This is a genomic window from Veillonella sp. oral taxon 158, from assembly GCF_018376515.1.
GTDB lineage: Bacteria > Bacillota > Negativicutes > Veillonellales > Veillonellaceae > Veillonella > Veillonella rogosae.
In genome coordinates this window covers 57,672-109,603 of the sequence record NZ_JAHABE010000008.1, presented here as the reverse complement: position 1 = coordinate 109,603, position 51,932 = coordinate 57,672, and the positions used below count along the sequence as shown (strand labels likewise).

Here is a 51,932-nt window from a genome sequence, read left to right as displayed (position 1 = left end):
TATTAGTACCTCGTGATTGATTGCGAATTTGATACTCTAATCTTATCACTTGTACTAATATGGATTTTTTATGTGTTCAATTTCAATTTACAACTAAGCTAAATATAAATTTATTAATAATAGGCACAGTCTTATTTGCATAGTATACTTATGCTTATAAGGTTGTGTTTATTTATTTTGTAAAAGTTTAGAAAGATGAGAGGATATATGTTACATCGATTTTTAATAACGCTAGGGCTTATGCTAGCTTTCACCATCCCAGCTCAAGCAATTACGATTGAGGAGCTCACGTCTCAGCCACAATTTAAACAGGTATCTCAGTTTGTGTCGGATATTCCTAATGTAGACGAGCGTGGCGCGACCTATATTGACGTGAATACGGTGAAAGTAATTGGGTTTGAGCCGCCTATTTATACGATTAAGGCGACGGTATATAAAGCGTATCAATGGAATGATGAGAAAGTGATTACCGTTAAGGACATGACTTTCACCTATGATAGTAGTAATTCCGCAGCTAGTAAGGTTTATGGGGCGCAACAGCAAGGGACAACGGCGATTACTACTGATGCGGATGCAAATATGAATGAAGATATGTGGTCTAATCCAGGTATTATGCGCGATGAAGAGGAAATCAGTCGCTTTGATTTTGACGGAACGCCTCGGCCTATCGATCGAGGTGCCTTTTTGCGCAGACCTGTTGTGAAAGATTCTCTAAATAAAGAGTTTTACGATATCGCTGATGCGGTGTATTATGAAGTGTATAAAGAACATTTTGATGAGGTTGTTGTTAAGTAAATTCTATGTGCGGAGGTTATTATGAAACCATTTGAAACGAAGGATTATAAGGCTTTTACTATGTTCGAGGAACGTTGGGCTCTTGTTACGGCTGGTACGCTTGATGATTTTAATACGTGTACAGTTAGCTGGGGCAGTATGGGTAACGTATGGGGCCCTAATGGCGGCGATATTTCCACGGTGACCGTGTACATCCATCCAGCTCGTTATACACAAGAATTTATGGAGAAATACGATACCTTTACAGTTAGTTTCTTCTCTGAAAGCCATCGTAAGGCGCTTGGTTATTTAGGTTCTCATTCTGGTCGCAACGAAGATAAGGTAGCTAACTCTGGGCTAACACCAGTAGTGGCAGGGAACGGTGTGACCTTCAAAGAAGCAGATTTAACATTTGTATGTAAAAAATTATATGAACACCAATTTGATGAAGCTCATTTGGCGGATAGCGTAAAGGAATATTATGCAGCCAATCCATCCGTGTACACCCAAGCTGGTAAGGATCGTTGGGAACCGCACTATATGTACATCGGCGAAGTACTTGAGGCTATAGAGAAATAAGTTATAGATTAACAAAATATAGCTCAACAGATAAAAACAAAATATAACTAAAACAATTTTGGCATACAAAAAAGGCAGCCCCTAGTGGCTGCCTTTTTTGCCGTTGTTTAACGTAGAAAGTGAGACGGTATTTATCAAAATAAGTCATAAATTTGATGAAAAATAAGCATATATGAATCATTAGTACAAAATGGCTTATATAGTGGGTTCTTTGATTGATAACTACTATAAATTGTATATTTTAGCAAAATTTTGTGAATTTTAGCCCCACAAAAAGGCCAAAATCTGATATAATAATAGTATAGAAACCGATGTATAAAAGGACTAAAAATCGTGTGTGTGAATTGATGTTTTTAGACTCACTTTTGGGCCTAAAAATATCTGTAGTTCTTATAGTTAAATCGATGCGATTGGAACATTGTATATCTGAAACGACTACGCAGATGCGTAGTTTTTATTATTTTGTGTTTGGCGTAGGTAGTCCCATGAGTGTAGTGAAGCCCTTATTATGGCTGTTAGAACCGTATATCGTATACAAAGCCTATTTGTGGGGCACTCGTTTTGCGGCACATCCTCTCACGTGGGAAGGAGAAGTTGACTGGTTTGCTTTGATGTTAACCGTCTTGCTCATCCTTGATGCAGTGGCTTTGCCGCTAGTGATTTTCTATTGCCCTGGCTTAAATCCTAGAGTGCGCGTGCCAGATTGGATTCATCGTTTGGGTACGCCGATTTACATCGTCCATAACTGGCTCGACGGCAAGGTGGGTGGCGGTACGTCTACACCGATTGTATGGCTCCGCAAAACCTTGCATTCTCTATTGTTATTCATCTATTATCTCGTGCCATTTTACGTAGGCGGACATCTTGTGATGGGCCTCGTGGTGGCGCTCATGTATGACGTCCTCGTATGGGCACATGGGGGTGTATAATGAAAAAGATTACTTGTGAATGGCCGACGACACCTTTATATCAGGCGTATCACGATCATGAGTGGGGCCGACCAATTCATGATGATAGGCTTCAATTTGAACATCTTTGTCTTGAAAGCCTCCAATGTGGCCTTAGCTGGCTTACGATTTTAAATAAACGCGACATCATTCGAGGCTGCTTTGATAACTTTGATATTGAGGCAGTCTCTTCTTATGGTGAAAGCGACATCGACAGGATTATGCAAACCGAGGGGATGCTCAAATCTCGTCCTAAAATCGCAGCAATTATAAGTAATGCTTCCGCTTTTAAACGTATTCAATCTGAATTTGGTTCGTTCTGCAATTATATTTGGGCTTTCACAGATAACAAGACAATTATCTATGAAAATCATCCTGAAGGGCAGGTACCCGCTAAGAACGGCCTATCTACGCGCATTAGCAAAGACCTAAAGAAGAGGGGCTTCAAGTTTGTGGGACCTGTTACCATCTATTCGCATCTCCAAGCTAGCGGCCTTATCAACGATCACGGTAAAGACTGTCCTTGTTTTGATGAGATCAATCAAAGTGCAGATATAGTGCGACTACCTGCCGACGAAGAAGGGTGATAGCACATTAATCGCTGTATTATAAGTTAACAATAATTTTCGTGCATAGTAGATGTTACAAAGGTGAACTTGTTATTCTATAGAGTCGGGTGTACACTAAAGTCGATGAGGTGATAGCGACTCATCATATGTTAGTCCGCTTTATATACAAACACATTCTCTCTCCAAAGCGGAACTCTCATAATCTTCTCTCTCAAACGCTATAAATCTGCATAAAGCCTCTGTCCTTAAGTGGATAGAGGCTTTTTGTGTTCATTCAGTTGCATACCATATAAATTGATTTATTTCGATGTAGTTGCTATACTAAACATGATTTAACACAGTTACTTTCACAATTAAAGAAGGGAAATATATGATTGGTTTGGGAACGGCCATTAACATTGGCCTTATTATAGCCGGCGGCCTTTGCGGCCTCGCATTTGGTCGGTTTATGAAAGAAAATTTAAAACAGACGCTCATGGTGGTGAGCGGCATCATCGTGCTACTCCTTGGGATGAGTGGCGCCATGCAGTATATGCTCGTTATCGTGAACGGTACGCTGCAAACGACGGGACCTATGCTGATGATTATTAGCATGGTGGTTGGGGCCATTATTGGTGAGGTCATCGACCTTAATCGTTGGATTACTGTATTTGGTGACTGGGTGAAAGCTCGCACAGGTAACGCTGGTGATCCAAAGTTTACCCATGCTTTCATTACAGCATCTCTTACCTTTACCGTAGGTGCTATGGGCGTACTCGGTTCCATTCAAGATGGTCTTACTGGTAATTACCAGACGCTATTACTAAAAGGCATCCTCGACGGTATCATCGTTATGGTTATGGTATCCTCCATGGGCAAAGGGGCGCTGTTCTCCTTTATTCCTGTAGGGATCACCCAATGGATTATCACTGCTATGGCACACATTGCAGCACCGTTGATGACACCAAGTGCTATCGATAACCTGTCCTACGTGGGATCCATCCTAATTTTCTGCGTTGGTATCGACCTCATCTGGCCTGGTAAAGTGCGTATCGCTAACCTCTTGCCAGCTATCTTCGTAGCTATGGGCTTAACATTCTTGCTGTAAATAGGAGACCTATATTCTCTAAACCTTTGATATGTACCTTGTACATGAGATGGTGGAGGATATAGGTCTATTTATTTTCTGAAATACTTTTGTAATAAAATAACTGATGATATTTATTAACTCAATCAAGTTGATGATATTCCTCAACTTAATTAAGTTAATAAATATAGATCTTTACGTTCCGAAATAGGTGACCAATAGAGTCACTATCACAGTAGGAGTTGACTGGTATTATCTAGAAATCTTTTACCGAAATGGCATGCAGAATCATTTTAATGTTCAATATGCCTGTTATTCAGGTATATATTGTTGAATTATACCTGTTTAACAGGTATAATCAAAGGAGAGATTTTTATCATTAAGGAGATAAAAGTATGAAGGAATTAATTCCTGTACCTAAAATGAGTGAGGTTCTACGTGAAGAATTTATGCAACCATTGGGGCTAAGTGCGTACCGTGTTGCGAAGGATATTATGGTTCCTGTATCACGAATACAAGAAATTCTTCAAGATAAACGAAAAATTACGGCAGATACAGATTTACGATTGTGTAAATATTTTGGCATGTCTAAAGGTTTTTTCTTAAGATTACAGATGGATTTAGATTTGCTTGAAGCAGAGGATACCGAGGCATTGCAAGCTGATTTAAAAAATATTATATGTATTACAACTCAATCTACTGCTGATTGATAATTTTCGATATATTTGGTACACTTAATATATAAGTTAGTTGTTATAATATTGAATATTAATATAAGGAGAACCTATGTTATTCGTTGAATACCCTAAATGCACAACATGCAAAAAAGCAAAGAAATTCTTAGATGATCATAAAGTTAAGTACACTGCTCGTGATATTAAAGCTGAAAATCCTACTGCAGAGGAAATCGCTGCTTGGTATCCACAATCTGGCAAGGATTTGAAAGCATTCTTTAATACATCTGGTATGATCTACCGGGAACAACAATTAAAGGATAAATTGCCAAACCTTAGCGAAGAAGAAAAAGTAGCTTTATTAGCATCTAATGGCATGTTAGTAAAACGTCCTATCTTGGTTCTAAAAGACAAAGTTCTAGTTGGCTTTAAAGAAGCAGAATGGATTGAGGCGTTGAAGCTCTAATTTCATATCAGTAACCGAAAGAACAGGTCCCTAAAAGCCTCCAAAGCGAGCTAAGTCGTTTTTAGGGACCTGTTCTTTCTACATCTAATAAAGAAATTAGAGCTATCAACTAATACCTCTTAGTGATAAGTCATTTTTAGAGATGGGGGCTTTTCTTTTTATATGAAATTAGTATCTTCAACTAAGACCTATTAAAAGGTCTCCAAAGCGAGCTAAGTCGTTTTTAGGGAGCTGTTCTTTCTACGTCTAATAAAGAAATTTAAATCTTCAATAAAGCGCTCTTACTTATCAATAATTTTAATTTGTATTTATTACGTATTTTATGTATAATATTTGTACTGTAGATATACCCCTATGGGTATTGTTTTGTTTTTGTATTTCTTTCCGGACCGAGTTTGGCCGGTTCTAGTACCTAGAGAGGTATTTATGAAGCTTTTACAATCATTAGTAGCGCAGGTGTCGTTGCGTACGCAAGGTGGCATTTTGGCGCTAGGTATTTTGTTTATACTATTAGATTTAATCACAGAGCCTTTGTATCCAGTCATTGATTTAGCTTGGGTCACTGTTGTCGTTTGCGGGTTGCCATTGCTGATTAATAGTGTGCAGAGCATTTGGGATAATTTAGAGATTCACGCTAATTTTCTCATTGTTGTAGCTATGGTAGCGCTCATCGCTGTTGGTGATTATCATACAGCGGCTTATGTGGGTATCATGGTGCACGCTGGCTTCTTCTTGGAGCAGCTCATTACAGGTGAGACGCATTACACCTTGGATAATGATATGTTACCGACTATGCCAACACAGCTTGTAGCATTGCGTCAAGGTATAAACAACTATTCATCGGTTATCGTCGTGGTCGTTATGTTGCTGTCCATGGGATCTTTTGCACTAACTGGTGATTTCATGCATACGGCGACCTTGTTATTAGTGCTTTGCCCGTGTTCTTTGGAGCTCATTCTCGTGGCGCTCATGATGGGATCCCTTGTGGATGATAATTCTCCGACGGCAGAGCTTTCAAAAGAGGCAAAACAGTGTCATTTGGGCCTGCTCATCGTGTCCGTTCTATTCCACATAGGCATCATCGGTGCTGGTGTGTTCGGCTCCCTTAATCCTGTAACGGCGGTTGCCTTACATGGTTTGGTGCGACTTGGTCTCGTGTATAATTTGAAAGTATTAGACGGCTCTTTGTGCGTTGCATAACTTATAATGAGTCATATATATTAACATGAGTTGCATAAATTACAGTAAGTCACATAAATTGAAGTATATTACATAAATTAAAATCCCCTAGTAATTAGTTTACTAGGGGATTTTTGTATTCATTAATTATCTTATAGGCATAGTTGTAGGTAAACAATATCGTTAATCTACATATGTCACTTTGTAGCCTTTTGGCTCAATTTCGCGGCGGTTCAGGCCGTTTGGCAAATTTGGATAGCCGATTGCTAGGCTAGCGTAGACTTTTTCGTCTTCTCCAAGGCCTAGTTCACGCATTTTAGCTTGAATGCGTTCGTTATCTTGAAGATGGCGGATTTGGTTAACCCAGCAGCTGCCAAGTTCTAGTTCGTTGCAAGCGAGCATCATGTTTTGCATTGCACATGACACGTCAGCAAAGTTGTTGGCATAACTTGGTTTGCTAGCCAATACGATGAGTACAGGCGCTCCATAGTTAAATACAAACTTGCCTTCAGCGGACATTTTAATGATATTCACCATATATGGCAATGTGTTTTCTGTAATCGGCATTTTGCCGTATTCTTCCTGAACGAGTGTTACTAGTTCGCTTAGCACATCTTGGTTCGTGATAACCATGAAATGTGTTAATTGTGTATTGCCACCAGACGGAGCACGGCGACCAGCGTCGAGCACTTGATCAATGAGCTCTCGAGATAATTGATCAGCTTTAAACTTACGCGTACTATGACGAGTTTTGATACATTCTAAGGTATTCATGAGGGCCTCCTATGACAAATGAGATTTGATATAGAGTTTCTTTTATTATACTACAAGGACGAACCTAGAAGGGAACGGAGGGCGTATTTTTAGTAAACATCTAATTATGCGAGTATATTATACTACAAGGAAAAAACTAGAAGAGGCCATATTTTACTAACTATCTAATTGAATCAAGTATATTGACAAAAATAGATATAGAGTTTACAATATTAATTGTATAAAATTATATTTGTAACTTTTGGTTTTGTGTAGTACTCATATGTGAGTAGCTACTTAAAGTTTTAAATCTATATAGCTTATTATAGAATTAGACCATGCAAAGCGACTTGAAGAAGCGACGAAAGCGTGCAGCATAGAAGTCTAATATCAAAAAAATTTATAACTAGGTTCACAGTTTTATGGTAAGATTTTTGAGCATAAATTCTATAGAAATTGGCAATTATTAACGAATAAGAAAAAAAATATTAATTAATTGACAAATTTAAAAATATCTATACAAAGTAGGGGTTTATCGTTGACTGCTTACTGTAAAATTGTGTACAATTAATTAGTAGATAATTGTGTGCATATGGAGGTAGAATATGGCAGAGATCGGCGTACTCGAAGGATATAAACATAAAGAAGATGTTCCAGATTCTGAATATTTAAGATTAGAAAACCAATTGAGCTTCCCACTTTATGTAGTGGCGAAGGAAATTGTTAATGCATATCGCAGTCACTTAGATCCGTTGAATTTGACATATACTCAATACATCGTAATGATGGCATTGTGGCAATATGGTGATTTGTCCGTTAAAGAACTAGGCCAAGTATTGCGCCTTGATTCTGGTACATTAACACCACTTTTAAAGAAATTAGAAGCAAAAGCATTCTTAAAGCGTAAACGCAGCCGCCAAGATGAACGCGTAGTAATGGTAACCCTTACTGATACAGGTAAAGCATTACGTGATGAAGCAGTTCATATACCACGTCGCTTGTCTGAAGCTGCAGGCCCGATTTTTGACGTTGAAGAAACACGTCAAATGCGTATGTTGCTTAACAAATTGTTAGAAGCAATCGATAACGCTAATAATAAAACAGCACAGACTTTTAAAGGCTAATTTTTAGAACCTCATATGCATTCATTCTGTAACCGAAGATATCCTATATTTTATTAAAAATGTGATATACTATACATATAGCGTATTGTACAGAGGTCATGTGAGAGATGACCTAATTGTGAGTGGCCTTCGTGGCATAAAGGAGCGCATTATGAATAAAAATTTATTAGGTGCATTTGTATTAGCAGGTACATTATTAGTGGGTGGCGTTGCAAACGCAGCAAACTGGAATGGTTTAGCTAACTACCCAGAGGTTCCAAACAGTGCAAATGGTACAGAAACGTATTTCTTCGATAAAGCATCTGAGTTCAAAGGTATCGACAGCAGCCGCAACTATGTATTTGGTATTAATGTAATTAACATGCATAATAACCAATACGGTGAAGCTACATTGTTCAAATATCTTGTACACCCAAGCTTGCATACTGTATATCGTTTCTCCCCAGATGGTCAAGTATATCAACTCCAACCTGGTAGCAACGAATTCAATATGTTCATGGCTGCTTGGAAAGAAGTATACGGCACTGACTTCTCTTTCCCAGCATTATAATTTAGTGGTACTTGCCGTAATAATTACATAACTATTGCTGGTGAAAGCTCCTTTTGGGCTTTCACCAGTGTTGTTTATGGAGGTTTTTCTATGTCTAAATCTGAATTTGCTCAAGCCTATACGGAGCGTATGTTCCCTGATATTGCAGCCCCAGCAGGTTATATTGATCCTGAGTTTGAAGTTTTGTTTGATAATTTTGCATTCGATGAAGTCATCACTGAAGAAGGCCGCAATGTGCCTGCAAAGGATCGCTTCTTGGCTATTCTTGCTACCTTAGTTGGTGCCTCTGCTGTTGATGAATACGCATTGATGCTACCAGCAGCGCTCAACTTTGGGTTGATTCCTGACGAAGTGGTGGAGCTCATTTATCAGGCGGTACCATATCTTGGTATTGGTCGTGTGCGCCCATTCTTTAAGGTGACGAACAAGATTTTTGACTATCGTGGAGAAACCATTACTGATCCATCTCGAAGCACGATCACTGGTGAGTCTCGTCTTGAAAAAGGCGTGGAAAAACAAGTGGAAATCTTTGGTGAAGCTGTGCGTAATTCCTATCAAGAAGGTCCTGAGGATACACGTCACATCAAGAAGTGGCTGGCCAATATGTTTGGTGATTACTATACTCGCAAAGGCCTTAGCGTAGCTCATCGCGAAATGATTACCTTCTGCTTCTTGGCCGCTCAAGGTGGCTGTGAACCTCAGCTGAAGGCTCACGTAGAAGGCAACTTGAACGTAGGGAACAGCAAACAATATTTGATTAATATCGCATCCCAATGCGTACCGTACATCGGATATCCGCGTACCTTGAATGCCCTTCGTTGCATTCAAGACGGCTACACCGCATGGGAAGCTAAACAATAAAGGAGTTTTATGTTATTTTCTGGTATTAGTTTAACAATGATTTTAGCGTCTATTCCGGCGCTTATCCTTGCAACTGCAGGGCATGAATTTGCTCATGCCAAGGTTGCAGATATGCTCGGCGACCCTACGCCACGCTCCATGGGCCGCTTGACATTGAATCCAGTGGCACACCTTGATTTAGTCGGATCTATAGCCTTCCTTATCGGTGGGTTTGGATGGGCTAAGCCTGTAATGGTTGATACATCTAACTTCCGTGATCCTCGTACAGACTATACCTTAGTATCTATTGCGGGGCCGGCGTCTAATGTGTTGATGGCCTTTTTAGGCTACTTAGCACTTCGTTTACTTGAAAGCAACGGCTTGTTGACAAATGACTCATTAGAGTTAGTACTGACACTGATTGTTGTATATAATATTAACTTTGCCATTCTCAACATGATGCCCATACCACCACTTGATGGTAGTCGCATTATTACAAGCTTGTTGCCTAGGGACTTGCAATTTACATTGGAACGGTTAAGCTTTGTCAGCTTGATTGTACTTATCTTAGTGCTTAATACACCAATTGCAAGTAAGATCTTCATTCCATTACAACAAACTATTTTGCAATTCTTTGAACGCATTGTGAGCATTATTTTATAGGGATTTAGCGTAAGGCTAATATGGTAAAAGCTACATGGTAACACTATGTAGCTTTTACCATATAATAAACGTTTTATGGCAAGTGCTATCTTTTAAATTTTATGTTAGATTCTTCACTATATTAAAAAGTATCGATATAATTCGTAAAATATGATATACTAAGTACAGAAATCGTAAATTTTCGATATATTAAATCGATATAGTATATAGATATTCAAGTGAATAGATGAGGAATTACATATGAATTTTGAAGATAATCAAGTGCCAGAGGCAATTCTGGACAAGCTTACAAAGGTGTGTACATGCCGTAGCATTACGCGCAAAACGATTAAAGAAGCCATTTTAGATGGGGCTCATACATTTCCAGAGGTAAAAGAAGCAACTCGTGCTGGCACGGGCGCTTGCGGTGGTAAAGGCTGTGGCCCTCGCATCGTAAAGCTCTTAGCTGAAATGAAAGAGCAAGGTAAAATTTAAGTTAACTATTTAACTGAAACATTTAACCTAAACAGTTAATTCAAACATTAACTTAAACATTAACTTAAACATTAACTTATATAAAGACTATTACTTCGAACCAATACGGTATATATTCGTAGGTTTTGGGTAATAGTCTTTTTTCGTTATAACCTATTATTTTGCAGTATTAACTAGATTTTGTGCTGATGGATGTGATAGCATATCGTACTATTCATAGTATTTAGTATTATGGGGATACTAAATATCTTGGTTTGTTGGGGCTGTTTTTTTGATATACTATACATAATACTTTTTAGAGATTTTGGAGGTATATATGTTTCGACGTTTTGTAGCAGCTACGATGATTGGCGCCTTAGCGCTCACTACGGGTTGCGGTTTACATAATCCCTTTACTTCAAAGGCTGAGCCTGTGACCTATGAATCCGTAGTACAGAGCGAGCTTTCACCAGAGCAAAAGGTAGATAAATTAGTGGCTAATATGTCCGATGCGGACAAGGTTGGTCAATTGATGATGATTGGTATTCACGGCAAGTCCTTGAACGATGATGCTAAATTCATGCTCAACGAGTACCGTGTGGGCGGCATTATCTTGTTCGACCGTAACATGGAATCCAAGGATCAAGTTAAGACGCTCATTACAGATATTAACAAGGCCGGTAAAAGCGCGGGCTTAACGCCATTGTTCCTCGGCATCGACCAAGAGGGTGGTGCCGTAGCGCGCATGGACGATAAGCTCATCAAGGTTCCCCCTGCGGAAGAGGTAGGTAAGGAGCCTGTAGAGCAAGCCGCAGCCTTGGCGAAAGAGGTAGGCACTGAGTTAAAAGACTTAGGCTTTAACATTAACTTTGCTCCTGTAGCGGACTTAGGATTAACCTATGGCCGCTCCTATAGTACGAACCCTGATGAAGTGGTTCGTTATGCCGGTGCTGTTGGTAAATCTTACGACGAAGCGGGCCTGTGGTATTCCTATAAACACTTCCCAGGCATCGGTAAGACTGACGTAGACTTGCACGCAGACACAAGTATCGTTCCTGTATCTAAAGAAACGCTGCTTTCAGAGGACACAAAGGTGTTCGTAGACCTCATTAAACAGTCCAAACCGAATACATATACAATTATGGTGTCTCACGCGATGTACCCACAAATCGATCCAGACCATCCATCTAGCTTGTCTAAGACCATCATTACGGACTGGTTGCGCAAGGATATGGGCTATAATGGCGTGGTCGTAACGGACGATATGGATATGGGTGCCCTCGCGAAGCATTACACCTTCGGCGATATGGCGGTGCAATCCATCCTCGCCGGCAGCGATATCTTGCTCGTATGCCACGAATACGAACACATGCAAGAGGCTTACAATGGCCTGATGAAAGCCGTGAAAGACGGTCGTATCTCTAAAGAACGACTCGATGAATCTGTGAAACGAATCTTGCTTATGAAAATGAGCAGAGGTATGTAAGTCAGAGATATATTTATACTCTACATTCTGTATAAAAATATATAGTGTATACATAACGAGCTATCAAGGATTTTAATAAACCGATAGAGAATTAATAAGTAAAGTGATTCTCTATCGGTTTATTTTTGTATAGTTTGTTTTGTTAGGAGTGAATTATATGGCTCGCAGAATTATGTTGAACGGTACGTCTTATTTTGGACAAGGGGCGATTCAGGAGATTGTGAACGAAATTAAGAATCGCCATTTCAAAAAAGCTCTCGTTACATCTACGCCAGATTTATTTGAATTTAAAGTGGCTACTAAGGTAACGGATTTACTTGATGCGGCAGGCATCGATTATGAAATCTATGACGGCATTAAACCAAATCCTACTATCGAAAACGTAACAGGTGGTGTTGAAGCTTGTAAAGCAGCTGGTGCCGATGTTATCGTTGCTATTGGTGGCGGTAGCCCAATCGATACAAGTAAGGCGATTGCTACGATTATTACGAACCCTGAGTTCGCCGATGTGCGCAGCCTTGAAGGTTTAGCGCCTACTAAGAACCCTTGCTTGCCAATCATCGCTGTTACTACTACTTCTGGTACGGCTGCAGAGGTTACTATCAACTACGTTATTACAGACGTTGAAAAGAACCGTAAATTTGTTTGTGTTGACCCGCATGATATCCCAATCGTAGCCATCGTAGATCCTGATATGTCTGCATCGATGCCAACAGGCCTTTGTGCATCCACAGGTATGGATGCCCTCGTTCATGCCGTAGAGGGGTACATTACTAAAGGTGCGTGGGAACTGACTGATATGCTTCATTTGAAAGCTATTGAAATCATCGGTCGCTCCTTGCGCAGTGCCGTGGCTGGCGATTACGCTGGTCGCGAAGCTATGTCCTTAGGTCAATACATTGCAGGTATGGGCTTCTCTAACGTTGGCCTCGGCATCGTTCACTCCATGGCGCATCCATTGAGTGCTGTGTACGATATCCCTCATGGCAAGGCTTGTGCAATGCTTTTAACAGCAGTATTGAAATTTAATGCTCCTGCAACAGGCGAAAAATATCGTGAAATCGCTCGCGTTATGGGCGTTCCTAATGTAGACACTATGGATGAAGCAACCTATCGTCAAGCGGCTATCGATGTAATTCAAAAATTAGCTGATGACGTAGGCATTCCTAAATCACTTAGCGAAGCAGGCGTAAAACGAGAAGACATTCCATTCCTCGCTGAATCTGCTTTCAATGATGCATGTACACCTGGCAACCCACGTGATGCATCCTTAGAAGAAATCATTGGCATCTATGAATCTATATACTAACAACCAATAAGCTTCATATTCCTCAGTAGTCTAAATGATGTTAATCTCAACATGTTTGTAAAAGCGCAGGGAGAGTAGCATCTTTAGAGTCTTTACACAGCTCGCATGCCTCCGCTTATGTAAAGACAACATCTATAAACATTTACTAAACAAGACTAGACATCTCTTTTGCTGTAGAGATGTCTAGTTTTGTTTTGTGGTGTATATAGTTTTCAGTTGAATCATTTCTTGAAAATCATAATTTACATAAGTATACTAAAGATATGAATGTATAATTGTTAGACGATGGTCAAATAGTGGTTAGGCTAGCTAATCCGTTGATGTATTACTACTAACATTACAATGAATAGCCATGATAGTAATCCGAATAGGTACATGGTCGTTATATATGCTGAGGAGGGAATCTTATGAAATTATGGAAATTTAATAAGCGCAGTTCTACCTTAGCAGATATGTCCATGAATCGTGTGCTCTTAACGGAGCTCATTGCAAAGGGCGCTCTTGTGGGGATCATTGCAGGTTTTTGCGGAGCTACGTATCGTTATTTAATCCTTGAATCTGAACATATTCGTTGGCATTTGATGGACGGTATTACCTTGGAATGGGCCATAGGATGGCTTGTAGCAATGGTTGTTTTTGCCTTTATCATAGATCGATTACTGGCTTGGGCACCCTTGTCCGGCGGTTCTGGTATTCCTCAAATCGAAGGGGAAATGCTAGGCCTCTTTGATATGAAGCCTTATCGAACGCTTGTATCTAAGATGATCGGTGGTGTACTGACTGGATTTGCTGGCTTTTCTGTAGGTCGCGAAGGACCAGCCGTACAGATCGGTGGTTCTGCAGGGAAAATCGTATCGTACTGGATGAATTCTGGTCTACGGGAGCAGCGTATTTTGACCTCTGCCGGTGCTGCAGCAGGCTTGACGGCTGCCTTTAGCGCGCCCGTATCGGGGGCGATGTTCGTTTTTGAAGAGGTTCATAAAAGCTTTTATCCATACCTCGTTGTGCCTACCTTTGTGGCCACATTAATTTCTAACTATATTACAGTAAGTATATTTGGCCTTGAGCCAGCTTTGGGCTTCTCGGTGACCTCAGGCGTACCTCTTGAGTACTTTCCAGTACTTCTCATGGTTGGTGTTATCATGGGCCTATGCGGAGTACTCTTCTGTCGCATGATTTTTGCATTCAAGAGGTTCTTTGATTGGCTCAAATGCTCTCGATTCTTGAAACTAGCTCTTACCTTTGTAACTGTTGCTGTTATCGGCTATGACTCGCAACTTCTTTTGGGTGGGGGCAATGATCTCGTAGGTCAGCTCGCCTTTCAGCCTCATGGTGTGTTGCTCTTAGCAGGCATCGTACTAGGCAAGATTTTGCTCACTACCTTCTGTTATGGCAGTGGTGCTCAAGGAGGCATCTTTTTGCCCATGCTTGTTATTGGTGCATCAGCAGGTGCCTTTTGTGAAAGCGTACTTTCAACGTTAGGTCTCATTTCTCCTGATTTTGTACCGCAATTCGTCATCTGTGCCATGGGTGGTATGCTAGCAGCGGCTATGCGGACGCCAATTTTGGCGATTTTACTGGTGCTTGAAATGACGAATAGTTTTTCTAATATTTACGCTATCGGTATCGTTACATTAGTGGCCTATCTTGTGGCAGAGCTTTTAAAAGAGCCACCAATTTACGATTCCTTATTACAAGCCATGAGCGGTCAAAGCAATTTAGAATCGGTGCAAACCTTCTTCCAAACGAAGGTGCCTGTAGTGGCGGACTATACAGAGGTGCAGTTACAAGACTTAGCATTGCCAGATGGCACGTTAATCGTAAGTATTCGCCGAAATGGCACCTACATTGTACCTCTTGGTGATGTGAAACTTGAACCAGGCGATGAGTTACAAGTTTCCTGTGAACGAGGACGATTGAAGGCAGCTAAGGAATTTTTCCAATCTAAGTAAAGGGAGGCCTTATTATGTTGGATAATATTATCATATTCTATATATTTTTTACTATAGTTGGCTTTTTAGCAGCTATGCTTGGCACCATTATCGGTGCAGGTGGTGGACTTGTCTTTGTACCTCTCTTTATGTACTGGTTCCCTGAATGGTCTCCGTCTATGATTGTAGGGACATCGCTCTTTACTGTTATGTGTAATGCTATCTCCGGATCTATAGCGTATCTTAAACAGAAAAAGGTATATATCAGTGCGGCGCTCGTCTTTAGTGTTGCTACCTTCCCAGGGGCTATCTTAGGGGCTCAAATGTCGGGTTGGTTCTCTGGCAAAGGTTTTATGTTTGCCTTTGGGTGCTTTATGCTCTGTGCATCCTTCTTGATTGGGTTCAAGAATTTCCGTAAAGGGGAACGCAAGGAAGAAAGCCTTACCCTTGATCAGCTAACGTATAGTAAGCCTATTGGTATTAGCATTAGCTTTTTTGTAGGTTTTATCTCTAGTATCTTTGGTATTGGCGGCGGGCTGATCCACGTACCGGCCTTGATTTATTTAATGGGCTTCCCTACGCATATGGCGACGGCCACTAGTCAATCCATCCTCGCCGTATCTACTACGGTTGGTGTTATTACACATTTAATAGAAAATCATATTGTATTTAGTATTGCTATTCCTACGAGTATTGGAGCCATATTTGGAGCTCAAGCGGGTGCGCGCATTGCAAAACGTCTCAAGGCAAAAGCAATCCTTGCCCTCATGAGCGTAGCCGTCTTTGCGTTGGCCGTACGACTCATCCTTAAATCGGGGATCTTGGGATAAGGTTTATGTATTGATTTATTAAGACAAACTTTAATAAGCATAGTTTAATGAAAGCCCTCTAGCGATAGCTCATAGGAGTTCTATCGCTAGAGGGCTTTTTAGATTTCTAGAGTTTTATGAAAGGGTATAACCAAAAGTCATAGAACTTTGTAAATGAGAACGAAAAAATTAAAATTAGTAAATCATAGTAGTTTTATGCATGGGTTTTGCAATCTATTTCCTATAGAATTATATGTACTACAAATCATAGTTTATCGAGGTTTTCGTATATATCTATAAAATATATCGATTAATCCTTAATAAATAAAGGTTCTTAATTGGATATATGAAGAAATGAGTACATGATAATGCCATTGAGATGTACTTTCAACTAAAGAAATAAAAGGGCGAGGCATATCGATTTTTATTAGAAGACATATAATTTATGCATAATTATAGTAGTGAGAATGAGAACGGCGTATACTAAAAGTAACACATGTTCCTTATGAGAGGATAGGAGGAAATACAAGTGAGTACGCTTATTAGAGATTATGAACGTTTTGCCAAGGAGGCAAAAGAGATTTGTAAAGGTCGCGTGTATACCGATCATTTACGTCGTTATGCGTATGGCGTTGATGCGTCCTGCTATAGCTATTTACCAAAGGTTGTTGTAAAAGCTGAGGACGAACGCGAAGTAAGACGCCTTATTCGTTTGTGCCAACAATGCGGCACGCCATTTACATTCCGTGCAGCTGGTTCTTCGTTGTCTGGTCAGTGCTCCAGTGAAGACGTGCTCATCGTATGTAATGATGGCTTCAAAAAAATGGAAGTTATCGACGATGGTAAAGCCTTAAAATGTGAGTGTGGTGTTATCGGTTCCGACGCGAACGATTTATTGAAACCGTACAATCGTAAAATTGGTCCAGATCCTGCAACGCTTGCTACGGCATTAGTGGGCGGTATTTTGAATAATAACTCCTCTGGCATGTGCTGTGGTACAGCGCAGAACTCGTATAAAACAATTCGCTCTATCCGCGTTGTTTTATTAGACGGCTCTATTCTTGATACGTCTGATCAAAAGAGTATCGATCAATTCCTCAAAGAAAAACCTCAAATGGTAGAAGATCTCTTACAATTGCGCAAGGAAATCTTGGCTGACGAAGAATTAACTCATTTGATTCATCATAAATACAAAATTAAAAATACTACAGGCTACGGCTTGAATTCCCTCGTTGATTTTGAAGATATCATCGACATCATCAACCACTTGTTCATCGGTTCTGAAGGTACATTGGGCTTCGTATCTGAAGTAGTGTACAACACTGTTGAAGACGTGCCTCATAAAGGCTGTGGCCTCATGTTCTTCAAAACATTGAACGATGCATCCCTTGCAGTTGTAGCGCTCGCTAATATGGGCCGCGAAAAGGTTATCGCCGCAGAAATGATGGACTATCAGTCCTTGCGCGCCGTTCAAAGCCTTGAAAACGTACCTGAATTCGTTCGTGAGGTGCCTGAAGGTACAAGTGCCATCTTGTTCCAAACTGAAAGCTACACGAAAGAAACAGTAGATCAAAACTTGGCTTTCATTAAAGACCAATTGAAAGATATTCCTACAGCTATCCCTAGTCTTTATTCTCAAGACCCTAAAGAATACGATTCTTGGTGGGCTATCCGTAAGGGTATCTTGCCAATCGTTGGCGGTCAACGTAGAAAAGGCACCACTGTTATTACTGAAGACGTATGCTTCCAAATCGAAGACTTCACTAAGGGCATCGAAATGATTACGGAATTGTTCCATAAATATGATTTCGTAGACGGTGGTGTAATCTTCGGTCATGCTCTGTCTGGTAATGTTCACTTTAATATTACACCCGATTTCAGCGATCCTAAAGATACTAAGAACTTTGGCGATTTAGTAAAAGAAATGTCCGAGCGCGTATCTGGTTTCGGTGGTTCTTTGAAAGCTGAACATGGTACAGGCCGTATGGTAGCGCCATTCGTTGAAATGGAATGGGGCAAAAAAGCGTACGAAATCAATCGTCGCATCAAAGCCATCTTTGACCCTACTCATATCTTGAACCCTGATGTAATCATCACAGATGATCCAGATGTGTACAAGAAAAACCTTAAGGCACAATGTGCTATCGATGATGCTTTCACAATCTGTATGGAATGCGGTTTCTGTGAAAAACATTGTCCAAGCCGTAATTTAACATTGACGCCACGTCAACGTATTGCGTTGTTGCGCGAAACGAAACGCCTTGAAAACGAAGGTAACTTCACATTGGCATCTGAGCTTAGAAAGGGCTACGAATACTACGGTGTGGAAACTTGTGCAGCCTGCTCTATGTGTAAAGGGCTTTGCCCACTCAGCATCGACACTGCTCAAATCGCATTGTCCATGCGCCGCATCGATCCACCTGCACCAGAATTGGCTAAGAAGATTTACGACAACTTCTCCACAACACTTCAAATGGCTCGTGCCGGCGTAAGCCTCGAAGGCATTGCTGGTTCTATCATTACGCAAAAGGCAATTTCTAAGATTACCGACGGTTTACATGGCGTCACAGGTATTACACCGTACTTACCTAAGACAACGCCTAAGGCTAACCATTATAGATTGAGAAATCGCATTAAACCAACTAACTTTGAAAAGGTTGTATACTTCAGTACTTGTGCGAACCGTGCCTTCAAACCAAACCAAGGTTATGACGATGATCGCAGCTTACAACAAGTCGTGGAAAGCCTCTGCAACAAGGCTCATATCGATATTATTTACCCACAACATATCGAAAATCTCTGCTGTGGCTTGAGCTTTGAAAACTACGACGACGTTCATGAACGGGCTGTAAAAGACTTGCACGATGCATTGATGAAAGCATCTCAAAATGGTAAATACCCAATCGTAATCGACCATAGTGCATGCTTCAACCATGCTTTCAAACATATGCCAGACTTAGAAATTAACGATATTTCTGAATTCTTGTGCAAATATGTTGTGCCGCATCTCGATATTGAAAAATGCGATGAACGAGTTATCGTACACAAACAATGTAAGATTAAATCTTTGAACAAATCTCAATACATTGAAGACTTGGCGCGCCTCTGCACCGATCATGTATTCAACATTAAATCCTTTGCGTGCGACGGCTTTGCTGGTCAAAAAGGTTTCTTCACACCAGAACTTAACAAATCTGCTACAAAAGACTTGGCTGGCGAAATCGCTGAATACGGCGCTACACTAGGCGTAAGCTCCAGCTCCACATGTGAAATTGGTCTTGGTGAAAGCGGTGGCATCCCATTCGTAGGCGTTGCATTCCTACTAGACCGTTGTTCTACAGCTAAAAAATAATATTACTTGAATAAGATTCTAGTATTATCTATTAGGGGTTTATTTTTCTATTAAGTATGATATACTATACGTAGGTAGTAGAGTGTATGAAATTACCTACAATATAACAAAAAAGGACGAGTGGCAGCTCGTCCTTTTTCTTGCTTATTTTTTGTTCTTATTGTTGAGCCAATAGCTGTAGGTAGTTACTGCTAGGGCGACAATAAGAGGGGCAAGCAAGGTACCCCAGAGTGTATGAAACAACTCCTCCAATATAACACCTCCTTTCTGGAGGTATTTTTATTATATCATTATGATATGTATCTTGGAGATTATTTAAGAATGGAATATATGATATGAGAAGAATTTTGCCTATACTTGCATTACTTATATTTATTAGTGGTTGTGGAGTAAATCAGAATACAAATAATAGTAATACAGAAAGCAATACTACGAGTTCTAGTACACCCTCTCAAGACAGTAGTAAAATGACTTATCAAGATAATCATTTAGTTGCCGCTAAGCAAGCTCTATCCTCTGGTGATTATGCTAAAGCCATCGAGGAGGCCACAGCCTCTATTAAAGATAACCCTAATAGTTCTGAAGCCTATTCTGTGCGAGGCTTTGCAATGGCTTTACATGGCGATACAGCTAAAGGATTAGCAGACACTAAAAAGGCATATGACTTAGATCCAAATAATGTAGCTAATTACTATAATATGGCCATGGTGTACAAGTTACAAGGTCAGTTAAACGATTCTAAACAATGGTTTGAAAAGGTATTAGAAAAGGACCCTAGTAATACTTGGTCCGTCTATGGTATTGCTACCATTTATGCAGACCAAGGGGATGATACTAAGGCCCTTGATTGGCTTGAAAAGGCGATTAACATTAATCCATCTGTAAAAGCTGTGGCCGCAGAACAAGACCATTTCGAGCGCTTTCACAATAATGCGCGATTTAAAACATTAGTTGGATTATAGATATGGATGTAAAACAGATGATTCGCCTTGTTATAAAGGTGACAGGATTTATATATTGGTTTGTTTTTCTATACCTTGGTGGTCTAATGGTCGTAGACTGGTCAGGGTTTATGTCCCAACATAATATAGAAACACCTCTATTCCTTACATATTTAGTATTTGTAGGTTGTTTTGTAACTCCGTATATTATGCTGTACTGGAAGAAGCTGAATCCTAATGCGAAAGCCCCATTTGGGGTGCGCCATCTTTCCGAATATATGGCGCGATTAGAAGATCGTCATAGTATATGGTTTGATGTATTATATGTACTAAAATTATTGCTCTATTTCGTAATAATTCTGTGGATGCTTTGTATCATATTACTCACCTTAGCAGTTATTGCATGGACCGTAGTTCTAATTTTACTAAGTAATTGATGGTGTAAATTTACATTGTTTTCTCTACTAATGCTTCTTGTAGAATTTGGGAGAAATTGATACCTTTCGCTAGTGCTCTATCGTTAAGCCATGCAGGAATTGTTAAGGTTTTCTTTACGGACTTACTATTTTTAGCTAAATCAATATCTGTTTGTACTAGCGTAGGATAGGTTGTATCCGTACAAGGTAAGTTTCGAATAGATGTAGGTGTAGGTAAGCTTTCTCCATCTTCTAAAGCTCCTAAAATATATAGCTCCATTGCTTCTTGAGCATTAGTTACGAGCTCTGTTAGTGTTGCGCCCGTACTACTTGTATATGCTAAGTCTGGAAACTCAGCCCAGAAACCATCGGCGTCATCATGGATTATGGCAGGGTATATAAATTTCATAGTTCCTCCTTATTTTAGTTGATATAGGATATATCTTACTTTTTTAGGCTAATGCGTGTTGTAATTTGGCTTGATAACGAGAATAATACTAATGCTATCCATATACAACCGAAGGCGATCATTTGTGGTGTGCCAAAGCTTTCACCAAAGTAGAAGATAGCCAAGAAAAAGCCCATAGTTGGAGATAGGTATTGTAAGAATCCTAACACGTTAAGTGGCAATAAACGAGCCCCATATGAAAAAAGGATTAGGGGTACGGATGTAGTAAGGCCTGAACAAACGAGTAGTAGACCGGTGGGGGTCATATTTTCAATAAAAGACCATGATGTAGTATCTACTGTAAGTACATACCATAGAGCTATAGGTGTAATAAGCCACGCCTCTATCGCAATACTCGAAAATGGATGGATGGTGAGGCGTTTTTTGATAGCCCCATAGAGACTAAACGTTACGGCTAGTACAATAGAAACAATCGGTAGCGAGCCTAGCTCATAGGTCATGATAGATACGCCTAGCACGGCGATGGCGATGCTTAATTTTTGTGACCATAGCAAGGTTTCTTTATAGATGACGATACCTAGCAATACATTGAGCAGTGGATTAATATAGTATCCGAGGCTAGTATCGAGAACGTGTTGGTTGGTAACAGCCCAAATATAGGTGAACCAATTGATACTAATCAGCATAGCAGCCAGTAATAATAGTCCTAATTGAGTAAGGTTGGTGCGTAAATAGTGGATATCGATGCGTAGTTGTTGGCGACCGGTGATGATAACAAGGAAAAACATCCAAATGCCGGACCAGATGATGCGGTGCGATAGCACTGAAAAGGAAGAGACTTGATTAAGTAGTGCCCAATATAGGGGGAGTAATCCCCAGATTAAGCAACAGAGTAAAGTCGTACTGAGCCCTTTTTTGCTTATTTCATTCATGATGTAACCTCCTCGTATTGATAAAATCATTATATCATGCTGATAGCATGTATAGTGTTGATAATAGTAAGTATACTTTTAACCATTTCATGAATACTTAAAATAGCATTATGCGTTTTGATTATCGTATATGAATTTTAGTTATAACCTAAAATTTGTTACTTATGATTAACTGTTATGTTCATTGACTTTGTGCATAATCTTACACTATATTGGACTTAGAACAACGAATATAGAGAATAGGTGTCACAAGACTTAATAGAGAAATCGGTACAAGCCGATGCGGTCCCGCCACTGTAAGGACGAGCCTGCTTTCATTCATGTCACTGGAGAAATCTGGGAAGGCGAAAGCGAGGCGATGAGCCCGAGCCAGGAGAACTGCCTATTTGATAATCACCGTTATGTACCTACGAGCGATAGGAAGGGGATTGGGGTATGCTGGCTTCAGTGTTTTTTTGCGTACCTTTCAATAAGAAACCTTACGTGTCACTTTTGGGTGGCACGTTTTTTGTTACCCTTGAAAGTGGCTGTTTAGCGTATGAATCAGGCTTTATAATTATTGAATTAATGGATACAGATTTGAGCTTGATGTGATCCAAGTATAGGAAAGCTCGTGTGATTCATAGATATAACATTTCGCAGGTACGGTGCGCTGTTTCTCGGTATGGTTTCGAGTTGAAAAGGAGGCACATATATGTCTGACAAAAAGACTTCGAAGGACGCAGAACGCGATCTATTAGCACCTGTATCCTTTGATGAATTTGAGAAACCTACGTATGAACAATGGCAGGCTGAAGTTGAAAAGGCGTTAAAAGGTGGCGACTTCCACAAGAAGATGTTCACTAAAACCTATGAAGGTATTACGTTGCAACCAATTTACACACCTGCACTGCATGGAGAAAAAATTCCAAAAGGTGTATACCCTGGGGCAGGCGAGTTCCTACGTGGCACTAAGGCAAGTGGTTATATTAAAGAGTCTTGGGGCGTATCCCAGTACGTAGACGATTCCTTGCCTAAAGATGCTAACCATGCAAGTTTATACGAAATTGTAAAAGGCGGCACTATCCACAACATCCGCCTTGATGAAGCGACGCGCCATGATCAAGATGTGCAAGTAGGCGCATCCGTTGGCGTTGGCGGTACATCCTTGTCCACCATGGATGACTGCAAACAATTAATCGAACGTTTCAATCTTAAAGAAAATCCTTTATACATTGAAACCGGTGCTTCTGCGGCTATCTTGCTCGGTATGTTGGCAGCCACTGTGAAAGGCTCTAAAAAACAAACAGCTGATTTGAAAGGTCTCGTTGGTGCAGATCCTGTTGGCGTTTGGGCTAAAGACGGTGCATTGCATATTTCCTTAGATACAGCCTTTGATGAAATGGCACATACTGTTGTGTGGGCTAAAGAACAAGCTCCAGAGCTTAAAACAGTACTTGTATCTGGCGATGTGTACGCTAATGGCGGCGCTAACGATGTACAGGAAGTGGCTTACGCATTGGCAACAGCCGTTTGCTACGTGCGTCAATTGGCACAACGGAACATCGATATACACACCATCGCTAAGAGCATGATGTTCACCTTCTCCATGGGTGCTAACTTCTTCATGGAAATCGCTAAATTGCGTGCATTGCGTGTACTTTGGGCGCGCATCATGGAAGCTTTTGGTGCTGAAGAAGAGGACCGTGCTGTTCATGTACACGGCAGAACATCGGCTTTCACAAAAACTGTATACGACCCATATGTAAACTTGTTGCGCAATACAACACAAGCGTTCTCTGGCGTTGTAGGCGGTTTGAACAGCCTTGAAGTATCCCCATTCGACCAACCAATTCGCAAAGCGGACGACTTCTCTCGCCGTATTGCTCGTAACATCCAAGTTATGTTGCAAACTGAATTCGAGTTGCGTCAACCTGTGGACCCTGTAGGCGGTTCTTGGTACGTGGAAACATTGGCTGCTGAATTATGCGAAAAAATCTGGACTGAGTTCCAAACGATCGAATCTAAAGGTGGCATCGTGGCGGCTTTGAAAGAAGGCTATCCACAAGCTCAAGTTAAAGCTGTTCTTGAAGAGCGCTTCAAAAACCTTGCATACCGCAGAGATGTGGCTGTAGGTAACAACATGTATGCGAACATGACAGAAGAGCTATTAGATCCTAAACCAGAAAATCAAGAAACATTGCGTCAAAAACGTGTTGCTCACATTGAAGAATACTTGGCAAGTGCGGAGCCAGATGCTATTTCTAAAGCACAGGCTACCCTAGAAGCAGGTACGACAGAGCCTGGCGCTTTGATTGGTCTCATCGAGCTTGGGGCGTTGCAAAAATTGACGATCCGTCAAATCCGTAAGTCTTTAGACGCTGGCGATATTTCTTCTGAAACGATCGAACCAATTACGGCTCATCGCTGGACTGAACAATTTGAAGCACTTCGCATGCGCACTGAAAACTATAAACAACGTACGAAAGATAATGTGAAGGTATTCTTGGCTAATATGGGCCCAATTCCTCAACACAAACCTCGTGCGGACTTCTCCACAGGCTTCTTCGAAGTAGGTGCTTTTGAAGTGATTAAAAATGACGGCCATGAAACTACGGCTGATGCTGCGAAGGCTGCTCGTGAAAGTGGTGCTGATGTTGTGGTTATCTGTTCCACAGATGACACATATCCAGAATTAGTACCGCCACTAGCGAAAGAATTGAAAGAAACTATGCCTAATGTAACGGTTATCTTGGCCGGGGCGCCGCCTAAGGACCTCGAGCCTGTATACCGTGAAGCTGGCGTAGACGACTTCATTTCCGTTCGTGCAAATTGTTACGAAATCTTGAATACATTACAAGATAAGAAAGGGATGTGAGCTCATGTTTAAAAATCCAGACTTCTCCTCTCTTGGCTTGGGAACGCAGTCACCGACATCTCGCGATGCATGGCTTGCTGAACTTCAAAAAGAAACAGGAAAAAGCTTTGAAGATTTATATAATACAACAATGGAGCAAATCCAAGTAAAACCTCTCTACACAGAGATGGATTATGAAGGGATGACACACCTTGACTATATGGCTGGTGTACCTCCATTCTTGCGTGGACCTTATTCCACAATGTACGTAACTCGTCCTTGGACAGTACGTCAGTACGCTGGTTTCTCCACTGCGGAAGAATCCAATGCGTTCTATCGTCGTAACTTGGCAGCGGGCCAAAAAGGTTTGTCTATCGCCTTTGACCTTGCCACACACCGTGGTTATGACTCCGACCATGCTCGCGTAGTGGGCGACGTTGGTAAAGCGGGCGTTGCGGTAGACTCCATCCTCGACATGGAAATTCTATTCTCCGGTATTCCTCTTGACCAAATGTCCGTATCCATGACAATGAACGGCGCCGTATTGCCTGTTATGGCGTTCTACATCCTAGCAGGTGAAGAACAAGGCGTTGATAAAAAGGTTATGGCTGGTACGATCCAAAATGATATCTTGAAAGAGTTCATGGTACGTAATACCTATATTTATCCTCCAGCTACGTCCATGCGTATCATCGGCGATATCTTTGCGTATACATCCCAGTACATGCCTAAGTTCAACAGTATCTCCATTTCTGGCTACCATATGCAAGAAGCGGGCGCTACTGCGGACATCGAGTTAGGTTATACATTGGCCGATGGCCTTGAATACATCCGCACAGGTGTAAATGCAGGCCTTCACGTAGATAAATTCGCACCACGCTTGTCCTTCTTCTGGGCAATCGGTAAAAACTACTTCATGGAAATTGCGAAAATGCGTGCAGCACGTATGTTGTGGGCTAAGATTATCAACAGCTTCGGCTCTGAAAATCCTAAATCCATGGCACTTCGTACACATAGCCAAACCTCTGGTTGGTCTTTAACAGAACAAGATCCGTTCAACAACGTAGCTCGTACATGTATGGAAGCGATGGGTGCCGCTTTGGGCCATACGCAATCTCTACATACAAATGCGCTTGACGAAGCCATTGCATTGCCTACGGACTTCTCTGCTCGTATTGCTCGTAATACTCAGCTTTACATCCAAGACGAAACTAAGGTATGTAAAGTTATCGATCCATGGGGCGGCTCCTACTATGTAGAAGCATTGACTGATGAATTGATTCGTCGCGCTTGGGGTCATATCCAAGAAATCGAATCCCTTGGTGGTATGGCGAAAGCGATCGACACAGGTCTTCCTAAGATGCGTATCGAAGAAGCTGCGGCTCGTCGCCAAGCTCGTATCGACTCTGGTCGTGAAGCGATCATCGGTATCAACAAATATCGTCTAGATAAAGAAGATCCGTTGGATATCCTCGACGTAGATAACACAGCTGTACGGGAAGCGCAAATTCGTCGTCTCGAACAATTGCGTGCTAACCGTGACGAAGATAAGGTTCAATCCTGTCTCGAAGCTATTACACATGCTACAGAATCTGGGGAAGGCAACTTACTTGCCCTTGCACTTGAAGCCGCTCGTGCTCGTGCATCCTTAGGTGAAATTTCCTTTGCTGTTGAAAAAGTATGTGGCCGTCATAAAGCGGTTATCCGCTCTATTTCTGGCGTATACTCCAGCGAATATGAAGATGATGATGTGATCAAGGAAGTTCGCCAAATGGCGGATGATTTCGAAGATCTCGAAGGTCGTCGTCCTCGTATCATGATTGCTAAGATGGGTCAAGACGGTCATGACCGCGGCGCCAAAGTTATCGCTACATCCTTCGCGGATATGGGCTTTGACGTGGATATCGGACCTTTGTTCCAAACTCCAGAAGAAACAGCACAAGATGCGGTGGATAATGACGTTCACATCGTCGGCTTCAGTTCTCTTGCGGCAGGTCACAAAACATTGTTACCTCAACTTGTAGAAGAACTCAACAAGCGAGGTCGTGGAGATATTTTAGTTGCCATCGGCGGCGTAATCCCTGCTCAGGACTATGAGTTCCTACGCGAACATGGCGCAGTGGCTATCTTTGGCCCTGGTACAGTTTTGCCAGTAGCGGCGAAAAAATTACTAGAAACATTGACTAGCCACGTTCAAGACGAAGGCAATGACTGATAATAAACGGCCTACTCCGGATGAATTGCGCAAGGCACAGGACGCTACTTTTACCACTGGTGAAGGTAAGGCGCCAGAATTAGGTGTAAAAAACGCAAGCGCCGAGGGTAGTACCTACCGTCCCGACTGGGTGCCAGAAGATGCGAAAAAAGATGATACCTTTGCGTGTCATGTGATGAAAGGCGTCAAGGAAATGCACGATGGCCTCTTGTCTAGCTCCGCTCATCTGGCTCCGTCGGTACGTCCCGTACAGCGGCGAAAGAAGTTAACTGTCGCTGATTATGTACGCGGTATCGAGCAGGGGGACCGCGTTATACTTTCACGGGCTATCACATTAGTAGAAAGTAATAATAAGGACCATTTCAAACTAGCTCAACAAGTATTGCAAGCCGTATTGCCTCGTACGGGCAAGGCGTTGCGCATCGGTATTACTGGTGTGCCTGGGGCCGGTAAAAGTACATTTATTGAAGCCTTTGGTAACATGCTCATTGACGCTGGTTACAAGGTGGCCGTACTCGCTGTAGACCCTACAAGCCAAGTCACAAAAGGCAGTATTTTAGGCGATAAAACGCGGATGGAAACGTTGACGAAACATCCTGAAGCCTATATCCGTCCATCGCCGGCTGGTGGTACACTAGGCGGTGTGGCGCGTAAAAGTAGAGAAACGATGCTACTTTGCGAGGCTGCTGGGTACGATATCATTCTCGTCGAAACCGTTGGTGTTGGGCAAAGTGAAGTTACTGTGCGCTCCATGGTAGACTTCTTTATGCTCATCGTCTTAACTGGTGCAGGGGATGAATTGCAAGGCATCAAAAAAGGCGTTATGGAACTTGCTGATGCTATTGTGGTCAATAAGGCTGATGGGGACAACCTCAAGCGTGCTCTCATCGCTCGTAGCGATTACGATCGGATGTTACATTACATTCGTCCAGCTACGGAAAAATGGAAGACCCAAGCTTACACATGTTCAGCCGTTACGAAGGATGGTCTCGACGAATTGTGGGATGTGATCCAAGAATTTGCTGAACAAGGTAAAGAAAATGGGGTATTCTTAAAACGACGTCAAGAACAATCCCTCCGTTGGGTACGTGATATGATTGACGAACATTTGCACAACCTATTCTTTAACAATGTAGTCATTCAAGGTCGTATGGGCGAAGTTGAAAATGCTGTTTTAGACGGTGAAATGAGTGAATCACAAGCCGTAGAAGAATTAATTACCGTTTTTGATAAGTCCTTACGATAAGTAGTTCCATACACATACAAGATAAGCAGGCATAACGTATCTTACTTACACACTCCTCTTTATGGACCTACTTTATGGGCTACTTTATGGGCCTACTAATTTAGATATAACTTAAGATGTATCCATAAAAGGCATAGTACCAATGTTCTTATTGAGTTCAGCTCAATAGGCATTGTATACTATGCCTTTTTCTGTATTTTAATACTTAATTTATTAGTTTATCCATACATTTATTTTAATGAATAATTGCTATTGGTTAGCTAATGAAAGTTAGATAATCTATAAGTTTATCTTTTTAAAATACTAAAGTCGGTGTATAATTAAAGTATACTCACCGTTTAATGTTAAGAGGGGGGACATTCAAATGAACAAAAAACTGTTATTACCAATTGGTGTAGTCATTCTGATTATTGGTATTGCCATTTTATTGTTAAATCCAGATCCAGCGGCGGCTAATTTGGAAATTGCAAGAAATGCGACTAATGCGCAAGCAGCGGCTAAGGCTATTTCTGCGAATAACCAATCTTACACCTTGTGGTATTCTATCGGTATGTTCTGTAGCGGTTTAGGATTGGCTTTAGGTGTAGGTGGCTTCATCGTAAACATCATTAAAAAAGACTAATCACGTTCAGAGGCTAATCAAGTTCAGAGGCTAACGATTTAAAAAATTAACGATGTAAAAGGCTGTACTAGAATGGTAATCATTTTAGTACAGCCTTTTTATATACTTTTAATCCTTAATTTATGTGGCTTTTACGTCGCATATCTTATTTTTTGATAGGGGAAATCGTGGTATAATTAACCCTAATAGAGCCTAAAGGGTAGAAGGCTTTTGGAGGTTAGTATGAGTAGTATAGCGCATTTATTTGTAGCTGGTGGGTTTGTTATGTATCCACTAGTGATTTTTTTGCTTTTCGCTTTGATGATCGGTATTGAGCGTATCGTGTTATATCGCAAGTTTACTAAGGACTTGCGTCGTTTTAATAAGGTGTTAGAGAAGAACCAATCTTGGGTTATGTTACCAAGTGTTCTAGAACGCGACACAGAAGAGCTTGGCTCTTTATTTGCTCGCGCTATGCGCAGTGCAAAGAACTATAATGGTTTAGAAAACCGTTTACAAGACGTAGTATCTTACGCCGATGAGCGTTTAAAACGCGGCCTTAGCTGGCTCAGCATGATTGTAACGATGGCACCGTTGTTAGGGCTGTTGGGGACAGTGCTAGGTATGATTCGCGCCTTCGCAGTAGTAGGCGGTGATATTGGAGCGCCTACCATCATTACAGGCGGTGTATCTGAAGCCTTAGTGGCAACGGCTACAGGCTTGACTGTAGCGATTATCGCGCTTGGCTTTCACAGTTACTGTGCAGCAAAGGTAAACGATTCTATTACTACATTAGAGCATGAGTGCGGCAACATCCTCGATGCGTACAACGAGGAACATGATATATGAGACGGCGCACATTAGGGGTTAAAAAAGAACCGACCATCATGATTATCCCCATGATTGATATCGTATTTTTCTTATTGGTATTCTTCATGGTGGGCACGCTGTACATGAATACAGAGCAACAAATTCCGCTCAATTTGCCATCTGCATCGACATCTACAGCAAAATCTATTGAGCCTATTACGATTACGCTCACCACAACGCACACGCTATATATCGATAATCAGGAAATCTCTTCCGACCGCTTGGCCGAAGAGGTACAATCTATCGTGAAACAAGCACCTCGACAAGCTTTTGTCATTCGCGCATCTAAGGATGTTTACTACAGCGAGGTTATCGCCCTATTGGACATGCTCAAGGTAAATGGCGCTAAGTATATTAGCGTCGCTACGGAACGGAAGTGATTCTATGTTTGAATCGCATTATTTGAAACCGTTTATGGTGTCCTTGGGAATTACAATTATCCTCATCTCTGGTATGGGCCTTTCTTTGCGTGGGATGGCTGGTACTGGGCCTACCCATGATGCGGCGGAAATTAGTTTTAATTTGCCTGATGATGGTGAAAGCGATACAGGGGTTGAGACTGTTGATACTGCACCGAAACCAGTGGAAGATCCTATGGAAAAACCACAGAATGTAACTCCAGAAGGCGCGGCACCTAAGGCGAATTCTTTGGTGGATGAGCGCAAGCCAGAGGAGGAACGTACTAAAGCGTTAAGTGAAAGTACAGCAGCATCTAGTGTACGCCGAGAATGGGCCGTTCCAAAGGCTATTGAATCGGAAACGAGTAGCAGTGAACAAGCTGTAGTTACGCACGGGGCAGATTCTAAAGATGGAAAATCTTCTAAGAATAGTAAAGCGCCTATTGGAAAAGAGCTGACATCGGATCCGAATGCAACTGGAAATGGATTGCTTGAATCTAGTGACTTATCCTTCTTATCTGATTTGGCATTGAGTCTATTGACGCCAGGACAACAAGCGCTTTTACAAAAACCAGATATTAATCCTCATGACTATTTACGGACTGTGCAAGAACAGGGGCGAGCATCTGTCGTAACAGGCAAGGTGGTAGTACGAGTTAACTTTGATGTTAACGGCAATGTCATTGTTGGCGAACATACGCCACTGATCGTGGACGATGTACCACCAGCTGTACGAGACGAAGCACTGCGCATTATTAAAAGCAGTGGATCCATCGTTAACCGACGGGGTGAACCTGTTTACTTAGCAGTTCCCGTTATTCTAGGACAATAAAGAGGCATATCTCATACAAATGTATGTAAGATATGCCTCTTTTTATGTTTGTATTAGTCTTGATTAGTAAGCATTGTCTTAGTGGAGTTGAACACCGCAAGGTATACGATGGCCCCACCGATGAATAAGGTGGCCTGCATTGGTGTACTAAATTGATCGACACGCCATAAAGCGAAAGCGTAGAAGAACATAGTCACTAGCATGATGAGGAATGCAATGATAACGCGTACATTGGTGTTAACAGCTAAGGATGTAGTGATGCGAGATTTATTGAGTATCACGTAAATTAAGGACACGATAATATCTGCTGTAAAGATGGAGAATACATAGTTGAGATCAAGTTCTCCAAATAGAACTACAGCTAGGCCGATAAAGCTGAGCCCAAAGAATAAGCGTAATAGTATACCTATAGTATTTGATTCGTTGCGCTGTGCACGACGCTCTTTTCGATTTAAATTTGCCATGAAAGCCTCCCCATAACGGACATAGTTAGTCTTACTATTATCATAAAGCTCAGTTATAAATAAGCTATTCTTCATAATAGGTTTAGTCTGTATGTTTATTATATATCACAATGTACAGCTATGATACACTTTAATTAATTTATTACTATATTAGTATATAGCTATATAAGCCTATAAGAACGTAAAGAGAGCGCCTATGATTCAAGTTATTCTTACCTATATCGTTAATGTCATTATTGTATTTGTCTTTTTCCCAATTTTAGAGTCTGCCGTGCAATTGGTGTACCCCTTTTCTTGGGATTGGTTTATAAAACCGTTACATTTAGCGGATAAGTTAGATGTGTATATCGTTTTGTCTATTGCGTTACCTATTATCGTGGCGATCGGATTATTTTTGCCACCTTTTAGTTGGCTAGCCCATTGGTTACAAGGTGAAAGAAAACCAAATGTTGGAGAAGCTGAATATATTGAACCACTCTTAGAAGAATTATGTACACGTAGTGGCGTATCAAGAAATACTTTGACATTGCGTATGCGCACTGATGAGGATATCAATGCTTTTGCTTCAGGAATCAATCATATTACCATTTATACAGGCGCTTTGAGTGGATTAGATGAACGACATCTGCTGGGCGTTTTGGCGCATGAATTGGGGCATTTAAGAAACCGAGACACGATTTACTTGACCATAACCTACGCTATGGATCGATTAGGGCAATTAATCTTAAACCTCGTTATACTTTTAAATGGAGCCTTAAATATATTGGCACTGATTCCTATTGTTAATATCGTCATTCGCATAATCCAAATAGTTCTTCTTGTTATGATTGCGGTGGTGGAGTATGTACTGCGTTTGCCGAAGTGGATTACCTACTATTTTGATAGCCGCCGTCGTGAGTATGCTGCAGATGCCTACGCCGTATCTATCGGTTTAGGGCGAGAGTTGCGAGAGGGCCTTGTTGCATTAGGCCTTGCCACTGAACAAATTGGTATGCTTGAAACTGGTGAGTTATATGATCGTGAAAGTACGGGCTTCTTCAGTCGTCTCTTTATTACTCACCCGAAAATGATTAAACGCATTCAACGCATAGATGAAGGTATAGAAGTATACGAACTGAAACAAAGTCTCTTGTGGGACCGAATGATAAGAAAAGCTAAATGTATCCAATAGAGCCGAATAGAGGTCTTAATCTATATAAAACTAAAATAGAAGTTTGGATATAGTGAATGCTGCATAAATACGAACGATTAGCAAATTTAATATAATTATCATTCGGAAATGTGTTGGTCTTTCGTTGAATGGAGCTTTCACATATGGTACAATAATCCTATAAATCTAGCTTTTATCATGCAAAGGAGACATCATGATACCACGTTATACACGAGAAGAAATGGGCCATATTTGGAGCGAGCGCAACGAGTTCGACACAATGTTATTAGTAGAAACATTGGCATCCGAGGCGCAAGCTGAGTTGGGAGTTATCCCTAAAGAAGCGGCTAAAGCCATTCGTGAAAAGGGCAATTTCGACGTTGAACGCATTCATGAAATCGAAAAGGAAACAAACCACGATATTATTTCCTTCGTAACAGCAGTAGGCGAATACGTAGGTCCTGAAGCGGCTAAATACATCCATCTTGGCCTTACATCTACTGACGTTAAAGATACAGCGCTTGGTTACATGATGAAACAAGCATGCGATATCTTGATTGAAGATTTGAAACGTTTGCACGAAGTATTGCGTCGTCGCGCAGCTGAGTTCAAATATACACCTATGATCGGCCGTACACATGGTATTCATGGTGAACCTACTACATTTGGTTTGAAATTAGCATTGTGGATGGCTGAAGTAGAACGCGACATCGAACGCATGGAGCATGCTCGTAAAAGCGTAGCTGTTGGTAAATTGTCCGGTGCTGTTGGTACGTACTCCAACATCGATCCATTCGTAGAGCAATACGTATGTGAAAAATTAGGCCTTGAACCTGTTAAAATCGCTACGCAAGTCGTACAACGTGACCGTCACGCTGAATTATTGTCCACAATCGCTGTTGTAGGCGGCACATTAGATAAAATCGGCAAAGAAATTCGTCACCTACAACGTACAGAAGTGCGCGAAGCGGAAGAATATTTCAGCCCTAAACAAAAGGGTTCCTCTGCGATGCCACATAAACGCAATCCTATCACTTGTGAAAGAATCTGCGGTATGGCGCGCTTACTTCGCGGCTATGCTCAATCCGCTTTCGAAGACCAAGCTTTGTGGCATGAACGCGATATTTCCCATAGCTCTGTAGAACGGGTAATCTTGCCAGATGCAACAATCGCATTGAACTACATGCTTCATTTAACAATCCGCACCATCGACAAATTGTTGGTATATCCTGAAACAATGCTTAAAAACCTTAACCTTACAGGTGGCCTTGTATTCAGCCAAACAATTTTGACTCACCTTGTAGACAAAGGTGCAGTGCGCGACGAAGCGTACCGTTGGGTTCAAAAATACGCTATGGAACGCTGGCTTGAAGGCAAAGATTTCGCTACAGGTCTTAAATCTGATGAAAATATCAAGAAATACATGACTGCTGAAGAAATCGATGCATGCTTCGATCCGCATAAATTATTGAAACATGTTGATACAATCATGGCTCGCTTTGGCCTATAATTGTAGGGTACTTCCCATATAACATATGAAAGACTAGGGTAGGTATAGACCAACAAGCCTATGGCACATGCATTAGGTGTTGGCTATATCTACTCTTTTTATTTTGAAAGTACCCTGTTATTTACATTGTTTTTCTAGTGAGTATCTCTGTATCTTAGGGTAATTAGCTATTTTATTAGGAGGTTATATGAAACGTATTATACGAAAGTACGGACCGCCTATTTTTCATTGTATTAATGATTTCGGTCAAGGTTCGTTGGCCGCATTGATTCCGTTCTTTATTGCTAACTTTGGCCTTAATTACTATCAATCGGCTACCATTATTTTCTGTAACACCGTGGTGGCCTCAATTGCGCAGCCTGCATTGGGCTACGTGGCCGACCGGTGGCGCGTACCTTGGTTCATTCCAGCAGGCTTTACGGTGACTCTCGTGTCCATTAGTGCTATGGCGCTAGCTACGAGTTATGAAATGATTCTAGCCTTGTCACTCTTGGCCGGCGTAGGGGCTGCACTATTCCATCCTGAGGCGGCCCTCCTTGTTAATCGTACACAATCTCATGAAATCGGCAACGCTATGGGCCGCTTTGCAGTGGGCGGCAGTGCGGGCTTTGCATTGGGACCTCTCATCGCGGGTGGTGTGTACGTCTTTGGCGCACATTTCCTTTGGGTGTTCACCGCTATTGCTTTGCTCGGTGTATTGCTATATTTCTATGCCTTTACGGGCGAGGCTGACACGACTAATGCTGGTGAAAGTAAAAGCTCTACTACACCTACTCATACGGGTACGAATGATTGGGCGAGCTTTGGTAAGCTATTCTTTGTGATCGCTTCACGATCCATATTGTTCTCCGTACTATCTATCTTTATTCCTATCCTGTACATTACCGTTATTAACGGCGAAGCCAGCGCCTCTAGCTTGGCTCTAACCATGTACTTTGCAATGGGCGCAGTACTTACCTATATGGGCGGGGCTTTATCCGATAAATTAGGCTTCCTTAAAACCGTGCGCTTAGGTAATCTTATCTTCTTGCCATCTGTTTTAGTATTTATCTTTGTCCCAAATATATGGGGCTTCTTCGGTGCTATGATACCGATGGCCTTTGGCGTATTCTCACAATATGGACCGATTACCGTACTCGGTCAAAAATACCTTGCTAAAAATGCAGGCTTTGCGTCGGGAATTACACTAGGCCTTGGCATTACACTAGGAGGACTTGTAGCACCTTATATCGGACACTTGGCAGATATCTATGATGTGCAAACTGCTTTGATGACCTTGATACCTGTAGGACTTATGGGGCTCCTAATGAGCCTATGGCTTAAAGAACCGAAGTAATACTAGTATAATAAAAAGAATAAAAACATAGAGATTTCGACTAACTAAAATAGAATATTTTGATTAGATAAAATGTCAATACATGGGAGGTGACTAATGGTCACCTCCCATTTCTTTACTTTAAGAGACTAGATACTTATATTGGATGTAGTAAGACTTTAAATTTCTATATCTCATATCTTTACTGAATATATGTTTTAACATATAATTTAAGTAAAGATTTCTTCTAGTACTAGGAGGAATATGATGGATACGTTTTCTGTTGTTTTCAAATTGTTTTAACAAATGGTTTTGTAAAAAAATCTATGAAAACACCGAAGAATGCTATTGAATTAGCTGTTAGATATAAGAATGATTATATTGAGAGGTATACATAATATGGAAACGTTAGATCAATATTTAGAGAAACAATTAAAAAATCCGAAGTTTAAAAAAGAGTGGGATGAGTTAGAGGATGAATATCAAATCATTCAGAATATTGTCGAGGCTCGTCTCGCAGCTCATATGACGCAGATGCAGTTGTCTGAATTAACAGGCATTACTCAGTCTGATATTAGTAAGATTGAAAATGGTAATGGAAATCCTTCATTGAAAACCTTGCAGAAAATAGCGCGTGCTTTTGGGAAGAAACTCAAGATTGAATTTGTATAAATACTTTCACAGAGTCCGAACATTGTTGTATAATGATAATGAATTATTTCGACTTTCACATGGAGGATATAGATATGGCAACAAGTATGGTTATCGGCACTCAATGGGGTGACGAGGGTAAAGGTAAGATCGTTGACTGGATCGCGGAACGTGCAGACGTTGTAGTGCGCAGTCAAGGTGGTAATAACGCAGGTCATACTGTTGTAGTAGATGACAAAGCATTTGCGCTTCGCCTCTTGCCAAGCGGCATCTTGTACGATAACAAACAAAATATTGTTGGTACTGGTGTTGTTATCGACCCTAAAGTTTTGTTACAAGAAATTGAAGGTCTCGAAAAACAAGGCAAATCTGCTAAAACCCTTCAAATTTCTGACCGTGCGCATGTTATCATGCCATATCATATCGCTTTAGATAATGCAGAGGAAGCATCTAAAGGTGATGCTAAAATCGGTACTACTAAAAATGGTATCGGTCCTTGCTATGCGGATAAAATCAATCGTGTTGGTATTCGTATGTGCGATTTGTACGATCTTGAAACATTTAAAGAAAAATTGGCGTATAACGTAGAATTCAAAAATAAAATTCTTACTAAAGTATACGAAGCAGAAGGCGTTAACTACGATGAAATCTTAGCGGACTACATCAAATACGCTGAAGCTTTGAAACCATATGTAACAGACACTAACATTGCTGTTCTTAAAGCAGTTCAGGAGGATAAAAAAGTATTGTTTGAAGGCGCGCAAGCAACTATGCTTGACCTTGATCATGGTACATATCCATTCGTAACATCTTCTCATCCAATTGCAGGTGGTGCTTCCACAGGTGCTGGTGTAGGTCCTAACTACTTGAAAAATATCTTCGGCGTAGTAAAAGCTTATGCAACACGTGTTGGTGCAGGGCCATTCCCTACGGAGCTTCTTGACGAAACTGGCGAAAACCTTCGTAAACTTGGTCATGAGTTCGGTACTGTAACTGGTCGTCCTCGTCGTTGCGGTTGGTTAGACCTTATGGTTGTAAAATACGCTGCAGGCCTTAACAGCTTAGATTACCTTGCGATCACTCGTTTAGATATTCTTGATACGTTTAAAGAATTAAAAATCTGCGTAGGTTACAAATTGAATGGTAAAGATGTAGAAGGCTTCCCAGCTAACTTAAAAGATCTTGAAGCATGCGAAGCAGTGTACGAAACATTGCCAGGTTGGGAAACTGATATCTCTGGTATCCGTAAATACGAAGAACTTCCAGAAAATGCTCGCAAATATGTAGAACGCATTGCAGAAGTAACAGGCGTACCTTTGGGTATCGTATCTGTTGGCCCTAACCGTAGCCAAACTATCGACTTAGTAAACGTATTTTAAGCTATACTAATTTGATATAATATAAATGATTACATTCGATAGCGTCGATGTAGCAGTATAATTGCTAAAATTTTACTGCTATGCAATCGATTTATAGAATTATACAGATAAGGCTCCTCTAAGAGGAGCCTTTTGTAATGAAATGATTTAGACTACAAAAAAAGTATAATACATCTAATTCTTTCGGTCGTTAATGTGGTGCGGTATATCGAAGTATGCTATAAGGTTATCGAAAAATGTGTATATCGAAAATTCTATAGAAGATAATTGCACAAAACCTTTATATATACAATTTAATGTATATCTGAATAAATCTATGAGATGAAAATTTATTTAAAATATTCACGATATACAACCTGTGGCGTGCTTAAATGAGTTTATAATGTGATAAAAATTACTCATTTATTTAAAAATGATATTCATAATAAATTATTAAGATACAAATATAAAGAAAAAAATAGATTTACATTAAGAAATAGTATATAATAGATTCAAGAAAGTAGATTGACATTTTTTGATACGGATTTGAGGAGTTAAAGATATGGTTGAAGTTTCTTATGAACGTTTAGCTACGATTTTCAAGGCATTAAGCGATGAAACAAGATTACACATCATCGATATGTTGTCTTGCAATGAATTATGTGCAGCTGATATTTTAGCTAGCTTCAATTTGTCTCAATCTACGTTGAGCTACCACATGAAAATCTTAATTGATGCAGGTGTAGTTAACTCTCAACGTAATGGCTTATGGACTCGTTATTCCATTAATGAAGCTACATTTGGCGATATTTTAGAGATCATCCCTCAATTATATAAATCTAAGGATGAGTGTATTTGCGCACAAATTAAATACTGCCGTATTTCTGAGCACGAAAAAGAAGCGTAACAATGAGACGATGGATTATGCATGTTGATATGGATGCATTCTTCGCGTCCATCGAACAACTGGATCATCCAGAATATAAAGGCCACCCCGTTATCGTGGGTGGTCTTTCTTCACGTGGCGTCGTTGCTACATGTTCCTATGAGGCGCGCAAATTCGGTGTTCATTCGGCCATGCCTATTTCACGAGCTAAGAAACTCTGTCCCGATGGTATCTACGTATATCCTCGCATGGACCGCTATAAAGAGGTATCGGAACAGATTTTTTCCATTATGAAAGAATTCACTCCTTACATTGAGCCCCTATCTGTAGATGAGGCCTTCCTCGAGGTTAGCGGTATGTCTACTATGTACAGTGGACCTAAAGCACTGGGCAGAGCCATTAAAGACCGTGTATTTGAAGAAACTGGACTCATCATCTCTGCAGGTTTAGCACCGAACAAATTCCTTGCCAAATTGGCATCCGATTTAGATAAGCCCGATGGCCTTGTAGTCATACCTTATGGCCGTGAAAAAGAGATCTTAGCTCCCTTGCCGATTAAACGTATTTGGGGCGTAGGTCCTCGTACAGAAAAAATCTTGAAAACAGGGGGCTTTCACTTGATGCGTCATATTCAAGCATTGCCTGATGAAAGCAGTTTAATTCCCCTCGTGGGTAACCAGGCGCGCCGCATATGGGAGCTAGCGAACGGGATTGACGATAGACCGGTGGAAACCGATCGCAAAATACAGTCTATTGGAGCTGAGGAAACCTACGAAGAAGATTTAACGGATGGTAGTGCCATTGAACTAGAGTTTAGATACTTTGCGAACCGCTTATCAAAGCGATTGAGAAAACGTAATCTGTTAGGTCATACCGTGTCTATTAAGGTTCGCTATGATGACTTCACCACCGTATCTCGCCAAAAGCGGTTAGATACGCCATCAGACCATGAGCATGTGTTCTTCGAAACTGCGCTACTCCTGTGGAACAAGCTCATGCAAGATAAGACAAGTAAGCAGCCTAAAGGCACAAAGAAAGATGTGGAAATATTAGGGGCAACTACAAAGGTAAAGTCTAGGAATTCTAAATATAGTAGTTCTAAAGGGATTACCTTTATGGAGCCGCCTGGTCCTATACGTTTGTTAGGCCTTACTGTGAGTGGTCTCGACGAAGAGGTACCTATGCAAGATAGCCTCTTTGAGTCACCACAGGATGAAACAGAAGATAAGCTAGCTAGCGTGTTAGATTCGTTAGAGTCTAAATTTGGGGAGACTGTCATCATGAGCGGGGCGCTGTGGCAACGCTTTCACGGAGACAATGGAACGCGTCGAAAACGATCAGAACTGAAATCTGCAGTAGATGCTCGTGGAGATGCACCATCTAATACGGTAGATGATATACCGTCTAATACGGCTGATGATACATCCGCCAATGTGGACGCAGAAACTACTGAGAAGAAGGAACCAAAAAAATTCTGATGAACTCATATTGAATACTTTCACTAATATAATTGTTCATGTTACAATATGGATATAGTGTTTAAAAATTACCGCAAGAGAGGTATAGATATGAGTTTATTTCGTGTAGCCATCCATTATGGCATCAACAGCAATGGCTTCTTGTCCTATGACACAGAAGCAAAAACAGTGTCCGTAGATTTACCTGAACAAGAGTGGGTTGATAAGGTTATCGCTTACTTGAACGACGAACATGCCATCGAGCATGCTACAGGTCTTGATACATATGAACGCTTGACTGTAAAACCATTAGAATCTTTAGATAACTTAAAATTAGCTTTAACACGCATGTGGGAAGCTATCGACGTACAAGTCGACTGGAGCCGTCCAGCGTAAACAAAAGGACATAAACAAAATGCACCTTGTATCCTATTATCGTAGGAACAAGGTGTTTTTTATTTGGCTTATTCTGGGTAGATTCTTATGCAATAAATTAACCTAGTTAATGATAAGAACTATTGATCCACTAGTTAGATATGATAGGTAGGTTCTCAATTTTTAGTTGTAGATGATAACATGTATACAAGACTTTGTGTTGTGTAATCTCTATTTATATGTTATGATTCATTTGAAAGTAATAAATAATGATTATTGATTGATGATGTTTATCAAGTTTTATACAATAATATACTTCATTACATTTTTAAGGAAATATATTATTACATATTTTATTATTCTAAGTAGGAGTCTGTAATATGAGTGATGAAAAAAAACTAACAACAGCTTTTGGTGCTCCTGTACCAGATAATCGCAATTCTGCAACAGCAGGTAAACGCGGTCCTGTATTGATGCAAGATGTTTGGTTTATGGAAAAACTAGGTCATTTTGCGCGTGAAGTAATTCCTGAACGCCGTATGCATGCAAAAGGGTCCGGCGCATTTGGTACTTTCACAGTAACGAACGATATTACTAAATATACAAAAGCAAAACTTTTCTCTGAAGTAGGCAAGCAAACGCCATTGTTTGTACGTTTCTCCACAGTTGCTGGCGAACGTGGTGCCGCTGATGCAGAGCGCGATATTCGTGGGTTTGCTGTAAAATTCTATACAGAAGAAGGTAACTGGGACCTTGTAGGTAACAACACACCGGTATTCTTTATCCGCGATCCATTGCAATTCCCTGATTTGAATCGCGCTGTTAAACGCAATCCACAAACAAACCTTCGCGATGCGACAGCAAACTGGGACTTCTGGACTAGCTTGCCAGAAGCTATTCACCAAGTAACAATCGTTATGAGTGACCGTGGTATTCCTAAATCCTACCGCACAATGCATGGTTTCGGTAGCCATACATATAGTCTAATTAATGAAAACGATGAACGCGTATGGGTTAAATTCCACTGGGTTTGCCAACAACCAATTGAAAACCTCTCCAATGCTGAGGCTGCTGAAATTGTGGCTAATGATCGTGAAAGCCATCAACGTGATCTCTTCGATGCCATTGAACGCGGTGATTTTCCTAAATGGAAATTATGCATCCAAGTGATGACAGAAGAACAAGCTAACAACATGCCATACAACCCATTTGACTTAACAAAAGTATGGTACCACGATGAATTCCCATTGATTGAAGTAGGTGTAATGGAACTTAATCGTAATCCTGAAAACTACTTCCAAGATGTAGAACAAGCTGCATTCGCACCTTCTACAATCATTCCGGGTGTATCTTTCTCCCCTGACAGAATGTTGCAAGGTCGTTTGTTCTCCTATGCCGATGCACAGCGCTATCGTCTAGGTGCAAACTACCATCAAATTCCTGTTAATGCACCTCAATGCCCTGTTAACAGCTACCATCGTGATGGCCAAGGCCGTGTGGATGGTAACCATGGCTCCACTATTGGCTATGCACCTAATAGCTTTGGTGAATGGGCTGAACAACCTCAATTCAAAAATCCTGGCTTAGACGTATCTGGTGCAGCATACCAATACGACTTCTACGAAGATGACTCTGACTTCTACACACAACCAGGTAAGTTGTTCCGCCTCATGAGCCCTGAAAAACAACAAATCTTGTTCGAAAACACAGCAGCAGCTATGGATGGCGTACCTGATTTCATTAAAGAACGCCATGCAAAACATTGCTATCAATGTGATCCAGCTTATGGTGAAGGCGTTGCTAAAGCATTGGGTATGAACATCGACTTTAGCGATGTGAAATAGTATTATAAATACTTTTTACATAACAGAGATACTCTCTCTGAATAACACTGACGATTAAAAGACCTTCCTTAAATTAAAACGAAGCCCCTCCTTGCTATGTAGCTCATAGTAAGGAGGGGCTTTTGTCATGTGTGTGTATTTAAATATTGCTAATCAAATTTCTTATTTGTTAAGTCTTGGTACATAAGCTTAGCAATTTCATACTGCGGATCGCCGACTTGTAGTTGGTGTGAAGGTAGTTTAAATACAGCCTCAGCCCTTTCGTTCTTCTTGATATCGATACCCTTTGCATCTTCAGAACGACTTATGGAAATTGTATGCGTTGATGGATTTATGAAGTACGCATTTACATCGATGCTGAAAGCTTTGTTTTCATCTTTTCTCATGATTGTACGTAAAATCATAGCTGAAATAGCAGTAGTGCCATCCTTTTCGCCTAATAACTGTTTAGATGTGTAGTCTACATAATCAGCATAGACATAAATATCGCCTGGTTTTGCTTTATCATAATCTTGTATATAGGCCTCGACTAAACGCAAATCGAGTTGTCTACCAAATGGTCTAGAGAATATTTCACTTTGTAAGTCCCGTGTTTCACTAACAGGCGGATAGAACGGTATTGGCGTCAAACTTTTTAGCATATCTGTGCGTGTTTCATTTTTTCTTTTAGCACGACGTTCTGCAGTGACTTTGTCTAAGCGTTCGCGCTCTTTTAACATCGCCGTTTCTTGTTCCTCTTTTGTTTTGTATGTTTTTACGGATACAACACGGTTACCAGACATAGTGACTGTCGAATAGATGGGTTTGCCGTTAGTAGCTTTTCCCTCAGAAGCATCAAGTGTAGATTGTACTATAGCTGGTGTTGCGCTTTCGATAGATTTTTTTAACTCTGGAATGCTAGAATAATCCATATCAACCACTGCAGTGTCTGTGCTTTCACTTGGCTGTACAGGTGTAGCCCCGTACGCAGATGATATAGCCAATACAGCTAATAGTGAACTGGTAATAATTGATCGTTTACATAGTTTCATTACATATACCTCTTTTGAATAAGAACTCTCTAATACTATCAACAGCTGTATTATAGCATAGTTCTTGTGTAAATCGATTTAAAATATACAGATAGTATATAAAACTATAGAGGACTTTCGTATACCTATGTAGAATTACATTGTGTATTGTATTTATACAAAGAGCCAATGTGGTTAGGAGGCAATTATGAAACGTAGTAGTTTGGCATGGTATGTAGCGGTGGCTTGCCTTGGTGGTAGCCTTTGCGTAGGGCCTGTAGTACAGGCGGACTCTCCGACGACAGTGAAGGCAAATCCTGTAGTTCCTACAGCGATGGTAGTGCAGGTTCAATCAACTCAACCGACTAATAGTATAGCGGCTACGAATACGGTAGCTAATACTGTAGCTGCTAATAGTGAGCCGGCAAAAGCTGCAGTAGTACTAGATGAGCAAGCAGCACTGAAGCAAAAGCAGCAGTATCAAGCTGATACTGAGACGATGGGGCTGTTATGGATGCGCACTTCTGCGGAGTATAGAGCACTGGCATATCAGGGGTATAATGTTGCGATGAATCTTGTTAAAATGGCTGTTGCAGATCCATCTCATCAGAGAAAGCCTTTAGCTATCGTTCTTGATGCGGATGAAACAGTAGTAGACAATACAAAACTGATGGGTGAAAGCATCGCTAATGGCAATGGTCGCTTCGATGCTCCTTGGTGGCGCGCGGCGGTCCATAAAGGCGAATCTCGTGCTATGCCAGGTGCCGTTGAGTTTTTAAACGAAGTACATAAACAAGGTGTAGAAATTTTCTACGTATCAAATCGTTACGCCCCAGTAAACCTTGATGTAACGATACAGAACTTTAAAGAATTAGGCTTCCCATCTGTTGATAAAGACCATGTACTACTATTCGAAAAAGACTCTGACAAACAACCTCGCTTTGATGCGATTGCTAAAAAATATTATGTCGTTCTATACATGGGCGATAACGCTGGTGATTTCCCAATCGGCACAAAAGGCAAGACACTAGCTGAAAGAAATGGCATTATCGATGCTCATAAAGAAGACTTTGGTACTACCTTTGTAGTATTCCCAAACCCTGCTTACGGATCTTGGGTAAGTGCATTAGCTAAAGGCTATCAAAATCTCAGCCCAGAAGAACAAAAACAAGTAAATAACCAATACCTACAACAATAAGGACGCCTTGCGTATACTTTATTAAAAACGATATAATAAAGTATACATGCGTCTATAGCTCAGTAGGATAGAGCAGCAGTTTCCTAAACTGCGTGTCACTGGTTCGATTCCGGTTAGGCGCACCAGTATAGAAAAGAAGGTATACAGCTTTTATAAGCCTTATGCCTTCTTTTTGTATTATCTTGCAATTCTTATGAGCTAGAATTATAATATTAGAGTAATATTCATATTTTATTCATATTTTAACAATGAATAGTGTATAGAGGGGTACAATAAGATTCAAGTTCCATTAGATAGCTTTGAATCTTTTTTTAGGTTTATTGTTTGTGTTGTCTTAAAAGGGGGAAACCAAATGAAAAAAGAATTACTGTTAACGGCTATGATTACCGCAAGTATTACTACAACAGCACTTGCAGCATCTAATTTAGATATTAGTGCTACCACTGCTGCGCCATTAAGTATGCAGAATTCCATTGCTTATGGTGGAAATAACAAAGTTGAGAATGATATGTTCTCCCCTGTAAATAATATATTGCTCGGTGGTGACAAGAATACAGTTCGATCTTCTGCTTCTGATAGTATCACTTCTGGTCGCAATAATACTGTATCTGGTCCAGGTAGCATCGTAGCAGGTTGGTATAATACAAACTCTGCTACTCACAGCTTGGTAGTAGGTACTAGCAATACTGTTGGTGGTACTAATAATATTGCAGGCGGCTTTAACCATGCTAATAATGACAATGCGATTAACTCTTTATTAGTTGGTGCACATAATAGCATCGATGGTAAGAACTCCGTGGCTTTGGGCATGAATAACACCATTAAAGGTAATAATGCCTTGGTAGGTGGTACTGGTGCCAAGGTGCAAGGTAATAATGCTATCGCCTTTGGTGATACTGCGAAAGCAACGTACGATGATGCATACGCCATTGGTCGTAAAGCAGAAGCAACTGCTCAAAATACTGTGGCTATCGGTAATAATGCAAAGGCCAATAACGTTATGGGCACAGCGATTGGCTATGATGCAAAAGCAAAAAATGATTACGCTACAGCAGTAGGTTATAGCTCCACAGGTTCTGGTAATCAGTCCTCTGCATTTGGTTTTAATGCAGAAGCAACTGCTATGAATACAACTGCAGTGGGATCTTATGCAAATGCTAGCGGTGCGTATTCTACAGCATTGGGCTTTAAAACTGCAGCTTCTAATGAGGATGCTGTAGCATTAGGTAACTATTCTACTAGTGCTGGTAAAAGTGCCTTTGCTGCCGGTACATTAGCTAATGCAGCAGAAAAGGACTCTTTAGCAATCGGTCATAGCGCAACTACAACAAAGGAAAATGGCATCGCTATCGGTACAAATGCGAAGGCTACAACAGACAACAGCATTGCACTCGGGGCTAAGTCTGTTACTGACACAGCTGTATCTACTAGTTCCGGTGTTATCGGTGGCAGAACATATAGTTTTGCTGGTGGAAATGCAGTTGGTACATTGAGCATTGGTGATAGTGGTGCAGAACGTACCATTACAAATGTAGCAGCAGGTCGTGTATCTGCTACATCTACTGATGCAGTCAATGGCTCTCAACTACATGCTATTAAAGATGTAGTAGATAATCATGAAAATCGTATCACTACCATAGAAGGCGATATTAATACGTTAAATAATCGCATTATTAATGGTGGCGCGAATAGCTTGAATGAAGCTAAAGCGTATACTGATCAACAAGTATCTAGCGTAGCGGCGGCTTCTGCAGCACTTGCTGGCTTGCATCCATTAGATTTCGATAAACATGACAAATGGTCCTACTCTGTTGGCTTTGGTAATTATAAAAATGCTAATGCAGCAGCTTTAGGTGCCTTCTATCGCCCTAATAAAAACACCATGTTTAATGCTGCCACTACTGTTGGTAACGGCCGTAATTCTATTAGCTTAGGTGCTAATTTCAAATTTGGTAAAAGCTCCGAAGAGGTAACTACTGAAGATGCGGCACAACTCAAGAAAGATATGAAAGACCTATCTGAAAAGTATAATGAATTAGCACAAAAATATAATGAATTGGCAGCTAAATTAGAATCTAAATAAATTAGAATCTAAATAAGAATCCAAATAGTGTGATTAATACCCCTACAAGACGTATCTTGTAGGGGTATTTTTTCTATTAAATATGAAAGTACAGTGTCTTTATAATATGTATTTATAATATGTATTTCTTTTAAATGTAAAAGTGCGGTGCTTTTATTATAAGTATTCCTTAATAATGATATAATTAAGATACATATTCAGTTACATATTACAGGTAAGCGACGGTATATAGTGGAGAGTGTATATGAGCTTTTACAATTGGATTCAAGAAAAACTTTTCGACAATTACGAAGAATGGCATATGAAGAGCCCTGATTATAATCGGAATGGTTTTAATATAGTAGGTATAGATAATACATTAAAGGCTATGCATGATGGATATTTCATGTATGTTGAATTATACCCACCTCATGCCATCGATGGATGTACTGCCATGAAAGCACGTGTAGGTAAAAAGCAGGATGCAGTAGATTTATTCTTAGATATAGATGGCAAGACCTATCGCATGGCTGATGTAAGCTATCCTGACGCAGTGAAGATGATGCGGGCTTTTGTGAAAAAACGCAGAGTACCTGATTGTAGTTCGTGTGTGGAAGTAGCGTATCTAGATATCGATCAGACGAAACCGACATTTACAGAGTTAGCAACGTTGTTGCTAGGCGATGCTAAACAAGCCAAATCATTCATGTCCAAGGCAAAGTTACATTCCATGGAAGAACTAGAAGATAGCTGGTGGAATCTCTATGAGAAGTTGCTATCTACTGGTCGTGCTGTAGAGTTATCTTTGAAAATCGAATTAGAGGATTTTCTTTATAATGTGCAGAAGTTAATCCATAATAAAAATTTATCTACTGATGAAAATTTAACTGGAGATGTATCTATTGATACATCCGCATTCGATGACAGTCAATGTATTGGGGACTGGTGCGCACATTTTAATTCCACGTGGAAAAACCATAAGTTAGTAGGTATGGACATCGGCACAGATAGTTTGGTGCTCATGGTACTTTCAAATGAGGAATTTAAAAGAGCCCAAGAGCTAGCGAAAGAGCTATTACATAGAATCGATGTAGCTGAACGTTTGTGATGTAACGAAAATTATGATGTAGTGGCATGATTATAATGTGGCAGTATCTATAAATGGTCGTAATTATTAACTGTAAACAGTTTGCACTGTATAAATGTGATGAATAGGAGAGAGTCATATGAGTATTGTACGTCTACCAGAATATGAAGCCGAGTTTGAGCCGGAAGTGTTTGAAATCTATGCATTGCCGCGTAGCGATGCAAATGGGGCTAGTCCTTATTTAGATAAGTACCATAGACCACTGGTGTCTACCGATGCTATCCTAGATACTCGAACTGGCGTGCTTGACCGTAGCGAAGGCATTTTGACGTGGATTATTGAGGGCCTTGATGATCGATGGGGTTATTCTTTTGAGCCACACGGTGTCTATAAACTGTTAGTTAAGAAAGCTAAGCCCTTAGAGGATTTAGGCTATATGCGTCCCTCTTGGAATAATCGCTATTATGTGCTCGAGGTGTTAGAGGAGCACGCTAAACATAGCGAATTAGAGGCGTTGTCGGCGTATTTGAAAACCCCTAAATACCTTCATACTGACAGGGGTGAATTCCTGTTAAATCGAGAGTATCAATATTACATAGCTAGAATTGATGATTATGCATTCACCCTTGATGTAGACGAGGGGTCTGATGAAAGCTGCACCGTTGCATTGGAGGCTTTCAATAAAATCGATAATTTCAAAGACTTTGAACAACGAATTAGCGCATACATTAGTGAAACATTGCTAGATCTTGCTAATGATTGGCTAGACAACGACGACCAAGATCCGATTACGGCAGAAACATTTGCCAAGCGTATTACTATGGGCGAATTGGCGTTCCGCAATGATGGCACCATAGAGGTCTATTATGACGATGACGATATTTTCTGGGGACACTGCATCATAGCCAATATTGATGCGGATGGGAACCCTGTTAGTGCGGATATTGCAGGATAATGAACTAGTGGAGTGTGGCGAACTAGTGGGGTATCATAATGATAAAATCTGAACTAATGACATTATGGAACGTTGAAAGCTGGACTGTAGAACCGCATGGCGTTTACTTTGTAGCCCGTCAATTAGTGGCCGATGGAGTCGCAAATCACGAAAATCATACAATAGAGACTCAAGTAAAAAATCTTGTAGAGGATACAGTAAAGACTCAAGTAGAAAATGTAGAACAAGCCTTCAATAGCCTCAATATTAGCTGCTCTGGTTATACAGAGGACGAGATGCTTTCACTAACATTTTGGCCAAAGTTATATGTTCAATTAGATGAATTAGACCGAGTGGCACAGAAAATCATCCAAAAGGAGATGCCTCCAGATGAGTCTGTGGTGCTAAAACTAACAGATATTATGTTAGATACATCCGGCTGCTATGGAGCATTTGCACTAGGTTATGATGTGGGCGAAACGACCGTGGGACAACTATATGTATTAGTATCTTTTGATGAAAAATTTACGGCTCAACAAGATGTTATATATGAAACGCTTTAGCGTACTTGTTAGCAATGGAGCTGTTTGTATAGCTGAGTTAAGCAGAGAGTCTATTGGATGTTAGTATGGCAAGGCTTAACTTTCAATATAAATAATAAACAGGAGAGAGACGATGGAAGGTATGTATAATCTAGTCAAAGATTTCTTTAGTCATGATATGGATTTAGTTGATTTATTTGATTCTGAGGCTATTATCTGGATTGATTGGCGTGAGTACGACGAAGATGTGGTGAATTATTTTAATGATATGATGGATGAGCCTATCGATATTCAAATCGTTAGTAATGGCAAGCCCTATGGTGACGATATTGTATTGAAGAATGGCAACAAAGAGCTGCAAATTCCTTATGGCGATGAACAAGATCGAGATGTGACCATCAAATATTTCAATGACTTCGTTAAGCCTGACTATGAGGTACGTTGGTTTACTGAAAGTCTAGGGAACGATACGCTCGGCTTTACCGTGCTTTCAGGGGCAGAATGGGCGAAATTAAACGACGAATTTGGGGAGGATGTGATTCGGTATTATTTTGAACCTATCGATTTTGAAAGCGACATGTTTAATCTCGGCATGGATGAAGTCTTTGCGTTGCTTGCGTTACGAGAAAATAGTGAAGGCGTTAATACTCAATTTAGTACACAATTAGACTGGATTAGAATCATAAATAAAGAAAAGACCTTAACTGAACAAAAAGAGAACGGACAAATTGACTTGAAACAGTACATGGTGGCTAAAAAAGAACTACAACAGAGTAAGGATGATTTTATTGCCGCTCATGGCCCGATGAAATAACCGGTAATGAGCCGATAGAATAAGAGGTTATCAATATGAACTATTTAGAAACATTACGAAATGACGCTAAACTAGCTGAAGAGTTTGATATGCTGTTTGATTTCTGCCTATTAGACGGGTTGGAAGAACGAGATACTGCTGAAGGGCGATGCACATTCTCTTTACCCGGCAAAGCTTTTGCTCGAGATGGTGCCGGTGGCGAATATCATCAATTGGAGGATGGATCTATCGGATATATGAGTAGCGAAGGGGAATGTGGTCGTATAGCTGAAAGTGTAGATGATTTAATTCATTTATTGGTGTATAGCATTTGCTGGCATGACTATTGTGACGCCAGCCAATATACGGACATATCTACTCTCGAAGCCTATGCCAATGAGCGTCATGATGAAATCGCTTCTTATACAGAAATGGATGTATGGGAAACCGTTGTTCAGGCGCTAGGCATGCCTTTAGAAGCAAATGTGGCTGCTGAATTACAAAAATTCTATGATACTGCAAATCGAGCTCCTTTATATATTTGTTATTTCCATGAAGATGATGGAACCGTTACAGAATCACAAAATCTGTTTTTCTAGACGTATTGCTTAAAAGGAGAATTATATGGCTATTGATGGAGTAAAAATCATAGATAGTGATGATGGCCATGATATTTATAATTTGATTGTTGAGCGCTATAGAGATGGCACTAGTATTGATACAATTGTTTCAGAGATTTTGGCTGAAGAGCAGAATTTTTGCACTGACGAATTCTATACAGAAATTTATTGGACTGCTGTAGCCTATTCCCTGTGGAAGATAGGTCATCTGCCGCAGGATATCAAAGAGAAAGCATTAGACATAATCGCGAAGGGCGCTCATGAGTTTTGGCTAGAAATTGATAGTAAGGCGCTCAAACAACGTCAAAAGGTGTTAGATACATTAGCCGTACAACTACAAAGTGAAAATCCAAAGCCTCTAAAGGTTCGTAAATCTAAAACAAAGCGAGAACCTTATTTTAAGGTGGGCGACGTATTAGCTGTTAAGTTTGAAAACGAGTATGGAGCTATTTTTGTGTCTGACGTGGATCAATCACCGCGGAAAATCGAGTACCATTTGGCCTGTACGCGGCTTTTACAAAAAGAAAAACCTACAATGGAGCAGTTTTTAAATAGTAAAATCGCCTGCCGGAAAGACAATACAAATTTCGGTATCGATACCGATTGTTGGTTTAATCATAAGGACCTAGGCCTATTGCTAGAAAATTTAGAAATCATCGGAACCGTTGAGTTATATCCGTGCAAGCTGTGGAAACTAGCACCAGCAGGCACGTTGGAAGATATCTATGAGGAGATTGCCGATAATCCTAGGCTAGGAAAACTACGTCTTATAGACACCTATGAACTGGTGAAAGAGGTTATTCAGAAATAATCTTCGGGAGAATGCATTACTATAAAGGTGTAAATTTAATGGATACTGTGACGAAACAATATATAGAAACTGTGAAAGTCAGTGACATACCATGGCATCGATTGACCACAACTTACGGCCGTGCTACAGATTTTCCTGCTCATCTTGAGGTGTTGTGGGATATGAAGAACGTTGATGCCATTGATGCGGCAGGTGAAGAGCTAGCCCAAAACATTGAGCATCAATCGACTTTATGGCATGCTACGCCATTTGCTATGGTTTTCTTGCTTCGTATTTTTAAGAAAGCCTTAGAAGAGAGAACTAAGAATGAAGTAGCTCATTATTTAGTAGAACAATTGGTAGATCTATTTACTGTGATTGCTGAGTGCATTAGAGATGGTCTTATGCTAGAGCATGCAGATCAATTACCTAACTTTGCGGATATGCTCAACGAAGAATATCTTTGGTCTGAAGAGTACGATGAAGACGAAGATATCCTTAGATATGAGGAAGAAGAGGTATTTCCGGATGACCTGTTCTTTAGCTTTTACTACTATTCTTTACAAGTGCTTCTATTATGTAAGCCATTGTTAGACAAAAATAACAAATATGAGGTTACATTGCTAGAATTACTGACAGAGATTAACCACTAATAATCTATGGAGG

General features: G+C 40.6%; 51 protein-coding genes, 1 tRNA gene and 1 riboswitch. Of the genes, 46 read left to right on the top strand and 6 right to left on the bottom strand.

The window, feature by feature from the left end; all coding sequences use genetic code 11:
• Positions 1–207: 207 nt before the first annotated feature.
• The 8 genes from KH364_RS06555 to KH364_RS06520 all read left to right on the top strand — a co-directional run bounded on the left by KH364_RS06555 (position 208) and on the right by KH364_RS06520 (position 6,275).
• Positions 208–795 (top strand): hypothetical protein, encoded by a 588-nt coding sequence (locus KH364_RS06555; RefSeq protein ID WP_273299037.1) that lies wholly within the window; start codon positions 208–210, stop codon positions 793–795.
• 21 nt (positions 796–816) lie between these two features.
• Positions 817–1,353: a flavin reductase gene (locus KH364_RS06550; RefSeq protein ID WP_273299036.1), complete on the top strand. Its 537-nt coding sequence runs from the start codon at positions 817–819 to the stop codon at positions 1,351–1,353.
• Positions 1,354–1,838: 485 nt separating this feature from the next.
• Positions 1,839–2,282, top strand: a complete 444-nt coding sequence (locus KH364_RS06545) for a hypothetical protein (RefSeq protein ID WP_273299035.1) — start codon at positions 1,839–1,841, stop codon at positions 2,280–2,282.
• Positions 2,282–2,887: a DNA-3-methyladenine glycosylase I gene (locus KH364_RS06540; RefSeq protein ID WP_273299034.1), complete on the top strand. Its 606-nt coding sequence runs from the start codon at positions 2,282–2,284 to the stop codon at positions 2,885–2,887. Before KH364_RS06545 ends, KH364_RS06540 begins: the two co-directional genes overlap by 1 nt.
• Positions 2,888–3,239: 352 nt before the next feature.
• Entirely contained in the window at positions 3,240–3,956 is a 717-nt protein-coding gene (locus KH364_RS06535) for a DUF554 domain-containing protein (RefSeq protein ID WP_273299033.1), read from the top strand.
• 374 nt (positions 3,957–4,330) lie between these two features.
• Positions 4,331–4,645: a HigA family addiction module antitoxin gene (locus tag KH364_RS06530; RefSeq protein WP_273299032.1), complete on the top strand. Its 315-nt coding sequence runs from the start codon at positions 4,331–4,333 to the stop codon at positions 4,643–4,645.
• A gap of 76 nt (positions 4,646–4,721) precedes the next feature.
• Positions 4,722–5,075, top strand: coding sequence for a Spx/MgsR family RNA polymerase-binding regulatory protein (locus KH364_RS06525; RefSeq protein WP_009352301.1), 354 nt, complete (start codon positions 4,722–4,724; stop codon positions 5,073–5,075).
• Between the two features lie 426 nt (positions 5,076–5,501).
• Complete coding sequence (locus KH364_RS06520; protein WP_273299031.1) at positions 5,502–6,275, top strand: hypothetical protein; 774 nt, start codon at positions 5,502–5,504, stop codon at positions 6,273–6,275.
• A 162-nt stretch (positions 6,276–6,437) separates the two neighbouring features.
• On the opposite strand, the gene KH364_RS06515 is transcribed toward KH364_RS06520, so the two are convergent.
• Positions 6,438–7,028: a nitroreductase gene (locus KH364_RS06515; protein WP_105081782.1), complete on the bottom strand. Its 591-nt coding sequence runs from the start codon at positions 7,026–7,028 to the stop codon at positions 6,438–6,440.
• A gap of 584 nt (positions 7,029–7,612) precedes the next feature.
• Here KH364_RS06515 and KH364_RS06510 point away from each other — a divergent pair.
• The 10 genes from KH364_RS06510 (at position 7,613) to KH364_RS06465 (ending at position 19,524) form a co-directional block, all read left to right on the top strand.
• Positions 7,613–8,131 carry a MarR family transcriptional regulator gene (locus KH364_RS06510; RefSeq protein WP_273299030.1) on the top strand — a complete coding sequence of 173 codons (519 nt, stop codon included), beginning with the start codon at positions 7,613–7,615 and terminating at the stop codon, positions 8,129–8,131.
• Between the two features lie 151 nt (positions 8,132–8,282).
• Positions 8,283–8,681 carry a hypothetical protein gene (locus tag KH364_RS06505; RefSeq protein WP_009352527.1) on the top strand — a complete coding sequence of 133 codons (399 nt, stop codon included), beginning with the start codon at positions 8,283–8,285 and terminating at the stop codon, positions 8,679–8,681.
• Positions 8,682–8,771: 90 nt separating this feature from the next.
• Entirely contained in the window at positions 8,772–9,542 is a 771-nt protein-coding gene (locus tag KH364_RS06500) for a carboxymuconolactone decarboxylase family protein (RefSeq protein WP_009352241.1), read from the top strand.
• Between the two features lie 9 nt (positions 9,543–9,551).
• Entirely contained in the window at positions 9,552–10,184 is a 633-nt protein-coding gene (locus tag KH364_RS06495) for a site-2 protease family protein (RefSeq protein WP_273299029.1), read from the top strand.
• Between the two features lie 240 nt (positions 10,185–10,424).
• Positions 10,425–10,658 (top strand): (2Fe-2S)-binding protein, encoded by a 234-nt coding sequence (locus KH364_RS06490; protein ID WP_009352375.1) that lies wholly within the window; start codon positions 10,425–10,427, stop codon positions 10,656–10,658.
• Positions 10,659–10,974: 316 nt separating this feature from the next.
• The gene (locus tag KH364_RS06485; protein WP_273299028.1) at positions 10,975–12,123 is read left to right on the top strand and encodes a glycoside hydrolase family 3 N-terminal domain-containing protein; all 1,149 of its coding nucleotides are present in this window, start codon (positions 10,975–10,977) and stop codon (positions 12,121–12,123) included.
• 157 nt (positions 12,124–12,280) lie between these two features.
• Positions 12,281–13,432: a lactaldehyde reductase gene (gene fucO, locus KH364_RS06480; RefSeq protein ID WP_273299027.1), complete on the top strand. Its 1,152-nt coding sequence runs from the start codon at positions 12,281–12,283 to the stop codon at positions 13,430–13,432.
• 407 nt (positions 13,433–13,839) lie between these two features.
• Positions 13,840–15,384, top strand: a complete 1,545-nt coding sequence (locus tag KH364_RS06475; protein WP_273299026.1) for a ClC family H(+)/Cl(-) exchange transporter — start codon at positions 13,840–13,842, stop codon at positions 15,382–15,384.
• 14 nt (positions 15,385–15,398) lie between these two features.
• On the top strand, positions 15,399–16,193 hold the full coding sequence (locus KH364_RS06470) for a sulfite exporter TauE/SafE family protein (RefSeq protein WP_273299025.1): 795 nt from the start codon (positions 15,399–15,401) through the stop codon (positions 16,191–16,193).
• Between the two features lie 508 nt (positions 16,194–16,701).
• A complete protein-coding gene (locus KH364_RS06465; protein WP_273299024.1) occupies positions 16,702–19,524 on the top strand; it encodes an FAD-binding and (Fe-S)-binding domain-containing protein in 2,823 nt (940 codons plus the stop codon).
• A gap of 144 nt (positions 19,525–19,668) precedes the next feature.
• On the opposite strand, the gene KH364_RS06460 is transcribed toward KH364_RS06465, so the two are convergent.
• A complete protein-coding gene (locus KH364_RS06460; RefSeq protein ID WP_229025288.1) occupies positions 19,669–19,743 on the bottom strand; it encodes a type I toxin-antitoxin system Fst family toxin in 75 nt (24 codons plus the stop codon).
• A gap of 248 nt (positions 19,744–19,991) precedes the next feature.
• Between KH364_RS06460 and KH364_RS06455 the strand changes: the two genes are divergently transcribed.
• Entirely contained in the window at positions 19,992–20,486 is a 495-nt protein-coding gene (locus KH364_RS06455; RefSeq protein WP_009352448.1) for a tetratricopeptide repeat protein, read from the top strand.
• A 2-nt stretch (positions 20,487–20,488) separates the two neighbouring features.
• On the top strand, positions 20,489–20,902 hold the full coding sequence (locus KH364_RS06450; RefSeq protein WP_009352286.1) for a hypothetical protein: 414 nt from the start codon (positions 20,489–20,491) through the stop codon (positions 20,900–20,902).
• Between the two features lie 10 nt (positions 20,903–20,912).
• On the opposite strand, the gene KH364_RS06445 is transcribed toward KH364_RS06450, so the two are convergent.
• A complete protein-coding gene (locus KH364_RS06445) occupies positions 20,913–21,290 on the bottom strand; it encodes a type II toxin-antitoxin system HicB family antitoxin (protein ID WP_273299023.1) in 378 nt (125 codons plus the stop codon).
• 35 nt (positions 21,291–21,325) lie between these two features.
• Positions 21,326–22,222, bottom strand: a complete 897-nt coding sequence (gene rarD, locus KH364_RS06440) for an EamA family transporter RarD (protein ID WP_273299022.1) — start codon at positions 22,220–22,222, stop codon at positions 21,326–21,328.
• 224 nt (positions 22,223–22,446) lie between these two features.
• Positions 22,447–22,623: riboswitch (cobalamin riboswitch) on the top strand.
• Between the two features lie 293 nt (positions 22,624–22,916).
• Between rarD and KH364_RS06435 the strand changes: the two genes are divergently transcribed.
• From KH364_RS06435 to KH364_RS06405, 7 genes are all read left to right on the top strand, one after another.
• Positions 22,917–25,079, top strand: coding sequence for a methylmalonyl-CoA mutase family protein (locus KH364_RS06435; RefSeq protein WP_273299021.1), 2,163 nt, complete (start codon positions 22,917–22,919; stop codon positions 25,077–25,079).
• Positions 25,080–25,083: 4 nt separating this feature from the next.
• Entirely contained in the window at positions 25,084–27,273 is a 2,190-nt protein-coding gene (scpA, locus tag KH364_RS06430; RefSeq protein WP_273299020.1) for a methylmalonyl-CoA mutase, read from the top strand.
• Positions 27,266–28,519, top strand: a complete 1,254-nt coding sequence (gene meaB, locus KH364_RS06425) for a methylmalonyl Co-A mutase-associated GTPase MeaB (protein WP_273299019.1) — start codon at positions 27,266–27,268, stop codon at positions 28,517–28,519. The genes scpA and meaB overlap by 8 nt, the downstream gene beginning before the upstream one ends.
• 364 nt (positions 28,520–28,883) lie before the next feature.
• Positions 28,884–29,141, top strand: coding sequence for a hypothetical protein (locus tag KH364_RS06420; RefSeq protein ID WP_054747346.1), 258 nt, complete (start codon positions 28,884–28,886; stop codon positions 29,139–29,141).
• Positions 29,142–29,363: 222 nt separating this feature from the next.
• Positions 29,364–29,969 carry a MotA/TolQ/ExbB proton channel family protein gene (locus KH364_RS06415; protein WP_105089924.1) on the top strand — a complete coding sequence of 202 codons (606 nt, stop codon included), beginning with the start codon at positions 29,364–29,366 and terminating at the stop codon, positions 29,967–29,969.
• Positions 29,966–30,370, top strand: a complete 405-nt coding sequence (locus KH364_RS06410; protein ID WP_009352440.1) for a biopolymer transporter ExbD — start codon at positions 29,966–29,968, stop codon at positions 30,368–30,370. The genes KH364_RS06415 and KH364_RS06410 overlap by 4 nt, the downstream gene beginning before the upstream one ends.
• A 4-nt stretch (positions 30,371–30,374) precedes the next feature.
• Positions 30,375–31,220 (top strand): hypothetical protein, encoded by an 846-nt coding sequence (locus tag KH364_RS06405; RefSeq protein WP_273299018.1) that lies wholly within the window; start codon positions 30,375–30,377, stop codon positions 31,218–31,220.
• Between the two features lie 53 nt (positions 31,221–31,273).
• Here the strand turns inward: KH364_RS06405 and KH364_RS06400 are convergent, their stop codons facing one another.
• Entirely contained in the window at positions 31,274–31,684 is a 411-nt protein-coding gene (locus KH364_RS06400) for a CAAX protease (protein WP_273299017.1), read from the bottom strand.
• Between the two features lie 196 nt (positions 31,685–31,880).
• Here KH364_RS06400 and KH364_RS06395 point away from each other — a divergent pair, with 196 nt between their 5' ends.
• The 9 genes from KH364_RS06395 (at position 31,881) to KH364_RS06355 (ending at position 42,230) form a co-directional block, all read left to right on the top strand.
• On the top strand, positions 31,881–32,855 hold the full coding sequence (locus KH364_RS06395) for a M48 family metalloprotease (protein ID WP_273299016.1): 975 nt from the start codon (positions 31,881–31,883) through the stop codon (positions 32,853–32,855).
• A 193-nt stretch (positions 32,856–33,048) separates the two neighbouring features.
• Positions 33,049–34,344, top strand: a complete 1,296-nt coding sequence (gene purB / locus KH364_RS06390) for an adenylosuccinate lyase (RefSeq protein WP_273299015.1) — start codon at positions 33,049–33,051, stop codon at positions 34,342–34,344.
• Positions 34,345–34,531: 187 nt separating this feature from the next.
• Positions 34,532–35,680: an MFS transporter gene (locus KH364_RS06385; protein ID WP_273299014.1), complete on the top strand. Its 1,149-nt coding sequence runs from the start codon at positions 34,532–34,534 to the stop codon at positions 35,678–35,680.
• Positions 35,681–36,058: 378 nt separating this feature from the next.
• On the top strand, positions 36,059–36,331 hold the full coding sequence (locus tag KH364_RS06380; protein ID WP_119209202.1) for a helix-turn-helix transcriptional regulator: 273 nt from the start codon (positions 36,059–36,061) through the stop codon (positions 36,329–36,331).
• 74 nt (positions 36,332–36,405) lie between these two features.
• A complete protein-coding gene (locus KH364_RS06375; protein ID WP_273299013.1) occupies positions 36,406–37,689 on the top strand; it encodes an adenylosuccinate synthase in 1,284 nt (427 codons plus the stop codon).
• 541 nt (positions 37,690–38,230) lie between these two features.
• Positions 38,231–38,575: a metalloregulator ArsR/SmtB family transcription factor gene (locus KH364_RS06370; RefSeq protein WP_009352539.1), complete on the top strand. Its 345-nt coding sequence runs from the start codon at positions 38,231–38,233 to the stop codon at positions 38,573–38,575.
• A 2-nt stretch (positions 38,576–38,577) separates the two neighbouring features.
• Positions 38,578–40,032, top strand: coding sequence for a DNA polymerase IV (gene dinB / locus KH364_RS06365; protein WP_273299012.1), 1,455 nt, complete (start codon positions 38,578–38,580; stop codon positions 40,030–40,032).
• 90 nt (positions 40,033–40,122) lie between these two features.
• Entirely contained in the window at positions 40,123–40,407 is a 285-nt protein-coding gene (locus tag KH364_RS06360; protein ID WP_060923739.1) for a hypothetical protein, read from the top strand.
• Between the two features lie 359 nt (positions 40,408–40,766).
• On the top strand, positions 40,767–42,230 hold the full coding sequence (locus tag KH364_RS06355) for a catalase (protein WP_265138075.1): 1,464 nt from the start codon (positions 40,767–40,769) through the stop codon (positions 42,228–42,230).
• A gap of 149 nt (positions 42,231–42,379) precedes the next feature.
• Here KH364_RS06355 and KH364_RS06350 read toward each other — a convergent pair whose 3' ends face one another.
• Entirely contained in the window at positions 42,380–43,261 is an 882-nt protein-coding gene (locus KH364_RS06350) for a hypothetical protein (RefSeq protein WP_273299011.1), read from the bottom strand.
• 187 nt (positions 43,262–43,448) lie between these two features.
• Between KH364_RS06350 and KH364_RS06345 the strand changes: the two genes are divergently transcribed.
• The 10 genes from KH364_RS06345 to KH364_RS06300 all read left to right on the top strand — a co-directional run bounded on the left by KH364_RS06345 (position 43,449) and on the right by KH364_RS06300 (position 51,919).
• A complete protein-coding gene (locus KH364_RS06345) occupies positions 43,449–44,438 on the top strand; it encodes a 5'-nucleotidase, lipoprotein e(P4) family (protein ID WP_273299010.1) in 990 nt (329 codons plus the stop codon).
• A gap of 48 nt (positions 44,439–44,486) precedes the next feature.
• Positions 44,487–44,563: transfer RNA gene (locus tag KH364_RS06340), tRNA-Arg, on the top strand.
• A gap of 227 nt (positions 44,564–44,790) precedes the next feature.
• Positions 44,791–46,521 carry a YadA-like family protein gene (locus KH364_RS06335; RefSeq protein WP_129823282.1) on the top strand — a complete coding sequence of 577 codons (1,731 nt, stop codon included), beginning with the start codon at positions 44,791–44,793 and terminating at the stop codon, positions 46,519–46,521.
• Positions 46,522–46,765: 244 nt separating this feature from the next.
• Positions 46,766–47,608: a DUF6630 family protein gene (locus KH364_RS06330; RefSeq protein ID WP_129823283.1), complete on the top strand. Its 843-nt coding sequence runs from the start codon at positions 46,766–46,768 to the stop codon at positions 47,606–47,608.
• Between the two features lie 118 nt (positions 47,609–47,726).
• Complete coding sequence (locus KH364_RS06325) at positions 47,727–48,542, top strand: DUF2262 domain-containing protein (protein ID WP_060923744.1); 816 nt, start codon at positions 47,727–47,729, stop codon at positions 48,540–48,542.
• Between the two features lie 38 nt (positions 48,543–48,580).
• Positions 48,581–49,084, top strand: a complete 504-nt coding sequence (locus KH364_RS06320) for a hypothetical protein (RefSeq protein WP_273299009.1) — start codon at positions 48,581–48,583, stop codon at positions 49,082–49,084.
• Positions 49,085–49,196: 112 nt separating this feature from the next.
• Positions 49,197–49,877 (top strand): hypothetical protein, encoded by a 681-nt coding sequence (locus KH364_RS06315; protein ID WP_273299008.1) that lies wholly within the window; start codon positions 49,197–49,199, stop codon positions 49,875–49,877.
• Between the two features lie 35 nt (positions 49,878–49,912).
• Complete coding sequence (locus KH364_RS06310) at positions 49,913–50,455, top strand: hypothetical protein (protein ID WP_273299007.1); 543 nt, start codon at positions 49,913–49,915, stop codon at positions 50,453–50,455.
• 25 nt (positions 50,456–50,480) lie between these two features.
• On the top strand, positions 50,481–51,287 hold the full coding sequence (locus KH364_RS06305; RefSeq protein ID WP_273299006.1) for a hypothetical protein: 807 nt from the start codon (positions 50,481–50,483) through the stop codon (positions 51,285–51,287).
• A gap of 38 nt (positions 51,288–51,325) precedes the next feature.
• Positions 51,326–51,919 (top strand): hypothetical protein, encoded by a 594-nt coding sequence (locus KH364_RS06300; RefSeq protein ID WP_273299005.1) that lies wholly within the window; start codon positions 51,326–51,328, stop codon positions 51,917–51,919.
• Positions 51,920–51,932 lie beyond the last annotated feature (13 nt).

Bases quoted from the DNA above. Each gene is read 5' to 3' on its own strand.
- KH364_RS06300 (WP_273299005.1), top strand. From the start codon at position 51,326: ATGGATACTGTGACGAAACAATATATAGAAACTGTGAAAGTCAGTGAC.
- dinB (WP_273299012.1), top strand. From the start codon at position 38,578: ATGAGACGATGGATTATGCATGTTGATATGGATGCATTCTTCGCGTCC.
- purB (WP_273299015.1), top strand. From the start codon at position 33,049: ATGATACCACGTTATACACGAGAAGAAATGGGCCATATTTGGAGCGAG.
- KH364_RS06335 (WP_129823282.1), top strand. From the start codon at position 44,791: ATGAAAAAAGAATTACTGTTAACGGCTATGATTACCGCAAGTATTACT.
- KH364_RS06325 (WP_060923744.1), top strand. From the start codon at position 47,727: ATGAGTATTGTACGTCTACCAGAATATGAAGCCGAGTTTGAGCCGGAA.
- KH364_RS06435 (WP_273299021.1), top strand. From the start codon at position 22,917: ATGTCTGACAAAAAGACTTCGAAGGACGCAGAACGCGATCTATTAGCA.
- KH364_RS06420 (WP_054747346.1), top strand. From the start codon at position 28,884: ATGAACAAAAAACTGTTATTACCAATTGGTGTAGTCATTCTGATTATT.
- KH364_RS06395 (WP_273299016.1), top strand. From the start codon at position 31,881: ATGATTCAAGTTATTCTTACCTATATCGTTAATGTCATTATTGTATTT.
- KH364_RS06410 (WP_009352440.1), top strand. From the start codon at position 29,966: ATGAGACGGCGCACATTAGGGGTTAAAAAAGAACCGACCATCATGATT.
- KH364_RS06400 (WP_273299017.1), bottom strand. From the start codon at position 31,684: ATGGCAAATTTAAATCGAAAAGAGCGTCGTGCACAGCGCAACGAATCA.
- KH364_RS06330 (WP_129823283.1), top strand. From the start codon at position 46,766: ATGAGCTTTTACAATTGGATTCAAGAAAAACTTTTCGACAATTACGAA.
- KH364_RS06445 (WP_273299023.1), bottom strand. From the start codon at position 21,290: ATGAAATTTATATACCCTGCCATAATCCATGATGACGCCGATGGTTTC.
- scpA (WP_273299020.1), top strand. From the start codon at position 25,084: ATGTTTAAAAATCCAGACTTCTCCTCTCTTGGCTTGGGAACGCAGTCA.
- KH364_RS06515 (WP_105081782.1), bottom strand. From the start codon at position 7,028: ATGAATACCTTAGAATGTATCAAAACTCGTCATAGTACGCGTAAGTTT.
- KH364_RS06535 (WP_273299033.1), top strand. From the start codon at position 3,240: ATGATTGGTTTGGGAACGGCCATTAACATTGGCCTTATTATAGCCGGC.
- KH364_RS06345 (WP_273299010.1), top strand. From the start codon at position 43,449: ATGAAACGTAGTAGTTTGGCATGGTATGTAGCGGTGGCTTGCCTTGGT.
- fucO (WP_273299027.1), top strand. From the start codon at position 12,281: ATGGCTCGCAGAATTATGTTGAACGGTACGTCTTATTTTGGACAAGGG.
- KH364_RS06380 (WP_119209202.1), top strand. From the start codon at position 36,059: ATGGAAACGTTAGATCAATATTTAGAGAAACAATTAAAAAATCCGAAG.
- KH364_RS06545 (WP_273299035.1), top strand. From the start codon at position 1,839: ATGAGTGTAGTGAAGCCCTTATTATGGCTGTTAGAACCGTATATCGTA.
- KH364_RS06350 (WP_273299011.1), bottom strand. From the start codon at position 43,261: ATGAAACTATGTAAACGATCAATTATTACCAGTTCACTATTAGCTGTA.
- KH364_RS06405 (WP_273299018.1), top strand. From the start codon at position 30,375: ATGTTTGAATCGCATTATTTGAAACCGTTTATGGTGTCCTTGGGAATT.
- KH364_RS06370 (WP_009352539.1), top strand. From the start codon at position 38,231: ATGGTTGAAGTTTCTTATGAACGTTTAGCTACGATTTTCAAGGCATTA.
- KH364_RS06315 (WP_273299008.1), top strand. From the start codon at position 49,197: ATGGAAGGTATGTATAATCTAGTCAAAGATTTCTTTAGTCATGATATG.
- KH364_RS06475 (WP_273299026.1), top strand. From the start codon at position 13,840: ATGAAATTATGGAAATTTAATAAGCGCAGTTCTACCTTAGCAGATATG.
- KH364_RS06505 (WP_009352527.1), top strand. From the start codon at position 8,283: ATGAATAAAAATTTATTAGGTGCATTTGTATTAGCAGGTACATTATTA.
- KH364_RS06355 (WP_265138075.1), top strand. From the start codon at position 40,767: ATGAGTGATGAAAAAAAACTAACAACAGCTTTTGGTGCTCCTGTACCA.
- KH364_RS06375 (WP_273299013.1), top strand. From the start codon at position 36,406: ATGGCAACAAGTATGGTTATCGGCACTCAATGGGGTGACGAGGGTAAA.
- KH364_RS06415 (WP_105089924.1), top strand. From the start codon at position 29,364: ATGAGTAGTATAGCGCATTTATTTGTAGCTGGTGGGTTTGTTATGTAT.
- KH364_RS06495 (WP_273299029.1), top strand. From the start codon at position 9,552: ATGTTATTTTCTGGTATTAGTTTAACAATGATTTTAGCGTCTATTCCG.
- KH364_RS06385 (WP_273299014.1), top strand. From the start codon at position 34,532: ATGAAACGTATTATACGAAAGTACGGACCGCCTATTTTTCATTGTATT.
- KH364_RS06550 (WP_273299036.1), top strand. From the start codon at position 817: ATGAAACCATTTGAAACGAAGGATTATAAGGCTTTTACTATGTTCGAG.
- KH364_RS06520 (WP_273299031.1), top strand. From the start codon at position 5,502: ATGAAGCTTTTACAATCATTAGTAGCGCAGGTGTCGTTGCGTACGCAA.
- KH364_RS06510 (WP_273299030.1), top strand. From the start codon at position 7,613: ATGGCAGAGATCGGCGTACTCGAAGGATATAAACATAAAGAAGATGTT.
- KH364_RS06470 (WP_273299025.1), top strand. From the start codon at position 15,399: ATGTTGGATAATATTATCATATTCTATATATTTTTTACTATAGTTGGC.
- meaB (WP_273299019.1), top strand. From the start codon at position 27,266: ATGACTGATAATAAACGGCCTACTCCGGATGAATTGCGCAAGGCACAG.
- KH364_RS06310 (WP_273299007.1), top strand. From the start codon at position 49,913: ATGAACTATTTAGAAACATTACGAAATGACGCTAAACTAGCTGAAGAG.
- KH364_RS06490 (WP_009352375.1), top strand. From the start codon at position 10,425: ATGAATTTTGAAGATAATCAAGTGCCAGAGGCAATTCTGGACAAGCTT.
- KH364_RS06305 (WP_273299006.1), top strand. From the start codon at position 50,481: ATGGCTATTGATGGAGTAAAAATCATAGATAGTGATGATGGCCATGAT.
- KH364_RS06555 (WP_273299037.1), top strand. From the start codon at position 208: ATGTTACATCGATTTTTAATAACGCTAGGGCTTATGCTAGCTTTCACC.
- KH364_RS06320 (WP_273299009.1), top strand. From the start codon at position 48,581: ATGATAAAATCTGAACTAATGACATTATGGAACGTTGAAAGCTGGACT.
- KH364_RS06540 (WP_273299034.1), top strand. From the start codon at position 2,282: ATGAAAAAGATTACTTGTGAATGGCCGACGACACCTTTATATCAGGCG.
- KH364_RS06500 (WP_009352241.1), top strand. From the start codon at position 8,772: ATGTCTAAATCTGAATTTGCTCAAGCCTATACGGAGCGTATGTTCCCT.
- KH364_RS06485 (WP_273299028.1), top strand. From the start codon at position 10,975: ATGTTTCGACGTTTTGTAGCAGCTACGATGATTGGCGCCTTAGCGCTC.
- KH364_RS06525 (WP_009352301.1), top strand. From the start codon at position 4,722: ATGTTATTCGTTGAATACCCTAAATGCACAACATGCAAAAAAGCAAAG.
- KH364_RS06360 (WP_060923739.1), top strand. From the start codon at position 40,123: ATGAGTTTATTTCGTGTAGCCATCCATTATGGCATCAACAGCAATGGC.
- KH364_RS06455 (WP_009352448.1), top strand. From the start codon at position 19,992: ATGACTTATCAAGATAATCATTTAGTTGCCGCTAAGCAAGCTCTATCC.
- KH364_RS06450 (WP_009352286.1), top strand. From the start codon at position 20,489: ATGGATGTAAAACAGATGATTCGCCTTGTTATAAAGGTGACAGGATTT.
- KH364_RS06530 (WP_273299032.1), top strand. From the start codon at position 4,331: ATGAAGGAATTAATTCCTGTACCTAAAATGAGTGAGGTTCTACGTGAA.
- rarD (WP_273299022.1), bottom strand. From the start codon at position 22,222: ATGAATGAAATAAGCAAAAAAGGGCTCAGTACGACTTTACTCTGTTGC.